Here is a 46117-nt window from a genome sequence, read left to right on the forward strand (position 1 = left end):
CGATCTCGCCGGGATCCGCGACGGCATTCTGGCGGCCGACCTGGCGCTGGCGCGGCTCTCCGAGCTCGACCAGCCGCCGCTGGAGATCGCCGCCGTGATGGCAGCGATGCAGCGGCCCTCGCGCGAGCTCGCGGCTGAGTTTGCGACCGCGCTCGCCGAACAGCTCCCGCTGATCAAGCGCGACGGCGGCTTCGTCCGCGAAGGCTACGAGCCGGCGCTCGATGAAGCCCGCAATTTGCGCGATGCCTCGCGCGTGGTGGTCGCCTCGATGCAGGCGCGCTACGCCGACGCGACCTCCATCAAGGGCCTGAAGATCCGCCACAACAACGTGCTCGGCTATTTCGTCGAGGTCACCGCGCAGCATGGCGACAAGCTGATGTCGGCCCCGCTGAACGCGACCTTCATCCACCGCCAGACACTGGCGGGTCAGGTGCGCTTCACGACATCCGAACTCGGCGAGATCGAGGCCAAGATCGCCAATGCGGGCGACCGCGCGCTCGGGCTCGAACTCGAAATCTTTGAGCGGCTCTGCGCCAAGGCGCTTGATATCAGCGAAGATTTGCGCGCTGCCGCGCATGGCTTCGCGCTGCTCGACGTCGCAACGTCGCTGACAAAGCTCGCGGTCGACGAGAACTACGTGCGGCCTGAGGTCGACAGTTCCCTTGGCTTTGCGATCGAGGCCGGCCGGCACCCGGTGGTCGAGCAGGCCTTGAAGCGCAATGGCGAGCCGTTCATTGCCAATGCCTGCGATCTGTCGCCGGCGCCTGGCCAGAAATCCGGCCAGCTCTGGCTGCTCACCGGCCCGAACATGGCCGGTAAATCGACCTTCCTGCGCCAGAACGCGCTGATTGCGCTGATGGCGCAGATCGGCAGCTTCGTGCCGGCCTCGCGCGCCCGCATCGGCATCGTCGACCGGCTGTTCTCGCGTGTCGGCGCCGCCGACGATCTCGCCCGCGGCCGCTCCACCTTCATGGTGGAAATGGTCGAGACCGCAGCGATCTTGAACCAAGCCGGCGAGCGCTCGCTGGTCATCCTCGATGAGATCGGACGGGGAACTGCGACCTTCGACGGTCTCTCGATCGCCTGGGCCGCGATCGAGCATCTGCACGAGAGCAACCGCTGCCGGACGCTGTTCGCCACGCACTACCACGAGCTGACCGCGCTCTCGGCAAAATTGCCACGGATGTTCAACGCCACGGTGCGGGTCAAGGAGTGGCAGGGCAACGTCGTGTTCCTGCACGAGGTGCTGCCGGGCTCCGCCGACCGCTCCTACGGCATCCAGGTCGCCAAGCTCGCCGGCCTGCCGCCGGCAGTGATCACGCGCGCCAAATCCGTGCTGGCGAAACTCGAAGCACAAGACCGCGGCCAGACCGCGCGTGCGCTGGTCGACGATCTGCCGCTGTTCGCGGTCCCCTCACGCGCCGCGGCAGAAGCCGCTCCGCCAAGCGAAGCCGAACTGCTGATCGAAGCGGTAAGGGCGTTGCACCCCGACGAGATGACCCCGCGCGAGGCGCTCGATGCGCTCTATGCGTTGAAGGCGAAGCTGCCGAAGCAGTGACGGTGCCGTAGGGTGGGTTAGCGAAGCGTAACCCACCTCTTCTCTCGCGGCGACGAAAGCGGTGGGTTACACCTTCGGCTAACCCACCCTGCGATCTGCGTGTTTGGCTCAAGCCCTCGCCGCGATGGCCGCTGCTTCCGCGGCGGCGCGCTGCATGCTGGTCGACATTTCGTTCGTGACCGTGCTCTGCTCCTCGATGGCGGCCGCCGTCGACGTCACATATTCGCTGACATTGTTGATCGCCTGCTTGATCGAGCCGAGCGCGCTGACGACGTCGCCGGAGATGCCGTTGAGGCTGCCGATCTCCTGGCCGATCTTGTCGGTCGCCTGCTTGGCCTGGTTGGCGAGGCTCTTCACTTCGGAGGCGACCACCGCGAAGCCGCGGCCGGCTTCCCCCGCGCGCGCCGATTCGATCGTGGCGTTGAGCGCCAAAAGGTTGATCTGGCCGGTGATGCTGTTGATCATCTCGACGATGCCGGTCATCGCCTGCGCGGCCTCGGTGAGGCGCTGCGCCTGCGCGTCGGCGGAGGCGACCTGCTCGACCGCGCCCATCGCGGTCTCGCGCGATTTCGTCATCGCTTCCGAAATCTCCCGCACCGAGGCGTTGAGCTCCTCGGAGCCGGCGGCGACCGATTCCATCATGCCGCGGACGCGCTCATTGCCCATGCGGACCAGCACCTGCCTGGTGGTATCGGTCGCATATTTCACGACCTTGAACGGCTTGCCGTTGAGGTCGAGGATCGGGTTGTAGGAGGCCTGGATATAGATTTCCTTGCCGCCCTTGCCGATGCGCTTGTACTCGGCGGCCTGGTACTGGCCGCGGTTGAGCGCAGCCCAGAACTCGCGATAGGCCGCGCCGTCGCGCTCGGACGGCTCGACGAACATGCCGTGGTGCTTGCCCTTGATCTCGGCCAGCGAATAGCCGAGGGTCGCCAGGAAATTGTCGTTGGCGGTGATGATCGTGCCGTTCATGTTGAACTCGATCACGGCCTGCGCCTTGTCAATCGCCGCGATCTGGCCGGCGAGATCGGCATTCTTCAGCTTGTCCGCGGTCACGTCGGTTGCGAATTTGACGACCTTGAAGGGCTTCCCCTTCTCGTCCAGCACAGGATTGTAGGACGCGAGAATCCAGACCTCGCGCCCGCCCTTGGCGATCCGCTTGAACTCACCGGACTGAAGCTCACCGCGATTGAGTGCAGCCCAGAACTCGCGGTAGGCGCCGCCGTCGCGTTGATCGGGAGGCATGAACAGGCTGTGGTGCTTGCCTTGGATTTCTGTGAGGGAGTACCCTAACGCGTTGAGGAAGTTGTCGTTGGCGGTCACGACGGTGCCGTCGAGATTGAATTCGATCACGGCTTGTGCGCGGCTAATGGCTGCGGCTTGGGCTTCGAAATTGAGATTTTGCAGGCGAATCGACGCATCGGTCCACTCGACCGCCGTGCCGGCGCGCCTTCCGTCCGGGTGCTTCAGCGGCGTCGCAACCAGATCGAAGCTCCACTGACCGATCTTGATCGTCGCGCGATGCTTGGAATTGAGAGCCTCAAGCATTCGCCGTTGATGGCTGGGGTTCTTGTGGAAGATGTCAATGTTGGTGCCGATCAGACGATCGACGTTGAACTGCGGCAGGTCCTTCTTGAGATCGGCTTCCGCGCCCCGCAGAAGGCGGGTCACGGACTCGTTCATGTAGACGATGTTCAGGTTCTCATCTGCGATCATGACATTTGCGTCGATGACCTTGGCGGCAAGCAACGCGTACGCATCGGAAGTCGTTTTGCGTCCAAACACCTTTGTGTCTCCCAAGTTGCGCTTGAGCCGCGCGAATAATCCGTCTCGTGCTGCAATGTGTCCAGAGCGACGCCTCCGTTGGCTTGCCGCGCCGTTTTCAGTGAAGCAGATGAGCGCTCGGCTTATCGCCGCGGTTGCGCATCTCAATCGATGTAACTCGAGGGCGTCTCGGATGCTCGTCGTCGATGAACACCGTCATCTCATCGAGGCGCCCCAGCTCATCTGCCGAAAGAATCAATTTGGAATTACAATTGCGCCGAGATGCGAAGATTCGCTTAACGATACGATCGGAATTCGGCAACGAACCGCCCGCAAACGCGCGGACTTCAGCTTGCAATAGGCCCGGGCCCGAAGGTCGTCGACTTGCAGTAGCAGCGCTCAGGGGCGAATGGACGGCGACGACAAGGCAAGACACTTTCATTGCAGCAGAGACTGCCGCCACGATCAGGAAAGTTTCTTTCTTCGCGCAGTCCACCACAGCGTCAGATTCCAGCTCACGCAGGTGGCGAGCGCGAGAGTGAGGCCAATCACCGATCCGAATTTCACGACCGCGACGTGCATCACCGCGATCGCCATGCCGAAGCCGAGCAGGCCCCAGGCGGCATTGGCGATGACGGCGGCGGTCGGCGGGCCGCCGATGCGCGGGTGCAGGATCACCATCATGCTGGTGAAGACGATCGGATAGAGCGCGATGATGCCGCTGACGCGCGGCCCGACCCAGCCTGAGGTCGACACCACGATGGCGACCAGAGTGGCGACCAGCGCTGCGCGGAAGGGAATGTCGTACCAGCGGCGCGTCACCAGCGGCATCTTCACATGGCGATAGCGCGCCAGCAGCGGAATGCAGATGCCGAACGCGATCAGGTTGGCGGCAAGGCCTGATGTGAGCGACCAGTCGAACTGGCGGATGATCGAGGCGAGCGCGATCCAGACTGCGATTGCCGCACCACAACTGACGATGAGGTTACGCCGCTGCGCCAGCACGACATAGGTGAGCCCGAGGAAGATCGTCGCGGCGTTGACTGGAAGGCTCGCCAGCGCACCCTGCGCGATGAATGCGGCATCGTGATCGAGCGCGAGAAAGACGTAAGAGGGCCCCGCGGAAATCGGGAGCGTCGCGACCAGCGCGCCGATCACCGGGCCCGAGCGCTCGGTGATAACAGACGCCGTCACCACGAACGCCGCAGCGATCGCCATGCGCAGGAGAAGGAAGAAGAGGAAGGTGAGCTCGGGGGGCATTTTTCGCGGGATGATTTTTGTTGAAGTGAATTATCCGCGGGCTTGTTCACCTCTCCCGTAGGGAGAGGTCGATTTGCAGCAGCAAATCGGGTGAGGGATTCAGGTCCCACGAGAGAGCGCAGCCCCTCACCCGCGCCTTCGGCGCGACCTCTCCCCACGGGAGAGGTGGACGGCTACATCCTCTGCATCGACACCGAGACCTTCGGGCCGTTCTTGATGGTCTGGTAGACCACGCAATAGCGTTCGGTGAGTTTCAGCAGCAGATCGAGCTTGTCCTGCGGCGCGTCGGTGTCGACTTCGAAGCGCAGGCGGATCTCGGCGAAGCCGACCGGGGTCTCCTTGTCGACGCCGAGCGTGCCGCGGAAATCGAGATCGCCTTCAGCGTAGACATTGCCGGTTTTCAGCGGCACATCGATCGCGGTCGCGACCGATTTCAGCGTGACGCCGGCGCAGGCAACCAGCGCCTCGAGCAGCATGTCGCCCGAACAAAGCTCCAGCCCGGAGCCGCCGGTCGCCGGATGCAGGCCAGCCACCGCGAGCGCGCGGCCGGTCTCGACCTTGCAGGCGATGCCGTCGTTGTCGGTCGTGCCCTTGGCCTTCAGCGTGATCAGCGCGGCCTTCGGATCGGTCTTGTAGCGTTCCTTGATCGGGGCCTGCATCTGGCGGAGTTCTGCGGCATCCATTTTTGTTCTCTCCCGGAAGATCGCCCCTCGATGTACCGGCTGGGAGCAAAATTGTCACCACCACATCGCCTGGCCGGGACCCTGGGTTGCGTCACGGTCAGGCACGTTGCGATCGAGCGAGCGGTCGAGCGAAGTCAGGACGCTGCGCTTGAAGCTGTCGAACAGAGGCGAGTTGCGGTCGCGCGGGCGTGCGAGATTGATCTCGATCTGGTCGAACAGCCGGCCCGGCCGCGGCCGCATCACGAGCACGCGATCGGCCAGCACCACAGCCTCGTCGACGTCATGGGTCACCAGGATCAGCGTCGGGCGCGTATCGGCCCAGAGGTCGAGCAGATGGTCTTGGAGATCCCTGCGGGTGAAGGCATCGAGCGCTGAGAACGGCTCGTCGAGCAGGAGCACCTCGGGTTGCGGCACCAGCGCACGCGCGATCGCGACGCGCTGCGCCTGTCCGCCGGAGAGCTCGCGCGGCCAGGCATCGGCCTTGTCGGCAAGTCCGACGCGCTCGAGCGCGCGCGCGACTTTTTCGCGTCGCTCGCCCGCGGGAAGGTCCGCAAGGCCGAAGCCGATGTTGTCGGCGACGCTGAGCCAGGGCAACAGCCGCGGCTCCTGGAAGATGATGCCGATCTTGGCATGCGGCGACGATATCGCCTCGTTGTCGAGCGTCACCGTGCCCGAGCTGGCGCGATCGAGGCCGGCAATGGCGCGCAGCAGCGTGGACTTGCCGCAGCCGGAACCGCCGATGATGGCGACGATCTCGCCCTGCCTGATCGCGGCCGAGAAGCGCGCCAGCGCCTCGACGCCATTGGGGTAGGTCTTGCTCACCCGTTCGAGCGCCAGCATCACGCCCCTCCCTGCTCGCGCCCGAAGGCATCCTGCCAGCGCAGCAGCGGCGCCGTCGCGACCTCGATCAGCCAGTCGGTGAGCTTGCCGAGGATGGCGAAGATGACGATCGCGGCGACGATCTGCGCAGGCTTGCCGAGCTGCTGGCCATCGAGCAGGAGATAGCCGAGACCTTCGGAGGCACCGATCAATTCGGCCGCGACCACGAACATCCAGCCCAGCCCGAGGCCGACGCGCAGCGAGACCACATAGGCCGGCAGCACCGCGGGCAGCAGGATGCGGCGGATCATGGCCGGGCCCGAGAGACGGAAGACGCGGCCGACCTCGACGATCTTGCGGTCGACCGAGAGGATCGCACCCATCACCCCGAGATAGACCGGAAAGAACACGCCGACCGCGATCAGCACGATCTTCGAGGTCTCGAAAATGCCAAGCCACAGGATGAACAACGGCACCCAGGCGAGCGACGGGATCGCGCGCAGCGCCTGGATGGTCGGATCGAGCAGCCGTCGCGCCAGCGCCCAATAGCCGGAGACGGCCCCGAGCAGCGTGCCCGCGACGACACCGAGGCCGAAGCCGAGGCCGACGCGCCACAAGGTCGCCGCGATGTGCCGCGTCAGCTCACCAGAGCGGGCAAGATCGAGGATGGTGGCAAAGACGCGCGAGGGCGGCGGCACCAGCCGGCCGTTGGAATAGCCGAGCCAGACCACGAGCTCCCATCCCAGCGCGAGCGCCAGCGGCAGCGCGAGCCCAAGCAGCGGCCGCGCGTAGCGCGCGATGCGCGGCGCATGCGCTACGGCGCTATCGGCTTGTTCCACGGCTGGCGCGTCGAAGGTCATTGCCATAGCAAGCGCGTCTTGTACGGGATTGCAACAGTGTCGCCGCGCTCTCCGCTGTCGTCCCGGACAAGCGAGCGGAGCGAGCGCTGATCCGGGACCCATAATCCCAGGGAGAAGTTGTGGCGCGAGCTGGTGGTTGTCAGCCTCCGCCCAACCCCTCCCTGGGGTTTTGGGTCCCGGGTTCGCTTCGCGCCCCGGGACGACAGGGGAATTTGTTGCGCCAGCGTGCCTCTTCCCGCCTTCAATTCGTCGGCAGCAAGACCTGGTCGTCGATCAGGGCGTCGAGCGTAGCCTTGACGTCGACCTTGGCGTCGACGACGCCCGCCTGCTGGAGCGCGAGGCCGGCGGCGAGGATCGACTCGCGCTGCGGCGCGCCGATGCGGCTGTGGGTCAGCTCGGTGCGCTCCTTGAGCTGCTTGTCGACGACGGTGTCGGGCAGCTTCGTCACCGCAATGAAGGTCTTCTTCAGCTCGTCGTAATTCGCCAGCGAATATTTTCGCGCGTCCTCATACACCGCGAGCACGCGGCGGACGATGTCCGGATAGTCCTTCAGGAACTGCTCGCGCACATTGAGGATGCCCCAGGTGTTGGCGTCGGCCTTGCGGTAGAACAGCTTTGCGCCCTCCTCGACCTCGGCCTGCGCCATCATCGGATCGAGGCCGGCCCAGGCGTCGACGTCGCCGCGAATCAGCGCGGTCTTGCCGTCGGCATGCTGGAGCAGCACCGGCGTGATGTCCTTCTCGGAGAGGCCGGCCGCGAGCAGCGCGCGCACCAGGAAAATGTGAGGATCGGTGCCGCGCGTCACCGCGACGCGCTTGCCTTTGAGATCAGCAACGCTCGCGATCTTGGAATCCTTAGGCGTGACCAGCGCGGTCCATTCGGGGCGCGAATAGACGTAGATCGACTTGATCGGGTTGCCGTTGATCCTTGCGACCAGTGCCGCCGAACCCGCAGTCGAGCCGAAATCGATCGAGCCGGCATTGAGGAATTCGAGCGCCTTGTTGGAGCCGGCCGACTGTACCCAGGTGATGCTGATGCCGTCCTTGGCGAACTCCTTCTCGAGAAGCCCCTTCTGCTTCAGGACCAGCGACACCGGATTGTAGGTCGCCCAGTCGATGCGAAGCTCCTTCAGCGGCTCGGCTGCGCGCACCAAACCAGGGGTCAGCGCGAGCGCCACAGCGCCCGCCAGCAGAATGCGTCGTGAAAATCTGGTCATGCCTGCCTCCTTGCGAAACTTCATTGTTTTTCAATGAGTTATACCTAGAGGTCAACGAGAAAATCCCTGTCTTGAAACCAGGCCGACCGAGAACAAGTTTGCCGAAAGCCGGCCTTTCCAAGCATGGAACGACTATTGCGAAAGAATGGCGGGTGACAGCGCCTGTCACCTCTTATATCCGGTGAAGCATGGACAGCGTCACGACCCAGCACAAGCAGGAGATGGATGATCGCTTCGACAGCGCGCGGGTGACCGCCGCAGTCGACGCGCTTGCCGCAAAGCATGAGGGGCGCGAGGACGCGTTCCGCACGGCGATGGCGCAACTGCTCAAGACCGAGCTGATCGCAGCGCGCGCCGAAGCGCAGAAGATCCTGCTGAAAGACCGCCACGGAAGGCGCTGCGCCGAGCGGCTGTGCCACGTGCAGGACGAGATCATCCGCATCCTCTATTCGGCCGCGACCCGCCATCTCTACCGCTCGCCGATTCCGACCGGCGCCGAGCGCATGGCGGTGGTTGCGACCGGCGGCTATGGCCGCGGGCTGATGGCACCGGAATCCGACATCGATCTCTTGTTCATCCTGCCCTACAAGCAGACCGCCTGGGGCGAGCAGGTCGCCGAAGCCATCCTCTATTGCCTCTGGGACATGGGCCTGAAGGTCGGTCACGCCACGCGCTCGGTCGATGAATCGATCCGGCAGGCGCGCGGCGACATGACCATCCGCACCGCGATCCTGGAGACGCGCTTCCTGACCGGCGACCAGCCGCTCTATGACGAGCTGGTCGCGCGGTTCGACAAGGACGTGGTGCAGGGCACCGCATCCGAATTCGTCACCGCAAAGCTCGCCGAACGCGAGGAGCGGCATCGCCGCGGCGGCCAATCGCGCTATCTGGTCGAGCCCAACGTCAAGGATGGCAAGGGCGGCCTGCGTGACCTGCACACGCTGTTCTGGATCGCGAAATACGTCTATCGCGTGCGCGACACCGACGAACTCGCCGAGCGCGGGGTGTTCGACGCACAGGAGTACCGCACCTTCCGCCGCTGCGCCGACTTCCTCTGGTCGGTGCGCTGCAATCTGCATTTCTACTGCGGCCGCGCCGAGGAGCGCCTCTCCTTCGACCTCCAGCGCGAGATCGCGGTTCGCCTCGGCTACACCTCGCATCCCGGCATGCAGGACGTCGAGCGCTTCATGAAGCACTACTTCCTGGTCGCCAAGGAAGTCGGCAATCTTACCGCCATCCTGTGCGCGAAGCTGGAAGACCAGCAGGCCAAGCCCGCGCCGGTGCTGAGCCGGATGATGGCGCGCCTGAGGCCAAGCACCGTGAAGCGGCGCGTGCCTGATAGCGACGACTTCATCGTCGACAACAACCGCATCAACCTGGCTGCACCCGACGTGTTCAAGCACGATCCGGTCAACCTGATCCGCATCTTCCGCCTGGCACAGAAGAACAACCTCGCGTTCCACCCCGACGCGATGCGTACCGTGACGCGCTCGCTCAACCTGATCAACGCGCAGCTCCGCGAGAATCCGGAAGCGAACCGGCTGTTCATGGAGATCCTGACCTCCAACGACGCCGAGACCGTGCTGCGACGGATGAACGAGACCGGCGTGCTCGGTCATTTCATCCGCGCCTTCGGCAAGATCGTCTCGATGATGCAGTTCAACATGTATCATCACTACACGGTCGACGAGCATCTGATCCGCTGCATCGGCTTCCTGCAGGACATCGAGCGCGGCGGCATCGAGGAGTTCACGCTCGCCAGCGACCTGATGCGCAAGACCCGGCCCGAGCACCGTTCGGTGATCTATATCGCGACGCTCCTGCACGACATCGCCAAGGGCCGGCCCGAGGATCACTCCATCGCGGGCGCCAAGGTGGCACGGCGGCTCTGTCCGCGGCTCGGCTTCAGCCCGGCCGATACCGAGCTCGTGGCGTGGCTGATCGAGGAACATCTGACCATGTCGACGGTCGCGCAGTCGCGCGATCTGTCCGACCGCAAGACCATCGAGAACTTTGCCGCCGTGGTGCAGTCGGTCGAGCAGATGAAGCTGCTCACGATCCTGACCACCGCCGACATCCGCGGCGTCGGGCCCGGCGTGTGGAATGGCTGGAAGGCGCAGCTTTTGCGCTCGCTTTACTACGAGACCGAGCCGGTGCTGACTGGCGGCTTCTCCGAAGTCGACCGCGGCAAGCGCCTTGCCGCCGCGCAGGCCGAATTCCGCATTGCGTTTGCCGAATGGCCAAAGGATGAGCTCGACGCCTATGTCGGCCGGCACTATCCGGCCTACTGGCTCAAGGTCGAACTGCCGCGCAAGATGCGCCATGCGCGCTTCGTGCGCGCGAGCGAGCAGGCCGGCCACAAGCTCGCGATCAATGTCGGCTTCGACGAGGTGCGCGGCGTCACCGAGCTCACGATCTTCGCCGCCGACCATCCCTGGCTGCTGTCGATCATCGCCGGCGCCTGTGCGTCCGCCGGCGCCAACATCGTCGACGCCCAGATCTACACCACGACCGACGGCCGTGCGCTCGACACCATCTCGATCTCGCGCGAATACGAGCGCGACGAGGACGAGGGCCGCCGCGCCACCCGCATCGGCGAGATGATCGAGGACGTGCTGGAAGGCAAGCTGCGGCTGCCCGAGGTGGTGGCCCGGCGCACCGTGCGCAGCAAGGCGCGCCCCTTCGTGATCGAGCCGGAAGTCATCATCAACAACCAGTGGTCCGATCGCTACACCGTGATCGAGGTCTCCGGCCTCGACCGCCCCGGCCTGCTCTACGAGCTGACCACGGCGATCTCCAAGTTGAACCTCAACATCGCCTCCGCTCATGTTGCGACCTTCGGCGAGCGCGCGCGCGACGTGTTCTATGTCACCGACCTCCTCGGCGCGCAGATCAACGCGCCGACACGCCAGGCCGCGATCAAGAGCGCGCTGACGCATGTGATGGCGGGCGAGAAGGCGGTTCAGCCGGCGGCGTGAGGGGCGCGCCCGACTCTCTCCACGTGTCATTCCGGGGCGCGCGTGGCGCGAGCCCGGAATCCATTCATCCGCGTTACCAGTGGCCCGATAGATTCCGGGCTCGCCGCTCGCGCTGCGCCCCGGAATGACGAGTAGGACGAGTAGAGAGAGACGCGCTACACCTCCACCCCCTCGTGCCTGAGCAGCCAACGCTTGCGCTCCAAGCCGCCGCCGTATTTCACCAGCGATCCGTCAGCGCCGATCAGGCGATGACAGGGCAGCACCACGCTGATCGGGTTGGAGCCATTGGCATGACCGACGGCGCGCACCGCCTTGGGCATATCGAGCCTTGCCGCCAATGCGCCGTAGCTCAGCGTTGTGCCTGAGGGAATCGTTGCAAGCGCCGTCCAGACCTTGCGCTGGAACGGCGTGCCGGTGACACGCCACTTGATCGACTTGAGCCGATCGAGATCACCGTCGAAATAGCCTGACAGCGCGAAACGCATTTCGGCGGGCGCGCGCCGCGCGCGCAGATCGACCGCGCCGTGGTGCAGGCGCAACAGCTCCCGCATGCGATGTTCGTAATCTTCCCAATCGAGCGCGCGAAGAATGCCGTCGGCATCGAAGACGAGCAAAGCGGCCCCGATCGGCGTCGCGAGGCGATCGAGACCGAATGCTTCCGGGTTCTGCGTCGTCGACTTCATCAGGATGATCTCTGCCAAATGGGCAGGCACACATTGTCGCGGCACGCCCGTGAACGCCACCCGAAAGCTGATCCGCCTTGCGCCGTGGCGGGGCTTCCTCCACAATTCCCGACAGCGATGGCGGCCGCTCAAAATAGGCGCAATCAGACCATCGGCAGATAATTCCGTCAGGAGGAAGATTCCGGATGAACAATCGTCTAGCTCATTTGGCCGCCACCGCGGCCTTCGCCCTTGCGCTCGCAACCTCGCCGGCGCTCGCGCAGAAGAAATACGACACCGGCGCCACCGACACCGAGATCAAGATTGGCCAGACCGTGCCGTTCTCGGGCCCCTATTCCGTCTACGCCAATATCGGCAAGACCCAGGCCGCCTACTTCAAGATGATCAACGATCAGGGCGGCATCAACGGCCGCAAGATCAACCTGATCCAGTATGACGACGCCTATTCGCCGCCGAAGACGGTCGAGCAGGTGCGCAAGCTGGTCGAAGGCGACGAGGTGCTGTTCACGTTCCAGATCATCGGCACCGCGGCAAATGCGGCCGTGCAGAAATATCTCAACGGCAAGAAGGTGCCACAGCTCCTGGCCTCGACGGGCGCCGCACGCTTCAACGATCCGAAGAACTATCCCTGGACCATCGCCTATAATCCCAACTACGTGTCCGAGGGGCGCATCTACGCAAAATACATTCTCGAAAATCACCCCAACGCCAAGATCGGCGTGCTCTACCAGAATGACGACATGGGCCGCGACTATCTCGCCGGCCTGAAGAGCGGCCTCGGCGACAAGGCCACGAGCATGATCGTCGGCGAGGTGTCCTACGAGGTCACCGATCCAACCGTCGACTCGCAGGTGGTCAAGCTGAAGTCGATGGGCACAGACGTGTTCTTTGATGCTTCGACGCCGAAATTCGCGGCACAGGCGATCAAGAAGCTCGCCGACCTCGGCTGGACGCCGGTCCACATCGTCGACATCAATGCGAGCCCGATCTCGGCGACGCTGAAACCTGCCGGCCTCGACATCTCCAAGGGCATCATCTCGACCCAGTACGGCAAGGAGCCCAGCGATCCGCAGTGGAAGGACGATCCCGGCGTGAAGGCCTTCTTCGCCTTCATGGACAAGTATTTCCCGGAAGGCGACAAGCTCAACACCGTCAACACCTATGCCTATTCGGTGGCCGAATTGTTGACGCAGGTGCTGAAGCAGTGTGGCGACGACCTGACGCGCGAGAACGTCATGAAGCAGGTCGCCAACATCAAGGACTTTACTCCGAGCTTCGCGCTGCCCGGCATCAAGATCAACACCGGACCGAACGACTTCCGCGTCAACAAGCAGATGCAGATGATGAAGTTCAACGGCGAACGCTGGGAGCTGTTTGGCCCGATCATGGAAGACACCGGACCGTCCGGTTAGTTACAGCGCTGACTCTCTCGCTTTGGTTAGGCCAGAGCGTATGCTCTCTCGCTCCCTTCCCCTTAAGGGGGGAGGGAGCGCAGCGGTGATTGCGGCGCTGACTTCAATCAAATCAGCCAGTGGTCCCCTCGCTTACGTCGGCACCTCGCCGAAATTCTTTCCAACCGGCAGCGCGGCATGGCGAATCAGGCGCGAGTCCTCCACGGCCGCTTGCCGGTGTTTCACCGCTTCGCGATAGACGGGGTCGCGGATCATCTCGACGAAGGCGGCGACGCTTGGATATTCGGCGATGAAGCAATGGTCCCAACGCTCCTCTTGCGGGCCGATCAGCATCATCTCGAACTTGCCCTGCCAGATGATGCGGCCGCCGAGGCGTGTGAACACCGGACCGCTTTCGCGACCATAGGCCGCATAGGCCTCGGCGCCGGTCGCTTTCCGGCCGTCCGGATAGGCGGCCTCCTTGCGCAGGCGCACCAGGTTGAGCATGTGGATCGGGCCCGGGCGGTCGTTCTCCCGGAATTGCGCGAAAACCTCCTTGGTCGGATCGATATGGCCCATGAGCGTTTCCTTTCGTTGATGGCTCGATCCTAGCTTTGCCGCGCTTCTTGCGGAACCACCGGCACGCGCTCGCCGCACCTCCTAATCCCGCATTAAGCTTTGCGTAACCGGGCCTTAAACAGCCACCGCTAGCGTACGGTGTGGCGGGCTGACCGGGCGTTTTTGCGTATGGCGTGGGGAAAGAAAAAAGGCGGGCGCAAGGAGCCGCTGTTTGGCTTGCCTGCAGCGCTGGCCGATTTGCGCCTGACGGCGGCCGATCGCATCCCGAACGCTACCGACGACAAGCCGAAAAAGGCCAAGGCCAAGCGCAGGAGCGACGATGCCGATGACGAGCCGCCGCGCGAGAGGAAAGCCCCCGTGAGCCGCAGCGGCGCAAAGCGAAGGTCGAAGTCGAAGATCGGCTTTGGCATCGGCCGGCTGTTCTATTGGGGCGCCGTGCTCGGCCTCTGGGGCGTGATCGCCGTGGTCGGCGTCGTGATCTGGGTCGGCGCCCATCTGCCGCCCATTCAGTCGCTGGAGATTCCCAAACGCCCGCCGACGATCCAGATCGTCGGCATGGACGGCAGCGTGCTGGCGCAACGCGGCGAGATGGCCGGCGCCAATGTCGCGCTAAGGGATCTGCCGCCGTATTTGCCAAAGGCCTTCATCGCCATCGAGGACCGCCGCTTCTATTCGCATTTCGGCATCGACCCGGTCGGCATCTTGCGCGCCGCCGTCACCAATGTTCTCCGTCGCGGTGTCTCGCAGGGCGGCTCGACGCTGACGCAGCAGCTCGCCAAGAACCTGTTTCTGACGCAGGAGCGCACCATGCAGCGCAAGCTGCAGGAGGCGGAGCTTGCGATCTGGCTGGAGCGCAAGCACTCCAAGAACGAGATTCTGGAGCTCTACCTCAACCGCGTCTATTTCGGCTCCGGCGCCTATGGCGTCGAGGCCGCCGCGCAGAAATATTTCGGCAAGTCGGCCAGGAACGTGACGATCGCGGAGGCCGCGATGCTCGCGGGCCTCGTCAAATCGCCCTCGCGCCTTGCGCCCAACCGCAATCCCGAAGGCGCGGAAGCGCGCGCGCAGGTCGTGCTCGCCGCGATGGCGGAGGCCAAGTTCATCACCGAAGCCCAGGCGCAGGCCTCGATCGGCCATCCCTCCTACAACGTGAAGCCGGCCGGCGCCGGCACCGTGAACTACGTCGCCGACTGGATCGGCGAAGTGCTGGACGATCTCGTCGGCCAGATCGACCAGAGCATCACGGTCGAGACCACGATCGATCCAAAGCTCCAGAGCGTGGCGGAGGCCGCCATCATCGACGAGCTCGCGGCGAAAAGCGTGAAATTCAACGTCAGCCAGGGCGCGCTGGTCGCGATGACGCCCGGCGGCGCGGTGCGCGCCTTGGTCGGCGGGCGGAATTATTCCGATAGCCAGTACAACCGCGCCGTGACGGCCAAGCGCCAGCCGGGCTCCTCGTTCAAGCCGTTCGTCTATCTGACCGCGCTGGAGCAGGGGCTGACGCCGGACACGATCCGCCAGGACGCGCCGATCGAGGTCAAGGGCTGGAAGCCCGAGAACTACACTCATGAATATTTCGGCGCGGTGACGCTGACGCAGGCGCTCGCGATGTCGCTCAACACGGTCGCAATTCGCCTCGGCCTCGAAGTCGGGCCGAAGAACGTGGTGCGCACGGCGCATCGGCTCGGCATCTCGTCGAAACTCGAACCCAACGCCTCGATCGCGCTCGGGACCTCCGAGGTCTCGGTCGTCGAGCTGGTCGGCGCCTACGCGCCGTTCGCCAATGGCGGCTTCGCGGTGTCGCCGCATGTCGTGACGAAGATCAAGACGATAGAAGGCGGCAAGCTGCTCTACATGCGCCAGCCCGACGAGCGCAACCAGGTGATCGAGCCGCGCCATGTGGCAATGATGAACACGATGATGCGGGAAACGCTGATCTCCGGCACCGCCAAGAAGGCGGAGATCCTAGGCTGGATGGCCGCCGGCAAGACCGGCACCAGCCAGGATTACCGGGACGCCTGGTTCGTCGGCTACACCGCCAACCTCGTCACCGGCGTCTGGCTCGGCAATGATGACAACTCGCCGACCAAGAAGGCGACCGGCGGCGGCCTGCCTGTGGAAGTCTGGTCGCGCTTCATGCGCATCGCGCACGAAGGCGTGGCGGTCGCAAGCCTGCCGAACTCGCAAGTCGGCTGGGGTCTGTCGAACCTCGCGCAGGCGGCTTCGCAAGTCTCCGCCCCGACGCCGCCTGCTCCCGTCAACAACGGCGGCACTCGCCCGCCCCCGACGCGCGCCAATGTCCGGCCGGAGCCGGCCGCGGGTCTCGACGGCTGGCTGATGGATCGGTTGTTCGGCGGGAACAGGTAGCGACTAAGGCGCTATCAGGTTCGGCCTGAACTAAAAGTTCGAAAACAGCCCATGCACAGTAGCCGGTGACGGCCGGTGTGGTGCACGGTGAATTTGACGAAGCCGTTGGCGCGTCGGGTAAATCAGTGGCCATCGCGCGAGGGCACTGACGTTGCCACCTTTTTCGGCTGTCATTCCCCGCGCAGGCGGGGAATCCAGTACGCCGCGGCTTCTCCGTATTCGTCACCGCCTCTGGAATACTGGATCGCCCGCTTTCGCGGGCGATGACAGCTTCCAAAACTGCAACAACGAGGCTTAATCCTCGATTCCGTAGCGATGCAGGTCGTTGCCATGGGTGTCGAGCCACTTCTTGGCGCGCTCCACCGACGGGCAGACCTTCGCGCAGACGCGCCAGAACCGTGGCGAGTGGTTCATCTCGACGAGGTGGGCGACCTCGTGGGCTGCGAGATAATCCAGCACGTAGGGCGGCGCGAGGATCAGGCGCCACGAGAACGACAGCGAGCCGGCGGAGGTGCAGGAGCCCCAGCGGCTCGACTGATCGCGGATCGAGAGGCGCCTGACGCGAACGCCGAGCTCGGCGGCATAGGCTTCCGCCGACCGTTGCAAATCGTGGCGCGCCTCGCGCTTCAGGAAGTCATGGACACGGCGATCGACATGATCGACGCCACCGGCAACGCAGATGATGCGCTCGCCGCTATCGCGCGTCTCGGTCCACACCGTGCCGCGGACGCCGGCGCGATGCACGATCCGGTGCGGCAAGCCCCGAAGCGGTATCACAGTGCCCGCCTGGAACGGCGCAGCCTTTGGCAAGCGGCCAAGGCGCGCGGCAATCCATGCACCGTGACGCTGCGCGAAGTCTTTTGCCTCAGCGAGCGTGCCGCGCGGCGGCATGGTGAGGATCGCTTCGCGATCGCTCGGATGAATTCGAAGCGTATAGCGACGCGCGCGGCGGTGCCGACGCAGCCTTATCGCGAAGAATTGCGATCCGTGGTGGATCACAAAGGTCTTGGGTTCGTGAGGCCGCCGATAAAGTAGCGCGCGAGTGGCCATGTCTGTCAGTCCGGGGGGCAGGAGTTCGCCCGGATTCTGCCATAACCGCCGCCAGGGAAAGCGCTCGGCGCAAAAACAAATCATTTGCCCAATATACAGGGGTTGGCAGCCCGGGAGACCCTACAGACTGGGGTTGGAACCCGATTTTTTCGCCCCCGCTGGACGCATGCTGGGGCCCCAAAATCTGAGGGCGGACTCACTCCTAGAGCGCTACCTAATTACCGCGAATCTGGCGGGAACCCAGGCCCGCCGGAGGGGTCCGGCAGGCGCGGGAAACCCGAAAAAGCGGCCTATTCGGCCGCCAACGCCAGTGAAGCCTTCGGATTCGCCGCCGAAATCATGAAATCGTGGATACGCGGCACGATTTCCGACTTGAAACGCGAGCCGTTGAACACGCCGTAATGTCCGACGCCCTTCTGCACGTAATGCACGCGGCGATTTTCGGGGATCAAGCTGCACAAACCATGCGTCGCTTCGGTCTGACCGAGACCCGAGATGTCGTCGTTCTCGCCTTCCACAGTCATCAGCGCAACGCGCGTGATCTTGGTGGGATCAACCCGCGTGCCGCGATGGGTCATCTCACCCTTCGGCAGCGCGTGCTTGACGAACACGGTGTCGACCGTCTGCAGGTAATACTCCGCGGTCAGGTCCATCACCGCGAGATATTCGTCATAGAAGTCGCGATGCTTGTCGACGAGATCGCCGTCGCCCTTCACCAGATTGGCAAACAGCTGCTTGTGCGCATCCATGTGCCGGTCGAGATTCATGCTGATGAAGCCGTTGAGCTGCAAAAAGCCCGGATAAACGTCACGCATCATGCCGGGATGCGGGAACGGCACCTTGGTGATGACGTGGTTGCGGAACCAGTCGATGCCGCGCTGTTCGGCAACCTTGTTCACCGCGGTCGGATTGCGGCGGGTGTCGATCGGGCCGCCCATCAGCGTCATCGAGGTCGGCACGAAGGGGTCGCGCCGCGCTTCCATGATCGAAACGGCCGCGACGACGGGGACGGAAGGCTGGCACACCGCCATCACATGGGTGTTGCCGCCGAGCACATGCAGCATCTCGATGACGTAGTCGATGTAGTCGTCGAGATCGAAGCGGCCTTCGCTCAAGGGGACCATGCGAGCGTCGGCCCAATCGGTGATGTAAACCTCATGCGCGGGCAGCAGGGCCTCGACCGTGCCGCGAAGCAGCGTCGCGTAGTGGCCGGACATCGGCGCCACGATCAGCACGCGCGGCTGCGGGCTGCGCAAGGGGCGGGTAAACTTGCGATCGAAATAGAGCAGCCGGCAAAACGGCTTTTCCCAGACCGGGCGGACCTCGACGGGGACGCGGATGCCGTTGACCTCGGTGTCGTCGAGGCCCCATTCCGGCTTGCCGTAGCGGCGCGTCGTGCGCTCGAACAATTCGCAAGCCGCGGCCAGCGATTTGCCGACATCGGTGTGCGACCACGGATTCAGGGGATTCTGAAACAGGATCTTGGTGGCGTCGGTGACCGCGCGCGCTGGATTGAGAGAGGCGTGCGCCATCTCGTACATCCAGTACATCGGCGTCGTTAAGACCGGACTGCCTTCGGCCACCAGGGGCGGTGCGCCGCCAAACTCACCAATAGGCATATCGTATATCCTCTCGCATCGCAGCATACTGCCGAATGCGTAATATTGCGTCAATGCATGGCTCCGTACATGTACGGGCTTGAAGTAGCAAAAACGAGCCTGAATCCACGGGAAAGTGAAACTACTCGCCGCTGGACAGCAGCGAGCCGTGTTTCTTGGCGCTGCGCAAAAGGGCAAGGAATGCCCCGAAAGATGCAGCCAGAAGGCCCGCATTGATGACGAGGGCGGCGAGCATCAGGTCGGCCCGGAAGCTGTGCTCGATCAGCAGCGCCCGCATCCCCTCGAAAACATAGGTCGGCGGCAGCATCCAGGCGACCACTTGCAGCCAGCCGGGCAGCACGCTGACGGGATAGTAGATGCAGGCGAGCGGCATGATCGCGAACATCAAGGTCCAGACGATGCTTTCGGCCCCAAGCCCGTTCCGCAACACCAGGCCGGAGACGAAGATGCCGACCGCCCAGCTCGTGAAGATCAGATTGCAGAAAAAAGCGATCAGCGGCAGGCCGAGGCTGTAGAAATTGAAGTGAAACAGAAACAGCGCGAGCAGCGTCATCGGGATGACGCCGATCGCGAGCCGGATCAGGCTCATGACCATGAGCGCGAGCAGGAACTCGATCGGCTTGAGCGGGCTCATCATGAGATTGCCGATGTTGCGCGCCCACATCTCCTCCAGGAACGAGATGGAGAAGCCGAGCTGGCCCCGAAAGAGGATGTCCCAGAGGATGACGGCGCCGATCAGCGTGCCGCCTGCCCGCGCGAAGAAATTGGCATTTTCCGCGATATAGAGCTGGATGAAGCCCCAGGTGATGACCTGGAGCGCCGGCCAGTAGAGCAGCTCCAGAAGCCGCGGCCAGGACGACATCAACAGGTACCAGTAGCGCAGGATCATCGCGTTGATGCGATGCATGGCGAGGCCACGATGAAGCGCAAGCTCGCTCATCGCACCGCCTCCCGCGGCGCTCCATTGCTCCGGCCGCGAGCGACGTCCAGAAACACCTCTTCCAGCGTGTCGCGGTTGTAGCGGGCCATGATGGCGTCGGGCGTGTCGTCGTCCTCGATGCGGCCGCGCTTCATGATGATGACGCGGTCGCACAGCCGCTCGACCTCGAGCATGTTGTGCGAGGCGAGCAGGATGGTGGCATTGTGCGCTTTCCGGTAGGCCTCGAGATGCGCCCGCACCCAGTCTGCCGTGTCAGGGTCGAGCGAGGCCGTCGGCTCGTCCAGCAGCAGCAGCTCGGGCTGGTTGATCAGCGCCTTCGCAAGCGCAACGCGGGTCTTCTGCCCGGCCGAGAGCTTGCCGTTCGACCGGTCGAGGAATTCATTGAGATCGAGATCGTCGGCAAGCTGCGCGATGCGACCGGACAGATCCTTCACCGCATAGAGCTTGCCGAAAATCGTCAGATTCTGCCGCACCGTGAGCCGCATCGGCATGTCGACATAGGGGCTCTCGAAATTCATCCGCCCGAGCACATCGGCGCTCTCCTCGGGCATCCGATGCCCGAGCACCCGCACGCGGCCCGAGGTCGGCAGCACGAGGCCCATGATCATCGCGATCGTCGTGGTCTTGCCGGCGCCGTTGCCGCCGAGCAGGCCCGTGATGGTGCCGCGGGCAAGCGAAAAGGAAATGTCGTCGACCGCGCGGGTCTGCTTGTAGACCTTGACGAGATGGTCGACCTCGATCGCCGCGGACAGGGCGCCGTCCGCGACAGTCAGCCGACTTGAAGCCTTGTCATTCTCGGTCATGCTGGGCGTTCTTCTGCTATTGCGGCGGCAAGCGCAAGACTTGTAACCAGTCGGATTGTGTGAGCCACGGTGTTTGTGACCTGAGAAGGCAGTGCCCAATTGGCCGATATGACTGAAATTGCCGCTTCCGAGTTTCGCCATTCGCAGCGACATATCCGCCTGGATACGATTCTGCGGCTGCGCTGGCTTGCGGTGCTCGGCCAGCTCGCCGCCATCTTCATCGTGGCGCAGGGGCTGGAATTCAACGTTCCGATCATCCCCTGCGTCACTATCATCGGGCTGTCGGCGGCGCTCAACCTCACCCTGCAAACGGCGGCCAATCCGATGCAGCGGCTGAAGCCGGTCCATGCGGCCGCACTGCTGGCGCTGAACATCGTGGAACTGGCCGGTCTCTTGTTCTTCACCGGCGGATTGCAGAACCCGTTCTCATTCCTGTTCCTGGCCCCGGTCCTGATCTCCGCGACCGCGCTGCCGGCCCGGCTTACCTTCGGCCTCGGCCTGCTCGCGGTCGCCTGCGCCTCGATTCTGGTCTTCTCTCATCTGCCGCTGCCCTGGGACACCGACGATCCCCTGGTGCTGCCGCCGATCTATCTGGTCGGCGTCTGGCTTTCGATCGTGCTCGCGATCGGCGTCACGAGCCTCTACTCCTTCCAGGTGACGGAAGAGGCGCGCAAGCTCGCCGACGCGCTCGCCGCGACCGAGCTGGTGCTGACGCGCGAGCAGCATCTGACCCAGCTCGACGGGCTTGCGGCCGCGGCCGCGCATGAGCTCGGCACGCCGCTGGCAACCATCTTCCTGATCTCGCGCGAACTGGAGAAGACGGTGAAGGACGCAAGCTTCGCCGCCGATCTGAAAACCCTGCGCGAGCAGACGCAGCGTTGCCGCGACATCCTGAGCAAGATCACCCAGCTCTCCTCCACCGGCGCGCCATTCGACCGCATGAAGCTGTCAGAGCTGATCGAGGAGGTCGTAGCGCCACACCGTGATTTCGGTGTCGCCATCAAGGTGCGGATCGCGGTGGCGGCGACCATGGAACCGGTCGGCTCGCGCAATCCAGCGATCCTCTATGGCGTCGGCAATATCGTCGAAAATGCCGTCGATTTTGCCCACACCACCGTCGAGGTGAACGCGTGGTGGAACAATGACAGTCTCGAGATCCTGATCTCCGACGACGGCCCCGGCATTCCACCCGATCTCTTGAACCGGATCGGCGAACCCTATCTGTCGCGGCGGCGCTTGCAGGACGACGGTGGAGGCGAGCGTCGCGGCCTGGGGCTCGGGGTGTTCATCGCACGCACGCTCCTGGAGCGCACGGGCGCGAAAGTCTCGTTTACCAATCGGACCTTCCCCGAGCATGGCGCCGTGGTGCAGATCGCATGGCCGCGCGAGCGTTTTGAGGCTACCGAGACAGCCGAAGAAACAATAGGATAGGCCGCGACGTTGGGTCGCACTGCAAGTACGATCGACTTTCGGCGACCTTGGCAGCGCCCGATTGCAACGCCATATGTTTCAGCGTTGGAGAGAGGACAAAACCTTGAACGCCATCGCCGAACTGAATGAACAGGCCGACCGCTCGCTCTTGATCGTCGAGGACGACAAGCCGTTTCTGGAGCGGCTGTCACGCGCCATGGAGACGCGCGGCTTCACGGTGACCTCCTGCGATAGCGTCTCGGATGGATTGGCTGAGATCGGCAAGGCCGCGCCGGCGTTTGCGGTGGTCGACTTGCGGCTCGGCGACGGCAACGGCCTCGACGTGGTCTCGGCGCTGAAGAAGAAGCGCCCGGAGGCACGGGCCATCGTGCTCACCGGCTATGGCAACATCGCCACCGCCGTGACCGCGGTGAAGATGGGCGCGATCGATTATCTCTCCAAGCCGGCCGACGCCGACGACGTCGTCGCCGCGCTGCTTTCGACCGGCACCGAAAAGTCCGAGCTGCCGGCGAACCCGATGTCGGCCGACCGTGTGCGCTGGGAGCACATCCAGCGCATCTACGAGATGTGCAACCGCAACGTCTCGGAAACCGCGCGCCGCCTCAACATGCACCGCCGCACCCTGCAGCGAATTCTGGCCAAGCGCGCGCCGCGGTAGTTTCAGGATCGTACTCTGGCACCGTCACCCTGAGGTGGCCGCGAAGCGGCCCTCGAAGGGCGACGGCCCGGCCGCATCCCGGCCGTTCATCCTTCGAGGCTCGCTACGCTCGCACCTCAGGATGACGGGTCGGCGTCGCTCTTTGCCTTACTCCCAAAACTCGGCATGGCCCTGCGGATCGACCAGGCGGTTGATCCGGAGCGCGGCGGCCATCGCGAAGCGTACCGTCATCTGCTTGCGCGTCGGGGCCGGCAGCTTGTGCTCGGGCGCCTCGCAGTGGAGATGCGCGCCATAGGCATCTGCGATGATCAGGCCGGTGCCTTCCGGAAAGATCTCGCAAGGAAGATCCTGCGTGAAGGCGAAGAACAGCCGGTCGCAATGGGCGCGGTATTCGTGCCATTTCTGGTCGCTGCGAAGATCCTCGACCGACGACTTGATCTCGACGATCCAGATCTCGCCGCGCTCGTTCAGCGCGACGAGATCGGCACGGCGGCCCGACGGCAGCGGCAATTCGCTGATGCAGGAGAAGCCGAGCGAGCGCAACAGCCGCGCCGTACCGCGCGCGACCGCGAGCGCGGTTTCCGACTGACGGCCGTCAGTCGGCGGAACGAGTGCGATGTGGCGGGCGGTGTTGTCCATGGACGTGAGCTTAGCCGATTCCACTGGGTGCGCCCACAGTTGGATGGAGACGCAGCTGGTGCCCATTCTCCGTCGTCATTCCGGGGCGCGCGAAGCGCGAGCCCGGGACGACACTGAGTGCGAGGTGTGGAACCTCGCCTCTCGCCGACACTTAATCACGCAGCCACCAACCGCCGCGCGGACCCACGAGGCTGCCCCGACATGATCGACGACCTCTGGTACAAGAACGGCGTCATCTACTGCCTCTCTGTTGCCACCTACATGGATGCCAATGGCGACGGCGTCGGCGACTTCAAGGGGCTGTTGCGGCGGCTCGACTATCTGCACGGCCTCGGCATCACTGCGATCTGGCTGATGCCGTTTCAGCCGTCGCCCGGGCGCGACGGCGGCTACGACATATCAGACTATTACGGCGTCGATCCACGCTACGGCACGCTCGGCGACTTCGTCGAATTCGCTCATGGCTGCAAGCAGCGCGGCATCCGCATCATCATCGATCTCGTCGTCAACCACACTTCGGACCAGCATCCCTGGTTCAGGGCTGCGCGCAGCTCGAAGGACTCGCCCCACCGCGACTGGTATGTGTGGTCCGACAAGAAGCCTGCGAACGCAGCCAAGGGCGTCGTGTTTCCGGGCGTGCAGAAATCGACATGGACGCGCGACAGGGAAGCAGGCGCCTGGTACTTCCACCGCTTCTACGATTTTCAGCCCGACCTCAACACCTCGAACCCGCGCGTGCAGGCCGAGCTCCTGAAGATCATGGGCTTCTGGATCCAGCTCGGCGTCTCCGGCTTCCGGATGGATGCCGTGCCGTTCGTGATCGCCACCAAGGGAGCGAAGGTCAAGACGCCGACGGAGCAGTACGATATGCTGCGCTCGTTCCGCGAATTTCTGCAATGGCGCGAGGGCGACGCGATCATCCTTGCGGAAGCCAATGTGCTGCCCAGGACCGACATGGAGTACTTCGGCCGCGACGGCGACCGCATGCACATGATGTTCAACTTCCACGTCAACCAGCATTTGTTCTATGCGCTGGCCTCGGCCGACTCGCGCGCGCTCGCCAAGGCAGTGAAGGCGACCAGGCCGCGGCCGGCGTCCGCCCAATGGGGCCTGTTCCTGCGCAACCATGACGAGCTCGATCTCGGACGCCTGACCAAGGCCCAGCGCGATCGCGTCTTCAAATGCTTCGGCCCGGACAAGGACATGCAGCTCTATGACCGCGGCATCCGCCGGCGGCTCGCGCCGATGCTCGGCGGCGACCGGCGCCGGCTCGAGCTTGCCTACAGCCTGATGTGCACGCTGCCGGGGACACCGGTGATCCGCTACGGCGACGAGATCGCGATGGGCGACGACCTGTCGCTGCCCGAGCGCAATTGCGCGCGCACGCCGATGCAATGGTCGACCGAACCGCACGGAGGCTTCACCGACAGCAACAAGCCGGTCTCGCCGGTCATCGACGAAGGACCATATGGCTTCGGGCACGTCAACGTCGCCAAGCAGCGGCGCGATCCGAACTCGATGCTGAACTGGACCGAGCGCATCATCCGCATGCGAAAAGAAGTGCCGGAGGTCGGCTGGGGCGACTTCGAGGTCATCGCCGTGCAGGACCCGGCGATCTTCATCATCCGCTATGACTGGCGCAACAATTCGGTGCTGTTCGTGCACAATCTCGACGAGAAGCCGCGCGAGGTCGCGTTCTCGACGAAGCTGCCTGAAGGCCATGGCGGGCTGCTGATCAATCTCCTGGCGGAAGATCACAGCCGCGCCGACAAACGCGGCCGGCACCGCGTCGTGCTCGAGCCCTACGGCTATCGCTGGTACCGCGTCGGCGGGCTCGACTATCTCCTGAAGCGCAGCGATATCGACGCCAAGGCGATGCGGAAGAATGCGCGTGGGAAGTGACGTCCCCCGTCATTCCGGGGCGCGCGAAGCGCGAGCCCGGGACGACAGCGATCATCGCGTCGGTCCGATCACCACGCCTTCATTGCCGCGCAGGTCGAGCACGCCTTCGAGCTCTTCGCCTTCGCGGTCGAGGAAGGTCGAGACCAGGATCTCGCTTCCGAAGCGGATGGCGCTGGTGGTGACGGCGACGGGGTCCGGGCCGAGATTGAGCACCACCACCAGCGCGTCGTCGCCGGCCTGCCGGCGATAGATCAGGAGGTCGCCTTGCGCGGCGATCGGATGATAGTCGCCGGCGACCAGCGGCCGATGCGCCTTCCGCAAGGCGACCAGGCGCTTGTAGAGATTCAGGATCGAGAATTTGTCGGCCTCGAGATTGACCACGTTCGCATGGACGTAGATCTCCGGCAGCGGCAGCCACGGCGTGACTTCCGAGAAGCCACCAAAATTCGAAGAATCCCATTGCATCGGGGTACGGCAGCCGTCGCGGCCGACGCCGATGCCGGGCACGTTCTTCTCGAAGGGATCGCGGACGTCCTCGGGTGCGATCGCGACCTGGTTCATCCCGATCTCGTCACCATAGTAGAGCGTCGGCGTACCGCGCAGCGTCAGCAGCAGCATGGCGGCGACCCGCGCCTGCTCCGGCCCGACGCGGCTTGCGACGCGCGGCCGGTCGTGATTGCCGAGCACCCAGTTTGGCCAGGCGCCCTTCGGCAACGCCTTCTCGTAGTCCTCGATGATCTTCTCGATCGAGCGCGCGCTCCAGAAGGTCGAGAGCAGCGCGAAATTGAACGGCATTTGCGCGCCGGCGAGATCGTTGCCGTAATAGGCCATCAGGCGATGCAGCGGCAGATAGATCTCGCCGATCAGCACGCGTGCGCGATAGGCATCGGTGACGCGGCGCATCTCAGCGATGACGTCATGCACCTCCGGCTGGTCGGTCGAGTACTGCGTGAGGATTTTTTCGTGCGGCGGACGTCCCTCGACATAATGCGGGTTCAGCGGATTGTCGCGGAATTCCGCGTCCTTGATCAGGTGCCAGATGACGTCGACGCGAAAGCCGTCGACGCCTTTCTCCAGCCAGAACCGCATCACGTCATACATCGCCTCGCGGACATCAGGATTGCGCCAGTTGAGGTCCGGCTGCCGGGCGAGGAAGGCGTGGTAGTAATATTGTCCCGTTGCCTCGTCATATTGCCACGCACTGCCGCCGAACTCGGACAGCCAGTTGTTCGGCGGACCGCCGTCGGGCCCGCCATCGCGCCAGATGAACCAGTCGCGCTTCGGGTTGTCGCGCGAGGAGCGGCTCGCGATGAACCAGGGATGCTGGTCGGAGGTGTGGTTCGGCACGAGATCGAGGATCAGCTTCAGCCCGCTGTCATGCGCGGCCTCAAGCAGCGCATCGAAATCCTCCATGGTGCCGAACAGGGGATCGATGCCGGTGTACTCGGAGATGTCGTAGCCGAAATCGGCCATCGGCGAGCGGAAGACCGGCGACAGCCAGATGGCATCGACGCCGAGCGATTTCACGTAAGCCAGGCGCTTGAGGATGCCGGCGAGATCGCCGACCCCGTCGCCGTCGGTGTCCTGAAACGAGCGCGGGTAGATCTGATAGAAGATGCCGTCGCGCCACCAGTATTCGTCGTCCTGGGCCATATTCTTGTGATTTCCCCCGAAAATATGCGCTTCAGACGAAGCAACGCGGGACTGGCGCGCGCGTTCAGAGGAACAGGGTAATGGGACGTCCGTATGACCGCGAGTTCGCGTCATGCCGCGAGGACGGCGCGTGATGCGGACTCGTACCGCAATTTCGCGCCGATCCCGCCTTCAGCCCACCGCGATGCGGATGGAACCTTGGTTCCGGGGACGAAACCCTGGAGGAGACCTATGAGGTCACGCATCACCCGTTACTCGCTCGCCTTCGCTCTCGCCGTACTTCCGTTGCCCGCAGGCCTGTCCTCGGCCATGGCACGACCGACCGTCGAGGTCGCCTTCGTGCTCGATACAACCGGCTCGATGAGCCGGTTGATCGAGGGCGCCAAGCGCAAGATCTGGTCGATCGCCACGGCCATCGTCGATTCCAATCCGGACGCCGATATCCGCATGGGCCTCGTGGCCTACCGCGATATCGGGGATGAGTACGTCACGACCAAGATCGAGCTCACGCGCGACATCCAGGATCTCTACGCCAACCTGCTCGAGTTCAAGGCGCGCGGTGGCGGCGACTGGCCGGAAAGCGTCAATGAGGCGCTGGATGTCGCCATCAACAAGCTGCAGTGGACACCAGGCGCGGAGTCGCGACGCATCGTATTCCTGGTTGGCGACGCACCGCCGCACATGGACTATGCGCAGGACACCAAATATCCGTTGACCCTGGCAGTCGCCAGGCAGAAGGACATCATCGTCAACACCGTGCTCGCTGGCGATGCACGCGATACCGAGCGTGTGTGGCGCGACATCGCACAGATTGGCAACGGCCGTTTCATCGCCATACCGCAGGACGGAGGGCAGGTCGTGGTGATCGAAACGCCCTACGACCAGGACATCATCATCCTGCAGCAGCAGATCAACGAAACCGTGATTCCCTATGGGTCGCCGGAGCTCCAGAAGCGCACCGAAATCCAGGTGGAAAAAGCTGGGCGCATGGCAAACGCGGCGCCGGCAAGCGCCTCCGACATGGCGAGCTTCATCAACAAGCGGTCCAAAGTGACCTCGCAGGCCATCACCAGCGGCGGCGATCTCGTCGCCGACGCCGCTGCCGGCGACACCAGCGTTTCCTCTGTCAAGGAAGAAGACCTGCCGGCGAAGCTACGCGCGATGAAACCCGAGGAGCGCTCGGCCGAGGTCACCAAGCAGATCGACCGACGCAAGGCTCTCAACGAGCAGCTCGCAGCGCTGGTCGCGAAGCGCGACAAGTATGTCGGCGACCAGCTTGAGAAGAAGCCGAGAACATCCGCTTTCGACGGGGTCGTTGAGGATACGCTCAAGGCTCAGATCAAGCGGTAGGGCTGCTCCGGCGGCGGCGAGGACAAACTGCAATCAGATCCTCGCCGCTGCGGTCGTCGTCCAGGGATCCGGCCTCCCTCACGACCTCAAGACAACCGTTCCGCGAAATCCCGCGCGAATCTTTTGCTTGGCGGGCCGCCAAAAATCGGCAATGTGAGGCCATGACCGAGCAAACCGAACAATCCGAGGCGGCGAAAGCGGGCGCGATCATCGTTCCCGTGACGCTGTTCGAGCAGAACTGCACCATCATCTGGGACGAGCCCAGCAAGAAGGCCGTGGTGATCGATCCCGGCGGGGACGTTCCAAAGATCCTGGACGCGATCAGCAAAACCGGCGTGACCGTGGAGAAGATCTGGCTGACGCACGGCCATATCGATCACGTCGGCGGCGCCGCCGACCTGCGCGACGCGCTGAAGGTGCCGATCGAAGGGCCGCACGCCGCCGACAAGTTCCTGCTCGACAATGTGGTCGAGAGCGGCGCGCGCTTCGGCATGACCGGCGTGCGCAATTTCGCGCCGGACCGCTGGCTGGAGGAAGGCGACACCGTCTCGATCGGCGACCTCTCCTTCGACATCCTGCACTGCCCCGGCCACTCGCCCGGCAGCGTCGTCTTCTTCAACAAGGAGCTGCGCTTTGCCCATGTCGGCGACGTGCTGTTCGCGGGTTCAGTCGGCCGCACGGACCTGCCCGGCGGCAATCACGCGACGCTGATCAACTCGATCAAGACGAAGCTCCTGCCGCTCGGCGACGACGTCGGCTTCATCTGCGGCCATGGCGCGGGCTCGCGCATCGGCCATGAGCGGATGACCAATCCGTTCATCACCGGCGAGATGTAGAGCATGATGAGCTAAACTACGAAGCGGTCGTTCACCTCTCCCCAGCGGGGAGAGGTGAACCGAATCCGCGGCTCGCACCGATTCGACCAAATCCATCACGCTCCAAGCTTTATTCGGCTGCATCCGCGAGCGCCGCCGGCTCGCTCAAATTCCGCTCGCCCCAGTCGCGGATTGCGGCAATCACGGGCACGAAGCTCTTGCCCTTGCGGGTCAGGCGGTATTCGACCTTCGGCGGCACCACGCCGAAATCCCGGCGGTCGATCAGCCCGCTCTCGGTGAGCGCCTTCAATTCGCGGCTGAGCACGCGCGGGGTGATCTCGGCGCTGCCCGCGGCACCTCGCAGCAGGCCGCTCCTGATTTCGCCATAGCGGCGCGGACCGTCCTTCAGATCCCAGACGATCCTGAGCTTGTACTTGCCTGCGATCATCTTCTGGAAGGCTGCGACCGGGCAGCTCCTTAAGGCCGATCTCGCTTTCGCCATCTCGTCACCTCCATCGCATCGCGGGGATTGAGGATAGGAGGGACGCGAAAAAAGTCCATACTATCAATTTTGTCCATACTTGCAGAACTGCTCCCAAGGCGCAGATGATGGCGCACATGACGAAGGGAGCGTCACATGAAGCACTTCATGATCAAGTACCAGTTCAGGAACGGCACGACGGAAGCCTGGCACCAGGAGATCGGCCGCTTCATCAAGGCGATCAACGCGGATCCGGAGCTCAAGGGCCGGATCGGCTATCGCTGCATGAAGAACCGCGACGACAACAGCTATTTCCACCTCGCCAGCGTCACCGACGAGGCCGCGCAGAAGACGCTGCAATCGCGCGACTTCTTCAAGCACTATACCGAGATGACGCGACAGGTCGCCGGCGGCGAGGTGACAGTGACGCCGATCGAGGTGATCGACGCCACCGCAGCCTGATCTACTTCATCAGCCCCGCGGCCGTCAGCGCGCGCGTGATGACGGCGCTGATGTCGAGGCCGCGCCTGGCCTTCTTGCTGGGCTTGGCCTTGAGCTTGGCATTTCCATGCGGCTCGGCGACGGCGGTGCGGATCGACCTCGCAAGATGCGGCGCGGGCGACAGGGCCGGCACCGGCTTTGCCGCCGCGGTCGGCTTCTGCTCCGGCGCGGGGCTGCGGATCCAGTCGGTCAGGGCGAAGAATTTTGCGATGTGGTACGACGAGGAGATGCCCGCTTCGATCAGGAAGGCGCCTTCCACGCCGTAGCGATGATCGTTGTCGGCGACGCCGAGCGGGGTGCCGTGCGCCATATCGGTGATGGCGAAGGATTCGACGATGGTCTCGCCGTCCGCATTCCACCAGGCCTGGCGCGGATAGCCGTCGACGACGGTCTCCGCCATCGGCGCCAGCGGCAGGTCGTGCAGGTCGAGCCACTGCTTGACGATCTCATCGGCATTGCCGGGATTGACGGTGCGATCGGCACTGCCGTGCCACACCGAGATTTTCGGCCAGGGACCGCGATGGTCGGACGCCTTGCGCACGAGATCGCCGAGCTCGCGCGCGGGACGCTCGGGCGAATGAAACATGCCATCGAGTGCCTGGCGCAGGTTCGACGCCACGCCATAAGGCAGCCCCGCGATGACCGCGCCGGCTGCGAAAACCTCCGGATAGGTTGCGAGCATCACCGAGGTCATGCCGCCGCCGGCCGATAGGCCGGTGATGAAGATGCGGCGCGCATCGATGCCGTGCGTCGTGACCATGTGCGCGATCATCTCGCGGATCGAGCAGGCCTCGCCGCTGTCGCGCGTGGTGTCTTCCGGATTGAACCAGTTGAAGCAGGCGTTGGCGTTGTTGACGAGCTGCTGCTCCGGCATCAGCAGCGCGAAGCCGTAATGCTTTGCAAGCGTCGACCATCCCGCGCCGAGATCGTAGCCAGCCGCGGACTGGCCGCAACCATGCAGCACGACGACGAGCGCGCGCACCTGCTGCAATTGCGCCGGCACGTACGCGAACATGCGCAGGTTTCCGGGATTAGAGCCGAATCCGGTGATCTCCGTCAGCGGACTGTGCTGGCCCGCGCCGCGCAAGTTTTCGGCAAAGCGCAGACCGTCCAGCTTTGGCAGACGTCTTAACAGATCGACATTCCTGGTTAACGACACCGACAGCTCCTGATGGGGCGACTTCCAACGTCACCCCAAAACAGATAGTTGCTGCGTCGCAAAATAAAAAGTCTGTGTGTCGTCAATCCCCGTGAATTAACGGGCAATTCGACAGCGCAATCGACAATGTTGCCTAGAGTTCATGCGGACACGCGGCGCATCCATGTCAGAAATGCGACGCAGATCACGATTAACGTCGCAAACGAGGCGAGTGCGACGAGAAATGCTGCGCGCGCCGATTGCAACGATTCGCTCGCGAAGAAGACTGCGCCGGCCGTGAGATCGCAGCGACGGCTGGCGCAAAATTCCGGCTGCCGGCAAGCAGCGCTCATTTGCGCGACAACCATGACGTCTGCGCGGCCTCGAAGGATTGCGTCGGCTCGGGCCGAGCCGTAGGTTGACCGAAAGCCTGCAACAACAAGCCGGACAGAAACCCATGGCGCGCCTGAAATTCGGAGCCTTTCTTGCCCCGCATCACCCGATCGGGGAGCATCCGATGCTCCAGTTCCGGCGCGATCTCGACCTGGTCGAGCAGCTGGATAGCCTCGGCTATGACGAGTTCTGGTGCGGCGAGCATCATTCCTCCGGCTGGGAGATGATCGCTTCGCCCGAGATGTTCTTGGCCGCGGCCGGCGAGCGCACCAAGCGCATCAAGCTCGGCACCGGCGTCGTGTCGCTGCCCTATCACCATCCGTTCAACGTCGCCCAGCGCATGGTGCAGCTCGACCACATGACCGGCGGCCGCGCGATCTTCGGGTCCGGTCCGGGCGCGCTCGCCTCCGACGCGCATACGCTCGGCATCGACCCGATGACGCAGCGCGACCGCCAGGACGAGGCGATCGCGATCATCCGCCGCCTCTTCAACGGCGAGCGCGTCACCGCCAAGAGCGACTGGTTCACAATGAACGACGCCGCGCTTCAGCTCCTCCCGCTCCAGGAGGAGATGCCGTTCGTGGTCGCCTCGCAGATCTCGCCGTCGGGCATGACGCTCGCCGGAAAATACGGCATCGGCATCATCTCGCTGGGCTCGATGACGACGCAGGGCCTGATGTCGCTGCGGCAACAATGGGAATTTGCCGAGGATGCCGCCAGGAAGCACGGCACCACGGTCAACCGCGCCGACTGGCGTGTGCTGCTCACCTGGCACATCGCCGAGACCCGCGAGCAGGCGCGCCGCGAGGCCGGCGCCGGGCTGATGCGCTGGCACAACGAATATAATGTCGGCACGCTGCAGCGGCCGGGCCTCACCGCGTTCTCCTCGCCCGACGAAGCCGTGGACAAGACCGCCTTCGTCGATGGCGCGGCCTCCACCATCGGCACGCCCGATGATCTCGTCAAAACCATCAAGAACGTGATGGAGGTGTCCGGCGGTGTCGGCGCCATCATCGGCTTCGTGCACGACTGGGCCAATCCGGAAGCCACGCGCCGGAGCTGGGACATGGTCGCGCGCTATGTGGTGCCCGAGATCAACGGCTATATCGACGGGCTTCGCAGGTCGCAAAAATTCGTGATCGAGAACCGCGCGATCTTCGAGCGGGCGGGACAGGCGGTGATGGCCAAGATCATGGAGAACGAGAAGGCCGCCGAGGCCTTGAAGCAGACCGGCCCCGGCCGCGTCGCGATACCCGCCGTCAACGCACCGGATTTACAGAAGGAAGCTGCGAAACGGCAGGCCTAGGGTCTACATCGCGACATTCGCCTGGGAATGCCGTCACATCATTTCCGCGCCAACTGTGCTATGCTGTCGACGTCAGCCGGGTCGTGGTCGCGCGATCCGGTTCGGTCAACAACCGGGAGCCAACGCCATGTCGATGCAGAGTGTGGCCTCGCCTGCGATCAGCTGGACCGCACCGAAGCGCAACGAGCTCACGCACATTCCGGGCGACGAGGGCTGGCCGATCATCGGCAAGACGTTCCAGGTGTTGGCCGATCCCAAGGGCCACATCGAGGCGGCCGGCGCAAAATATGGCCCGGTCTATCGCACCCACATTTTCGGCGAGACCAACGTCGTGCTGCTCGGGCCCGAAGCGAACGAGCTCGTGCTGTTCGACCAGCACAAGCTGTTCTCCTCGACCCATGGCTGGAACAAGGTGCTCGGCCTGTTGTTTCCGCGCGGCCTGATGCTTCTCGATTTCGACGAGCACCGCCTGCACCGCAAGGCTCTGTCGGTCGCCTTCAAGTCCGGGCCGATGAAGTCCTATCTCACCGATCTCGACAAGGGCATCGCGGCGCGCGTCGCACAGTGGAAGGCAAAACCGGGCGTGATGCAGCTTTATCCAGCGATGAAGCAACTCACGCTCGATCTCGCCGCGACGTCTTTCCTCGGCGCCGATATCGGGCCGGAGGTCGCCGAGATCAATCGCGCCTTCGTCGACATGGTGGCGGCCGCCGTCACCCCGATCCGTCGTCCGCTCCCGGGCACGCAGATGGCGCGCGGCGTCAACGGCCGCAAGCGCATCGTCGCCTATTTCAGGGAGCAGATTCCGCTGCGCCGCGCTAAGCAAGGCGGCGAGGACCTGTTCTCGCAACTCTGCCACGCCACCCATGAGGACGGCGCGCTGCTCTCCGAGCAGGACATCATCGACCATATGAGCTTCTTGATGATGGCCGCGCACGACACGCTGACCTCGTCGCTGACGTCGTTCATCGGCGAGCTCGCGGCCCATCCGGATTGGCAAGGCAGGCTGCGCGACGAGGTTGCGGCGCTAGAACTGTCTGCCGATTCGCCGACGAACTTTGACGATCTTGAAAAGATGCCGCTGTCGGAGATGGCATTCAAGGAGGCGCTGCGGATCAAGCCGCCGGTGCCGTCGATGCCGCGCCGTGCGATGCGCGACTTCACATTCAAGGGGTTTACGATTCCGGCCGGCACGGCGGTCGGCGTCAATCCGCTCTACACCCATCACATGAAGGACATCTGGCCGGAGCCGGACCGTTTCGATCCCAAGCGCTTCACCGAGGAGGCACAGCGCAACCGCCACCGCTTCGCCTGGATCCCGTTTGGCGGCGGCGCGCATATGTGCCTCGGCCTGCACTTCGCCTACATGCAGGCGAAATGCTTTGCGCGGCACTTCTTGCAGAATCTCGAGGTATCGCTGGAGCCCGGCTACAAGCCGGACTGGCAGATGTGGCCGATCCCCAAGCCGCGCGACGGATTGCGGGTGAACGTGAAGGCGGTGTGAGATCGCAGGGTGGGCAAAGGCGCGGAGCGCCGTGCCCACCACTTTTCGCGGATGGAGAATTGGTGGGCACGCTTCGCTTTGCCCACCTCACGGATTCTTCGCTGTGGTCTGGCCACCTCGCCTTCCGGTATAGCCATCCATCGATCACAATTTTGGCATCTTCGACGATAAAGACTCCCACTGGTCGCTCCAGCCTGCCCGTGGGATGTTCCTGTTTTCGAATGATTTGAGGCCAATAGACCGGCACCGCGCGGCGCTGTCGTTCCAACGGTCAATATCCGAGCCCGCCAATGCCGAGGCAAGCTATGCTTGCGCAGGCGGCCTGTGCATCGCCTTCATTTGCAGCCCGCCTATCGAGCTCGCTTCGCGGTTAAACGGCAGATGGTGAAACTGGTCGACGAATTCCGGAAGGGCTGGCTCGGCATCTCGCCGCCTTCGCTGGCGCTCAGCGTCGGCTTTGCGACGATCTGTCTCGTGCTCGCGACGCTGGTGCGCTGGGGCCTCGCCCAGGTACGGCCGGACATCTTCTTCACGCCGTATTTTCCGGCCGTGTTCTTTGCCGCTGCATTCGGTGGCCTGCGCATCGGCGTCATCACCGCGCTGATCGGCGGCGTGCTCGGCGTCAGCCTGAATTTCGGCGACGCCCATGCCGACACCGCGCGCTTCGTCCTGCTCGTGCTGTACTGGGCCGTCACCGCGCTCACGATCTGGGGCGTCGAGCACTACCGCTCGCTTCTGATCGAGCAGCGGCGGATCTCCAAGCGCCTGATCGAGGAAGAGGAGTATCGCAAGCTCCTGGTCGATGAATTGCAGCACCGGCTCAAGAACAAGCTCTCGACCGTACATGCGGTGCTGCATCAGGTGCTGCATGACCAGCCGCAGGTCTGGGCCCGCATCGATCCGCGGCTGCGGTCGCTGGCGGCAACCGACGATCTGATCGCGCGGGTCGACAATTCCGGTTGCGACATCCGCGACCTCCTGATCTCCGAGCTCGGTCCTTACGGCCATGTCCGCTTCACGCTGAACGGCGAGCGGCTCTTCCTGCCGGCGAAGCTCGCGGTCACGCTGTCACTGATGTTTCACGAGCTCGCCACCAACGCGAGCAAATACGGCGCCTTCTCCGCCTTGCGCGGCCTGCTGATGGTGTCGTGGACCGTCTCCGACGACCGCCTCACCATCACCTGGGACGAAACCGAAGGACCCAGCGTCGATAAGGTCTCGGCGCCTGGCTTCGGCACAAAATTGTTGAAATCGGCGCTCGTCGCCTTCGACGGCAAGACCGAGATCTCATACCTGAAGAGCGGCGTTCATTGCATCATGCAATGTCGCATTCCCAAATCCTGACACTTTGACGGCAAAGCGAAAGCGGGCCGCGCGCATCCCCCGCAGTTTCGCAAGTGGCGTTGACGCTCTGTTAATGACGATCGGCGCCGCTCGCGCCGGCGCGACAAGTTGCGGCGAACCATTCCCGAATTTCTGTGTATCCCTTAACCAAACCTAAGAGGGACTTCGGCAAGATCGCACCATTACAAAGGCGCGCCTGAACAACAAGATTCATGAATTCTATGAACGACAGCAAATACTCCGGCGCGACTGATGCCGAGCTCGGATTTCTCAAGGAAATCGTTAGAATGCTGCCTGCCGGCGTGACCGTGCAGGATGCGCGCGGCGACCTCATTCTGGTTAACGATGCCGCTGCCCGCCATCTCGGCATGGATGGCAGCCGGCCGGCGCCGGACCTGGCGCAGCGCCACGAAGCCTGCCAACAGGCGATGCGGGCAGGCCAGCCCGTGGTGGCCGAGGAATCCCTCCACGATGGCACTGCGCGCCAGGTCCTGCTCACCACCCATCGCCCGATCCGCCTTGCCGGCCGCGATCTCCTCATCTCCGCCTCCTCCGACATCACCGAGCAGAAGAATTTCGAGGACCAGCTGTTTCGCTCGGCCTATTTCGACGAGCTCACCGGCCTGCCCTCCCGGCGCGTGATCGAGCATAGCGTCAACAGCATTTTGGGGCGCGAGCGCAACGGCGAGCGTTTTGCACTCGCCTTTCTCGACGTCGACAATTTCAAGCACATCAACGATTACTACGGCCATTCGGTCGGCGATGCGCTGCTGGTCGAGCTATCGAAGCGGCTCGGCCGCGACCTGCGCGAGACCGACATGCTGTCGCGGATCTCGGGCGACGAATTCCTGCTGCTGCTCTCGCCGATCAAGAGCGAAGAGGAGGTCGCCGAATTCATCCAGGCGACGCTGAAGCGCCTGACCGCGCCCTTCTTCATCGACTCCTCCGAGATCTTCGCTTCCACCTCGGTCGGCGTCAGCCTCTATCCCGATCACGGCCGCTCCTTCGAGGTGCTGCGCCAGAACGCCGACATCGCGATGTACCGCATCAAGAACCAGGGCAAGGGTTCTGCTGCGTTCTTCGACTCCGGCATGGAGCGCGAGGCGCTCGCGCGCATGAAGATCGAGCAGTCGCTGCGGCTCGCCATCCTCGAGAAGCGTTTCTGCTGCGCGTTCCAGTCCAAGGTCGACATCAGGACCCAGGCCGTGAAGGGCATCGAGGCCTTGGTGCGCCTGCGCGACGATGAGGGCGTGATCCAGGCACCGGGCTCGTTCATCAACCTCGCGGTCGAGCTCGGGCTCATCGACGAGCTCACCCATCTCGTGCTGGCCGAGATCGTGAGGTCGATCGACCTGATCAACGACACCTTTGGCGCCGAAGCGAGCATCAGCATCAACGTCGCCGCCAAGCAGGCCGGCAATCCCGAGTTCATGCGCTCTTTTGCGCAAGCGCTGGACGAGACCGGCTTCCCGAAACGCTTCATGATCGAAGTGACGGAAGATGCCTTCGTCGCCACGAATCTTTTTCAGTCCGAAATCCTGCCGATGTTCCGCAAGCTCGGCGTCGGTATCTCCATCGACGATTTCGGCATCGGCTTTTCCTCGCTCTCGGCGCTCGCCGACATCACGGCCGACGAAATCAAGATCGACCGTTCCTTCATCACCGACATCCATAAGCGCCCGCGCAGCCAGGGCATCTTGCGCGCGATCGAATCCTTGAGCGAAGCGCTGGGCATGACGGTCATCGCCGAAGGCCTCGAATCCTATGAGGAGCTGGCCTATCTCCAGGCCGCGACCAAGATCCGCTATGCGCAGGGCTATTATTTCGCCCGGCCGGTCTTCCTGGAAGAGCTGAAGCTCGCAACCCCCGCGGCCAGCGAAGCGCGCGTCAGCATCGCCAGCCGCCCGATGCAGCAGAACCGGCAGGGCTATTCACGGGCGGGTGGATACCGGCGGTAGGCCCTGAAGCGGCCCAACCACCTCGAGGTCGTCCTGGCGAAAGCCAGGACCCATTACCCCAGGGAGTGGTTGTGGCGCGAAGTCGGTGACCACGAGTCTTCGCCAAACTACTCCCTGGGGTAATGGGTCCTGGATCTGCGCTGCGCTTGTCCAGGACGACGTGCTGGGGATCGACCATCCTTACAAGCAGCGAATTCTCCCTTTGAAATTGCTGGCCTTTTGCTAAGAAGCAGGCGAACGTCCGGGCTTGCCTCGCTTGGCAGCCACCGAGGTACGCCATGTCCGCTCCCTCCTCCGTCGTCAGCGATCCCGCCTATATTCGCGCCCGCGCCATGGAGACGCTGTTCGAGCGGCTGGAGCATCTTTGCGAGGGCGCCATTGCGATCGATCGCAACGGGCGGGTGGTCTACGTCAACGAGAAATACGTCACCGCGATCGGCCTCTCGCACGAGTCCGAGGCGCTGGGACGTCCGATCGAGGAGATCATTCCCAACAGCCTGATGCGGCGGGTGGTGGAGACCGGGGAGCCGATCATCCTCGACATCATGGAGCTCGGCGGCGAGCAGCTCGTCGTCACCCGCATGCCGATCGAGGACGAGCGCGGAAACATCATCGGCGCTATCGGCTTCGTGCTCTATGACCGCCTCGAAGGCCTGAAGCCGCTGCTCGCGCGCGTCACCCAGCTCGAAAGCGATCTGCGGCTGGCGCGGCGGCAATTGTCGCACGCACGTGCCGCGCGCTTCACTTTTGCCGATTACGTCGGTGCGACGCCAGGGATCGCGCAGGCCAAGGAACTGGCGGCGCGCGCCGCGCGGCAGAACGTCACCGTGCTGCTGACCGGCGAGACCGGAACGGGCAAGGAGATGCTGGCGCAGGCCATTCACAACGCCTCTTCCCGCGCCGAAAAGCCGTTCGTCAGCGTCAACGTCGCCGCGATTCCCGACACGCTGATCGAGTCGGAATTTTTCGGCACTGCGCCGGGCGCCTATACCGGGGCCGACCGCAAGGGCCGCGAGGGAAAATTCCGCATCGCCGATGGCGGCACGCTGTTCCTCGACGAGATCGGCGAGATGCCGCTCCAGCTCCAGGCCAAGCTGCTCCGCGTGTTGCAGGAGCGCGAGATCGAGCCGCTCGGCTCCGACAAAGTTACCAAGATCGACGTGCGCGTGGTCGCCGCCACCAATGTCGATTTGCACAAGCGCGTCAGCGAGGGCGCCTTTCGCGCCGATCTCTATTACCGGCTCAACGTGCTCTCGATCGGCCTACCCCCCTTGCGCGACTGTCTCGACGATCTCCCCGACATCTGCGCGCGGCTGCTCGAGGACATCAGTGCCACCGGCGACTACGTCAATGCCAGGATCACGCCGAGCGCGCTCGCAAGCCTTGCCCGCTACAACTGGCCCGGCAACGTCCGCGAGCTCCGCAACATTCTGGAGCGGGCGCTGATCCTGAGCGATTCGGGACGGCTGACCGGCGAGGATTTTGCTCGCATCCTTCCCGTCGGCGCCGACACCAGACCCGTGGCGCAGGCCCGGACCGGCGGCACCGTCATTCCCTATGCCGAAGCCGAAGCCGAGTTCGAGAAGCACACGCTCGAACAGGCGCTCGCCGCCAGCAACGGCCAGATCTCGGAAGCGGCCAAGATGCTCCAGATCTCGCGTGCGACCTTCTACAAGAAGCTCGCCAAGTTCGGCCTCGCCTCAGGGCCGGCCTCCGTCTGAGTTTCGAGACTGAGATTGTCCGGAGTCTCAGACTCCGGACACGACTCGCTGCGCGTTCTTCCTGGCGCAGATGCGCGAATTGCCGCGTTTTCAGCCACTTTGCCCACATCCGCCGCATCTGGCGCGGAGCTTGCTTTTCGCTCTGCACAAAGACGCATGCTGCAAATGCGCGCTTGGCCAAAACAGGGAGAACCCAAGATGAGTGGAGCGATCACAGTCAATCAGCTTCAGGCAAAGCAGCCATCGCACGTCACCGTCGCCACCGCGAGCCTGATCGGCACGGCGATCGAGTGGTACGACTTCTTCCTCTACGGCACCGCCGCCGCGCTGATCTTCAACAAGCTGTTCTTTCCGACCTTCGACCCCATGATGGGCACGCTGCTGGCGTTTGCGACCTATGCGCTCGGCTTCATCGCACGCCCGCTCGGTGGCGTCGTGTTCGGCCACTATGGCGACAAGATCGGCCGCAAGACGATGCTGTATCTGACGCTCTTGATCATGGGTGCTGCGACCGCGGCGATCGGCTTCCTGCCGACCTATGAGACCGCCGGCATCTGGGCCGCGATCCTGCTCGTCGCCTGCCGCCTGATCCAGGGCTTCGGCTTGGGCGGTGAATGGGGCGGCGCCGTGCTGATGGCAGTCGAGCATGCCCCCGAGGACAAGAAGGGCTTTTACGGGAGCTGGCCGCAGCTTGGCGCTCCACTCGGCCTCGTGCTCGGCACGCTGGTGTTCTCGGTCGTCTCCTCGATGCTGACCGACGCGCAGCTCTATGCCTGGGGCTGGCGCATCCCGTTCCTGTTCTCGATCGCGCTGGTGCTGGTCGGCCTGTGGATCCGCTTCACCATCGCGGAATCGCCGGAGTTCCAGAAGGTCAAGGACACCAAGCAGGAAGTGAAGATGCCGATCCTCGAGGCGATCCGGATGTATCCAAAGAACATCCTGCTCGCGATGGGCGCGCGCTTCGCCGAGAACGGATTCTTCTACATCTATGCCACCTTCGTGCTCGCCTATGCGACACAATCGCTCGGCATGAACAAGCAGGACATGCTGAACGGCGTTTTGATCGCGGCCGCGATCGAGACCTTCACGATCCCTGCGTTCGGCGCGCTCTCCGACCGCGTCGGGCGGCGGCCGATCTACATCTTCGGCGCGGTCTTTTCCGCACTGATGTCGTTCCCGCTGTTCATGCTGCTGTCGACCAAGGAACCGCACCTGGCCTGGATCGCGATCGTGCTGGGCCTCGCCGTCGGACATGCTGCGATGTATGGCCCGCAGGCGAGCTTCCTGTCCGAGCTGTTCGGCACCAAGGTGCGCTATAGCGGCGTCTCGCTCGGCTACAACCTCGCCTCGATCTTCGCCGGCGCGCTGTCGCCGCTGATCGCGACCGGCCTGATGACGGCCTATGCGCCGGCAACCTGGCCGATCTCGCTGTACATGATCGCGCTGGCGATCATCACCATCGTGTCGGTCTACTTCGCCACCGAAACACGCAAGATAGTTCAGGCCTGACCGGCCCGACCACGTCTCGCGCCGCGAGGAGCGGCCTGTTCCAGGACTGCTCCTCGCGCTAAGATCGACGCAATAGAACAACAACGGCATGCGGTCCAGGGATCGGGAGGAACGCCGTGAGCCAGCACCCAGCTCTGCCTTACCTGCGCAATTCCGAGAAGGGCAAGATCGTCACGGCGGCGGAAGCCGTCATGCTGATCCGCGACGGCGACACGGTCGCCACCGGCGGCTTCGTCGGCATCGGCTTTGCCGAGGAGATCGCGATGGCGCTCGAGGAGCTCTACCTCTCCAACGAGGGCGATGCGCCCTATACGCAAGGCAAGCCGCACAATCTGACGCTGGTCTATGCGGCGGGCCAGGGCGACGGCAAGCACCGCGGTCTCAACCATTTCGCGCATGAGGGCCTGGTCCGGCGCGTGATCGGCGGGCATTGGGGCCTTGCACCGAAATTGCAGCAGCTCGCGATCGCCAACCAGATCGAGGCCTATAATCTGCCGCAGGGCGTGATCACGCATCTTTTCCGCGACATCGCCGCGCACCGGCCCGGCCACATCACCCGCGTCGGCATGGGCACCTTCGTCGACCCCCGCAACGGTGGCGGCAAGCTGAACGCACGCACCACCGAGGACATGGTGGAGCTGATCAAGATCGGCGGCGAAGAATGCCTGCTCTACCGGACGTTCCCGATCAATGTCGGGATCATCCGCGCCACCACCGGCGATCCCGACGGCAACCTCACCATGGAGAAGGAAGCGCTGACGCTGGAAGCGCTCACCATTGCCATGGCCGCGCATAATTCCGGCGGCATCGTCATCGCCCAGGTCGAGCGCGTCGCCGAGAGCGGCAGCCTCAATCCGCGCCAGGTCAAGATTCCCGGAATCCTCGTCGACTGCGTCGTGGTGGCGAAGCCCGAGCATCACTGGCAGACGTTTGGCACGCAGTATAACCCCGCTTTTTCGAGCGAGATCAGGGTGCGTGCAGCATCCCTGCCCGTGATGCCGATGAGCGAGCGCAAGATCATCGCCCGCCGCGCCGCGTTCGAACTCAAGGCCAACAGCGTCGTCAATCTCGGCATCGGCATGCCCGAGGGAATCGCATCGGTCGCCAATGAGGAGCGCATCATCGACCTCATCACGCTGACGGCGGAACCCGGCGTGATCGGCGGCATCCCCGCGAGCGGCATCGACTTTGGCGCGGCCATCAATACGCAGGCCGTGATCGACCAGCCGTATCAGTTCGACTTCTACGACGGCGGCGGACTCGATGCGGCCTTCCTCGGCCTCGCGCAGGTCGATCGTGCCGGCAACCTCAACGTCAGCAAGTTCGGGCCGAAGCTTGCGGGCGCCGGCGGCTTCATCAATATCAGCCAGAACGCCAAGGAGGTGGTGTTCGTCGGCACCTTCGGCGCGGGCAAGCAGAACATCGCGGTCAGCGACGGCAAGCTGTCGATCGTCGAAGAAGCGAAGTCACGCAAGTTCGTCGACCATGTCGAGCACGTCACCTTCAGCGGAGCCGTCTCGGCGGCGCGCGGGCAGCGCGTGCTCTATGTCACCGAGCGCTGCGTCTTCAGCTTACGCCCCGACGGCCTCGAGCTCATCGAGGTCGCGCCCGGCATCGATATCGAGCGCGACATCCTGCGCCTGATGGACTTCAAGCCGCTGGTCCCGCGCGACCCCGCCCTGATGGACGCGCGCATCTTCCGTGACGATCTGATGGAGCTGCGCGAACGGCTTCTGACCATCCCGCTCGACCAGCGCTTCACGCTGGACGAGCAGCAGAACATGTTCTTCGTCAATCTGGAACGCTATCCCCTGCGCAGCAAGGCCGATATCGACGCCATCGCGCGCATCGTCGAGGCCAGGCTCGCCCCGCTCGGCCATAGGGTCTACGCCATCGTCAACTACGACAACTTTTCGATCCTGCCCGAGCTGATGGACGATTATTCGGCCATGGTCCGCGGCCTCGTCGACCGCTTCTATTCCGGCGTCTCGCGCTACACGACATCAGGGTTCCTGCGCATCAAGCTCGGCGAGGCGCTGGAAAAACGCGGCGTAGCGCCGCACATCTTCGAGAGCGCCGCCGAGGCGCAGTCGGATATGCGGCAGGTCGAAGGGACTGACGCACGCGATGACGGCGCGTCACGCGGCGCGCGGAAGGCTCAAAAATGATGCAGACCTTGCATGCGCAGGCCCGGGCGGAAGGTTGAATTGCAATGTCCGCCGCGCTGTGCAAATCGCTATTGCCCAACAAAATGGATCAGGAGGGATCATCTTGCGTTTACCAGTCATCATAACAACAACCATAGCAACAACGATTCTTGGCCTCGCCGCGGCCACCACAGCGTGCGCAGATGATCTCAAGGTCGCGCTGATCTACGGCAAGACCGGCCCGCTGGAGGCTTATGCCAAGCAGACCGAGACCGGACTGCAAATGGGTTTTGAATACGCCACCAAGGGCACGATGATGCTCGACGGTCGCAAGATCGTCATCATCACCAAGGACGACCAGGGCAAGCCGGACCTAGCGAAAGCTGCGCTCGCCGAAGCCTATCAGGACGACAAGGTCGACATCGCGATCGGCACGACGTCGTCGGCCGCGGCCCTCGCGATCCTGCCCGTCGCCGAAGAGAACAAGAAGATTTTGATCGTCGAGCCCGCCGTCGCGGATCAGATTACCGGCGAGAAGTGGAATCGCTACATCTTCCGTACCGCGCGCAACTCCTCGCAGGACGCGATCTCCAACGCGGTCGCGATCGGCAAGCAGGGCGTGACCGTTGCAACGCTGGCGCAGGACTACGCCTTCGGCCGTGACGGCGTCGCCGCCTTCAAGGAAGCGCTGGCCAAGACCGGCGCGACCTTAGCTGCCGAAGAATATGCCCCGACCTCGACCACCGACTTCACCGCCGTCGGCCAGCGCCTGTTCGACGCGCTGAAGGACAAGCCGGGCCGCAAGGTGATCTGGGTGATCTGGGCCGGCGCCGGCAATCCGCTGGCAAAGCTCCAGGACATGGATCCGAAGCGTTACGGCATCGAGCTCTCGACCGGCGGCAACATCCTGCCGGCGCTCGCCGCCTACAAGGCGCTGCCGGGCATGGAAGGCGCGACCTATTACTACTACGACATCCCGAAGAACCCGGTGAACGACTGGCTGGTTGCCGAGCACCAGAAGCGCTTCAACGCGCCGCCGGACTTCTTCACCGCGGGCGGCTTTGCCGCGGCGATGTCCGTCGTTGCCGCCGTCACCAAGGCGAAGTCGACCGACACCGAGAAGCTGATCACGGCGATGGAAGGCATGGAGTTCGACACGCCTAAGGGCAAGATGGTGTTCCGGAAAGAAGACCATCAGGCGCTCCAGAGCATGTATCACTTCAAGGTCAAGGTCGATCCGAACGTCGCCTGGGCCATCCTCGAGCCGGTGCGCGAGCTGAAGATCGAGGACATGGACGTTCCGATCCGCAACAAGCGGTGATGCTGTCTTGCTCTCCCCGCGATCTCTCGCGGGGAGAGGACTTTCCGTGAATGATCCGAGAGTTCTCCCGATGGCCCTGACGTTAGAGACGCGCGACCTGACCATCCGCTTTGGCGGCCATGTCGCGGTCAACAATGTGAGCTGCAGCTTCCGCCCGGGCGAGCTCACCGCCATCGTCGGACCGAACGGCGCCGGCAAGACCACCTATTTCAACCTGATCTCGGGCCAGTTGCGCGCGTCGAGCGGCAGCATTTTGTTCGACGGCACCGACATCACCGAGCACTCGGCGCCGCTGCGCACGCGCGCTGGTCTCGGCCGCGCGTTCCAGCTCACCAACCTGTTTCCGAACCTGACGGTGGAAGAGAACGTCCGCCTCGCGGTGCAGGCGGCGAACGGCACGCACTATGACATGCTACGGCCCTGGATGGTGCGGCGCGACATGATCGCGCGCGCAGACGGCATCCTCGACCAGGTCGCGCTCGGCAACCGCCGCGGCGTCACCGCGACCGCGCTCTCGCATGGCGACCAGCGCAAGCTCGAGGTCGCGCTCATGATCGCGCTGGAGCCGAAGGTCTTCATGTTCGACGAGCCGACCGCGGGCATGAGCATCGACGAGGTGCCTGTCGTGCTCAATCTCATTGCGCAACTCAAGCAGGACAGGAGCAAGATCATCCTCCTGGTCGAGCACAAGATGGATGTGGTGCGCTCGCTCGCCGACCGCATCATCGTGCTGCATAACGGCCAGCTCGTCGCCGACGGCCCGCCGGCCGAGGTGATCGCCTCGCCAATCGTGCAGGAAGCCTATCTCGGCGTTGCCCCGAAGAGCGCCGCATGACCGATCTGCTCAAACTCTCCGGCGTGCACACCCATATCGGCCGCTATCACATCCTCCAGGGCATCGACCTCGCGGTCGCCCAGGGGCAGACCACCATGCTGCTCGGCCGCAACGGCGCCGGCAAGACCACGACGCTGCGCACCATCATGGGCTTGTGGCAGGCCTCCAGCGGCGAGATCAGTCTCGCCGGCGAGCGCATCGAAGGCCGCGCCACGCCCGACATCGCCCGGCTGGGCGTCGGCTACGTGCCGGAGAGCATGGCGGTGTTCTCCGACCTCACGGTGAAGGAGAACCTGGTGCTCGCAGCGCGCGACGGTCCGCTCGACGACGCCCAACTCGACTGGATTTTTGGCTTCTTCCCCGCGCTGCGTCGGTTCTGGCTGTCGCGCGCCGGCTCTCTCTCAGGCGGACAGAAGCAGATGCTGTCGATTGCCCGCGCGATCATCGAGCCGCGCAAGCTCTTGCTGATCGACGAACCGACCAAAGGCCTGGCGCCCGCCATCGTCATGGCGCTGATCGAGTGCCTGAAGGAGATCAAGCGCAAGGGCGCGACGATTCTCCTGGTCGAACAGAATTTCTTTGCCGCCCGCGAGCTCGGCGACAGCGTGCTGGTGATGGACAATGGCACCATCGTCCATCGCGGCGAGATGGCGGCGCTCGCCGCCGACGTGCCGCTCCAGGAGCGGTTGCTCGGCCTGAGCCTGGAGGCGCATCAATGACCGACCTTGCCGCAACCGATCCGCTGCCGAAGCCCAAGCGCGACATCGCGCCGATCCTGCTTCCAATTGCGCTCGCGCTGGTCATGATTCCCTTCGTCGGCTCGACCAGCTCCTGGCTGACGCTGACTGTCGCGAGCCTCGCCATGGGCATGATGATCTTCATCATGGCTTCAGGCCTGACGCTGGTGTTCGGCCTGATGGACGTGCTCAATTTCGGCCACG

36 protein-coding genes and 1 pseudogene (1 of these 37 only partly in view) are annotated in these 46117 nt (G+C 63.9%); 21 read left to right on the forward strand and 16 right to left on the reverse strand.

The features are described 5' to 3' along the window. Window positions 1-1558, forward strand: the 3' portion of a protein-coding gene (mutS, locus tag Q2941_RS17835) for a DNA mismatch repair protein MutS (protein ID WP_458193283.1). It extends 1181 nt beyond the left edge of the window; only the last 1558 of its 2739 coding nucleotides appear in the window; its start codon lies beyond the left edge, outside the window; it ends in the stop codon at window positions 1556-1558. Window positions 1559-1666: 108 nt separating this feature from the next. On the opposite strand, the gene Q2941_RS17840 is transcribed toward mutS, so the two are convergent. The 6 genes from Q2941_RS17840 to Q2941_RS17865 all read right to left on the reverse strand — a co-directional run bounded on the left by Q2941_RS17840 (window position 1667) and on the right by Q2941_RS17865 (window position 8160). After that, a complete protein-coding gene (locus tag Q2941_RS17840) occupies window positions 1667-3343 on the reverse strand; it encodes a methyl-accepting chemotaxis protein (RefSeq protein ID WP_458193285.1) in 1677 nt (558 codons plus the stop codon). A 444-nt stretch (window positions 3344-3787) separates the two neighbouring features. After that, window positions 3788-4582, reverse strand: a complete 795-nt coding sequence (locus Q2941_RS17845; RefSeq protein WP_458193286.1) for a hypothetical protein — start codon at window positions 4580-4582, stop codon at window positions 3788-3790. 173 nt (window positions 4583-4755) lie between these two features. Beyond that, on the reverse strand, window positions 4756-5265 hold the full coding sequence (locus Q2941_RS17850; RefSeq protein ID WP_458193287.1) for an OsmC family protein: 510 nt from the start codon (window positions 5263-5265) through the stop codon (window positions 4756-4758). A 54-nt stretch (window positions 5266-5319) separates the two neighbouring features. Next, window positions 5320-6105 (reverse strand): ABC transporter ATP-binding protein, encoded by a 786-nt coding sequence (locus Q2941_RS17855; protein ID WP_027524001.1) that lies wholly within the window; start codon window positions 6103-6105, stop codon window positions 5320-5322. Continuing rightward, window positions 6105-6944 (reverse strand): ABC transporter permease, encoded by an 840-nt coding sequence (locus tag Q2941_RS17860; protein ID WP_458193303.1) that lies wholly within the window; start codon window positions 6942-6944, stop codon window positions 6105-6107. Before Q2941_RS17860 ends, Q2941_RS17855 begins: the two co-directional genes overlap by 1 nt. Before the next feature lie 241 nt (window positions 6945-7185). Beyond that, entirely contained in the window at window positions 7186-8160 is a 975-nt protein-coding gene (locus Q2941_RS17865; protein WP_458193288.1) for an aliphatic sulfonate ABC transporter substrate-binding protein, read from the reverse strand. A 188-nt stretch (window positions 8161-8348) separates the two neighbouring features. Here Q2941_RS17865 and Q2941_RS17870 point away from each other — a divergent pair, with 188 nt between their 5' ends. Then, the gene (locus Q2941_RS17870) at window positions 8349-11138 is read left to right on the forward strand and encodes a [protein-PII] uridylyltransferase (RefSeq protein ID WP_458193289.1); all 2790 of its coding nucleotides are present in this window, start codon (window positions 8349-8351) and stop codon (window positions 11136-11138) included. A 155-nt stretch (window positions 11139-11293) separates the two neighbouring features. Here the strand turns inward: Q2941_RS17870 and Q2941_RS17875 are convergent, their stop codons facing one another. Beyond that, the gene (locus Q2941_RS17875) at window positions 11294-11821 is read right to left on the reverse strand and encodes a methylated-DNA--[protein]-cysteine S-methyltransferase (protein WP_458193290.1); all 528 of its coding nucleotides are present in this window, start codon (window positions 11819-11821) and stop codon (window positions 11294-11296) included. Between the two features lie 185 nt (window positions 11822-12006). Here Q2941_RS17875 and Q2941_RS17880 point away from each other — a divergent pair, with 185 nt between their 5' ends. After that, window positions 12007-13233 (forward strand): ABC transporter substrate-binding protein, encoded by a 1227-nt coding sequence (locus Q2941_RS17880; protein ID WP_458193291.1) that lies wholly within the window; start codon window positions 12007-12009, stop codon window positions 13231-13233. A gap of 132 nt (window positions 13234-13365) precedes the next feature. Here Q2941_RS17880 and Q2941_RS17885 read toward each other — a convergent pair whose 3' ends face one another. Then, a complete protein-coding gene (locus Q2941_RS17885) occupies window positions 13366-13791 on the reverse strand; it encodes a DUF1330 domain-containing protein (RefSeq protein ID WP_458193292.1) in 426 nt (141 codons plus the stop codon). 168 nt (window positions 13792-13959) lie between these two features. On the opposite strand from Q2941_RS17885, the gene Q2941_RS17890 reads away from it, so the two are divergent. Further along, window positions 13960-16158, forward strand: a complete 2199-nt coding sequence (locus tag Q2941_RS17890; RefSeq protein ID WP_458193293.1) for a transglycosylase domain-containing protein — start codon at window positions 13960-13962, stop codon at window positions 16156-16158. Between the two features lie 294 nt (window positions 16159-16452). On the opposite strand, the gene Q2941_RS17895 is transcribed toward Q2941_RS17890, so the two are convergent. The 4 genes from Q2941_RS17895 to Q2941_RS17910 form a co-directional block, all read right to left on the reverse strand. Then, window positions 16453-17292, reverse strand: a complete 840-nt coding sequence (locus tag Q2941_RS17895) for a M48 family metallopeptidase (protein ID WP_027523993.1) — start codon at window positions 17290-17292, stop codon at window positions 16453-16455. A 206-nt stretch (window positions 17293-17498) separates the two neighbouring features. Continuing rightward, the gene (locus Q2941_RS17900) at window positions 17499-18827 is read right to left on the reverse strand and encodes a polyhydroxyalkanoate depolymerase (protein ID WP_458193294.1); all 1329 of its coding nucleotides are present in this window, start codon (window positions 18825-18827) and stop codon (window positions 17499-17501) included. 121 nt (window positions 18828-18948) lie between these two features. Continuing rightward, entirely contained in the window at window positions 18949-19767 is an 819-nt protein-coding gene (locus Q2941_RS17905) for an ABC transporter permease (protein ID WP_027523991.1), read from the reverse strand. Then, the gene (locus Q2941_RS17910) at window positions 19764-20570 is read right to left on the reverse strand and encodes an ABC transporter ATP-binding protein (RefSeq protein ID WP_027523990.1); all 807 of its coding nucleotides are present in this window, start codon (window positions 20568-20570) and stop codon (window positions 19764-19766) included. The genes Q2941_RS17905 and Q2941_RS17910 overlap by 4 nt, the downstream gene beginning before the upstream one ends. Window positions 20571-20678: 108 nt before the next feature. Between Q2941_RS17910 and Q2941_RS17915 the strand changes: the two genes are divergently transcribed. After that, entirely contained in the window at window positions 20679-22001 is a 1323-nt protein-coding gene (locus Q2941_RS17915) for an ActS/PrrB/RegB family redox-sensitive histidine kinase (RefSeq protein ID WP_027523989.1), read from the forward strand. 103 nt (window positions 22002-22104) lie between these two features. Beyond that, window positions 22105-22659 (forward strand): ActR/PrrA/RegA family redox response regulator transcription factor, encoded by a 555-nt coding sequence (locus Q2941_RS17920; RefSeq protein ID WP_027523988.1) that lies wholly within the window; start codon window positions 22105-22107, stop codon window positions 22657-22659. Window positions 22660-22806: 147 nt separating this feature from the next. Here the strand turns inward: Q2941_RS17920 and Q2941_RS17925 are convergent, their stop codons facing one another. After that, window positions 22807-23298 (reverse strand): MmcB family DNA repair protein, encoded by a 492-nt coding sequence (locus Q2941_RS17925; RefSeq protein ID WP_027523987.1) that lies wholly within the window; start codon window positions 23296-23298, stop codon window positions 22807-22809. 201 nt (window positions 23299-23499) lie between these two features. On the opposite strand from Q2941_RS17925, the gene Q2941_RS17930 reads away from it, so the two are divergent. Beyond that, window positions 23500-25200: an alpha-amylase family protein gene (locus Q2941_RS17930; RefSeq protein WP_027523986.1), complete on the forward strand. Its 1701-nt coding sequence runs from the start codon at window positions 23500-23502 to the stop codon at window positions 25198-25200. A gap of 51 nt (window positions 25201-25251) precedes the next feature. Here the strand turns inward: Q2941_RS17930 and Q2941_RS17935 are convergent, their stop codons facing one another. Continuing rightward, complete coding sequence (locus tag Q2941_RS17935; protein WP_458193295.1) at window positions 25252-26853, reverse strand: alpha-amylase family glycosyl hydrolase; 1602 nt, start codon at window positions 26851-26853, stop codon at window positions 25252-25254. Between the two features lie 231 nt (window positions 26854-27084). Here Q2941_RS17935 and Q2941_RS17940 point away from each other — a divergent pair, with 231 nt between their 5' ends. Next, window positions 27085-28203 (forward strand): vWA domain-containing protein, encoded by a 1119-nt coding sequence (locus Q2941_RS17940; RefSeq protein WP_458193296.1) that lies wholly within the window; start codon window positions 27085-27087, stop codon window positions 28201-28203. A 161-nt stretch (window positions 28204-28364) separates the two neighbouring features. Further along, complete coding sequence (locus Q2941_RS17945; RefSeq protein ID WP_458193297.1) at window positions 28365-29039, forward strand: MBL fold metallo-hydrolase; 675 nt, start codon at window positions 28365-28367, stop codon at window positions 29037-29039. A gap of 109 nt (window positions 29040-29148) precedes the next feature. On the opposite strand, the gene Q2941_RS17950 is transcribed toward Q2941_RS17945, so the two are convergent. Further along, window positions 29149-29520 (reverse strand): winged helix-turn-helix transcriptional regulator, encoded by a 372-nt coding sequence (locus Q2941_RS17950; protein WP_254109834.1) that lies wholly within the window; start codon window positions 29518-29520, stop codon window positions 29149-29151. Window positions 29521-29655: 135 nt separating this feature from the next. On the opposite strand from Q2941_RS17950, the gene Q2941_RS17955 reads away from it, so the two are divergent. Further along, window positions 29656-29961: a hypothetical protein gene (locus Q2941_RS17955; protein ID WP_027523981.1), complete on the forward strand. Its 306-nt coding sequence runs from the start codon at window positions 29656-29658 to the stop codon at window positions 29959-29961. Between the two features lies 1 nt (window position 29962). Here Q2941_RS17955 and Q2941_RS17960 read toward each other — a convergent pair whose 3' ends face one another. Then, window positions 29963-31159: an extracellular catalytic domain type 1 short-chain-length polyhydroxyalkanoate depolymerase gene (locus Q2941_RS17960; RefSeq protein WP_027523980.1), complete on the reverse strand. Its 1197-nt coding sequence runs from the start codon at window positions 31157-31159 to the stop codon at window positions 29963-29965. Window positions 31160-31595: 436 nt separating this feature from the next. Between Q2941_RS17960 and Q2941_RS17965 the strand changes: the two genes are divergently transcribed. The 11 genes and pseudogenes from Q2941_RS17965 to Q2941_RS18015 all read left to right on the forward strand — a co-directional run. Continuing rightward, window positions 31596-32837: an LLM class flavin-dependent oxidoreductase gene (locus tag Q2941_RS17965; protein WP_458193298.1), complete on the forward strand. Its 1242-nt coding sequence runs from the start codon at window positions 31596-31598 to the stop codon at window positions 32835-32837. Between the two features lie 127 nt (window positions 32838-32964). Continuing rightward, window positions 32965-34341 carry a cytochrome P450 gene (locus Q2941_RS17970; protein WP_458193299.1) on the forward strand — a complete coding sequence of 459 codons (1377 nt, stop codon included), beginning with the start codon at window positions 32965-32967 and terminating at the stop codon, window positions 34339-34341. A 381-nt stretch (window positions 34342-34722) separates the two neighbouring features. Continuing rightward, window positions 34723-35685: a sensor histidine kinase gene (locus Q2941_RS17975; RefSeq protein ID WP_027523977.1), complete on the forward strand. Its 963-nt coding sequence runs from the start codon at window positions 34723-34725 to the stop codon at window positions 35683-35685. A 221-nt stretch (window positions 35686-35906) separates the two neighbouring features. Beyond that, the gene (locus Q2941_RS17980) at window positions 35907-37643 is read left to right on the forward strand and encodes a putative bifunctional diguanylate cyclase/phosphodiesterase (RefSeq protein ID WP_027523976.1); all 1737 of its coding nucleotides are present in this window, start codon (window positions 35907-35909) and stop codon (window positions 37641-37643) included. A gap of 278 nt (window positions 37644-37921) precedes the next feature. Further along, window positions 37922-39364 (forward strand): sigma-54 interaction domain-containing protein, encoded by a 1443-nt coding sequence (locus Q2941_RS17985; RefSeq protein ID WP_027523975.1) that lies wholly within the window; start codon window positions 37922-37924, stop codon window positions 39362-39364. Between the two features lie 198 nt (window positions 39365-39562). Beyond that, entirely contained in the window at window positions 39563-40873 is a 1311-nt protein-coding gene (locus Q2941_RS17990; protein ID WP_198031785.1) for an MFS transporter, read from the forward strand. A gap of 116 nt (window positions 40874-40989) precedes the next feature. Further along, entirely contained in the window at window positions 40990-43041 is a 2052-nt protein-coding gene (locus tag Q2941_RS17995; protein WP_027523973.1) for an acyl CoA:acetate/3-ketoacid CoA transferase, read from the forward strand. 118 nt (window positions 43042-43159) lie between these two features. Then, window positions 43160-44341 (forward strand): substrate-binding domain-containing protein, encoded by a 1182-nt coding sequence (locus tag Q2941_RS18000; RefSeq protein ID WP_156944412.1) that lies wholly within the window; start codon window positions 43160-43162, stop codon window positions 44339-44341. Between the two features lie 70 nt (window positions 44342-44411). Further along, on the forward strand, window positions 44412-45176 hold the full coding sequence (locus Q2941_RS18005; protein WP_458193300.1) for an ABC transporter ATP-binding protein: 765 nt from the start codon (window positions 44412-44414) through the stop codon (window positions 45174-45176). After that, a complete protein-coding gene (locus Q2941_RS18010) occupies window positions 45173-45895 on the forward strand; it encodes an ABC transporter ATP-binding protein (RefSeq protein ID WP_027523970.1) in 723 nt (240 codons plus the stop codon). Before Q2941_RS18005 ends, Q2941_RS18010 begins: the two co-directional genes overlap by 4 nt. Further along, window positions 45892-46117, forward strand: a pseudogene (locus Q2941_RS18015) (branched-chain amino acid ABC transporter permease); the annotation flags it as partial. The gene Q2941_RS18010 and the pseudogene Q2941_RS18015, both read left to right, overlap by 4 nt.

The organism is Bradyrhizobium sp. UFLA05-153, assembly GCF_054185185.1.

What these genes read in the sequence shown, in the direction of transcription:
- Q2941_RS17955 (WP_027523981.1), top strand. Translation starts at nt 29,656, where the DNA reads ATGAAGCACTTCATGATCAAGTACCAGTTCAGGAACGGCACGACGGAA.
- Q2941_RS17865 (WP_458193288.1), bottom strand. Translation starts at nt 8,160, where the DNA reads ATGACCAGATTTTCACGACGCATTCTGCTGGCGGGCGCTGTGGCGCTC.
- Q2941_RS17855 (WP_027524001.1), bottom strand. Translation starts at nt 6,105, where the DNA reads ATGCTGGCGCTCGAACGGGTGAGCAAGACCTACCCCAATGGCGTCGAG.
- Q2941_RS17925 (WP_027523987.1), bottom strand. Translation starts at nt 23,298, where the DNA reads ATGGACAACACCGCCCGCCACATCGCACTCGTTCCGCCGACTGACGGC.
- Q2941_RS17890 (WP_458193293.1), top strand. Translation starts at nt 13,960, where the DNA reads ATGGCGTGGGGAAAGAAAAAAGGCGGGCGCAAGGAGCCGCTGTTTGGC.
- Q2941_RS17915 (WP_027523989.1), top strand. Translation starts at nt 20,679, where the DNA reads ATGACTGAAATTGCCGCTTCCGAGTTTCGCCATTCGCAGCGACATATC.
- Q2941_RS17930 (WP_027523986.1), top strand. Translation starts at nt 23,500, where the DNA reads ATGATCGACGACCTCTGGTACAAGAACGGCGTCATCTACTGCCTCTCT.
- Q2941_RS17845 (WP_458193286.1), bottom strand. Translation starts at nt 4,582, where the DNA reads ATGCCCCCCGAGCTCACCTTCCTCTTCTTCCTTCTCCTGCGCATGGCG.
- Q2941_RS17985 (WP_027523975.1), top strand. Translation starts at nt 37,922, where the DNA reads ATGTCCGCTCCCTCCTCCGTCGTCAGCGATCCCGCCTATATTCGCGCC.
- Q2941_RS17910 (WP_027523990.1), bottom strand. Translation starts at nt 20,570, where the DNA reads ATGACCGAGAATGACAAGGCTTCAAGTCGGCTGACTGTCGCGGACGGC.
- Q2941_RS17900 (WP_458193294.1), bottom strand. Translation starts at nt 18,827, where the DNA reads ATGCCTATTGGTGAGTTTGGCGGCGCACCGCCCCTGGTGGCCGAAGGC.
- Q2941_RS17875 (WP_458193290.1), bottom strand. Translation starts at nt 11,821, where the DNA reads ATGAAGTCGACGACGCAGAACCCGGAAGCATTCGGTCTCGATCGCCTC.
- Q2941_RS17850 (WP_458193287.1), bottom strand. Translation starts at nt 5,265, where the DNA reads ATGGATGCCGCAGAACTCCGCCAGATGCAGGCCCCGATCAAGGAACGC.
- Q2941_RS17885 (WP_458193292.1), bottom strand. Translation starts at nt 13,791, where the DNA reads ATGGGCCATATCGATCCGACCAAGGAGGTTTTCGCGCAATTCCGGGAG.
- Q2941_RS17980 (WP_027523976.1), top strand. Translation starts at nt 35,907, where the DNA reads ATGAACGACAGCAAATACTCCGGCGCGACTGATGCCGAGCTCGGATTT.
- Q2941_RS17935 (WP_458193295.1), bottom strand. Translation starts at nt 26,853, where the DNA reads ATGGCCCAGGACGACGAATACTGGTGGCGCGACGGCATCTTCTATCAG.
- Q2941_RS17870 (WP_458193289.1), top strand. Translation starts at nt 8,349, where the DNA reads ATGGACAGCGTCACGACCCAGCACAAGCAGGAGATGGATGATCGCTTC.
- Q2941_RS17970 (WP_458193299.1), top strand. Translation starts at nt 32,965, where the DNA reads ATGTCGATGCAGAGTGTGGCCTCGCCTGCGATCAGCTGGACCGCACCG.
- Q2941_RS17940 (WP_458193296.1), top strand. Translation starts at nt 27,085, where the DNA reads ATGAGGTCACGCATCACCCGTTACTCGCTCGCCTTCGCTCTCGCCGTA.
- Q2941_RS17990 (WP_198031785.1), top strand. Translation starts at nt 39,563, where the DNA reads ATGAGTGGAGCGATCACAGTCAATCAGCTTCAGGCAAAGCAGCCATCG.
- Q2941_RS17860 (WP_458193303.1), bottom strand. Translation starts at nt 6,944, where the DNA reads ATGACCTTCGACGCGCCAGCCGTGGAACAAGCCGATAGCGCCGTAGCG.
- Q2941_RS17905 (WP_027523991.1), bottom strand. Translation starts at nt 19,767, where the DNA reads ATGAGCGAGCTTGCGCTTCATCGTGGCCTCGCCATGCATCGCATCAAC.
- Q2941_RS17880 (WP_458193291.1), top strand. Translation starts at nt 12,007, where the DNA reads ATGAACAATCGTCTAGCTCATTTGGCCGCCACCGCGGCCTTCGCCCTT.
- Q2941_RS17975 (WP_027523977.1), top strand. Translation starts at nt 34,723, where the DNA reads ATGGTGAAACTGGTCGACGAATTCCGGAAGGGCTGGCTCGGCATCTCG.
- Q2941_RS17895 (WP_027523993.1), bottom strand. Translation starts at nt 17,292, where the DNA reads ATGATTTGTTTTTGCGCCGAGCGCTTTCCCTGGCGGCGGTTATGGCAG.
- Q2941_RS18005 (WP_458193300.1), top strand. Translation starts at nt 44,412, where the DNA reads ATGGCCCTGACGTTAGAGACGCGCGACCTGACCATCCGCTTTGGCGGC.
- Q2941_RS17945 (WP_458193297.1), top strand. Translation starts at nt 28,365, where the DNA reads ATGACCGAGCAAACCGAACAATCCGAGGCGGCGAAAGCGGGCGCGATC.
- Q2941_RS18010 (WP_027523970.1), top strand. Translation starts at nt 45,173, where the DNA reads ATGACCGATCTGCTCAAACTCTCCGGCGTGCACACCCATATCGGCCGC.
- Q2941_RS17950 (WP_254109834.1), bottom strand. Translation starts at nt 29,520, where the DNA reads ATGGCGAAAGCGAGATCGGCCTTAAGGAGCTGCCCGGTCGCAGCCTTC.
- Q2941_RS17965 (WP_458193298.1), top strand. Translation starts at nt 31,596, where the DNA reads ATGGCGCGCCTGAAATTCGGAGCCTTTCTTGCCCCGCATCACCCGATC.